At 44.8% G+C, this 49,111-nt stretch carries 53 protein-coding genes and 3 pseudogenes (1 of these 56 cut by a window edge); 9 read left to right on the top strand and 47 right to left on the bottom strand.

Features of this window, described 5'->3' with window-relative positions; all coding sequences use genetic code 11:
• The 8 genes from NIE88_RS01615 to NIE88_RS01580 form a co-directional block, all read right to left on the bottom strand.
• The coding region (locus NIE88_RS01615; protein WP_290446266.1) for a transaldolase family protein at nucleotides 1-151 on the bottom strand (151 nt) is incomplete at its 3' end.
• A 78-nt stretch (nucleotides 152-229) separates the two neighbouring features.
• A complete protein-coding gene (locus NIE88_RS01610) occupies nucleotides 230-1,501 on the bottom strand; it encodes a class II D-tagatose-bisphosphate aldolase non-catalytic subunit (RefSeq protein ID WP_253057944.1) in 1,272 nt (423 codons plus the stop codon).
• A 17-nt stretch (nucleotides 1,502-1,518) separates the two neighbouring features.
• Entirely contained in the window at nucleotides 1,519-1,842 is a 324-nt protein-coding gene (locus NIE88_RS01605; RefSeq protein WP_253057943.1) for a PTS fructose transporter subunit IIB, read from the bottom strand.
• A gap of 28 nt (nucleotides 1,843-1,870) precedes the next feature.
• Nucleotides 1,871-2,929, bottom strand: coding sequence for a PTS fructose transporter subunit IIC (locus NIE88_RS01600; protein WP_253057942.1), 1,059 nt, complete (start codon nucleotides 2,927-2,929; stop codon nucleotides 1,871-1,873).
• Between the two features lie 22 nt (nucleotides 2,930-2,951).
• A complete protein-coding gene (locus NIE88_RS01595) occupies nucleotides 2,952-3,410 on the bottom strand; it encodes a fructose PTS transporter subunit IIA (RefSeq protein ID WP_253057941.1) in 459 nt (152 codons plus the stop codon).
• Between the two features lie 225 nt (nucleotides 3,411-3,635).
• Entirely contained in the window at nucleotides 3,636-5,606 is a 1,971-nt protein-coding gene (locus tag NIE88_RS01590) for a BglG family transcription antiterminator (protein ID WP_290446265.1), read from the bottom strand.
• 424 nt (nucleotides 5,607-6,030) lie between these two features.
• A complete protein-coding gene (locus tag NIE88_RS01585) occupies nucleotides 6,031-6,210 on the bottom strand; it encodes a MarR family transcriptional regulator (protein ID WP_253057939.1) in 180 nt (59 codons plus the stop codon).
• A gap of 49 nt (nucleotides 6,211-6,259) precedes the next feature.
• Nucleotides 6,260-6,814 carry a DUF1697 domain-containing protein gene (locus tag NIE88_RS01580; protein WP_253057938.1) on the bottom strand — a complete coding sequence of 185 codons (555 nt, stop codon included), beginning with the start codon at nucleotides 6,812-6,814 and terminating at the stop codon, nucleotides 6,260-6,262.
• 181 nt (nucleotides 6,815-6,995) lie between these two features.
• Between NIE88_RS01580 and NIE88_RS01575 the strand changes: the two genes are divergently transcribed.
• Together NIE88_RS01575 and NIE88_RS01570 are read left to right on the top strand one after the other, a co-directional pair.
• The gene (locus NIE88_RS01575; RefSeq protein ID WP_253057973.1) at nucleotides 6,996-8,216 is read left to right on the top strand and encodes an alkaline phosphatase family protein; all 1,221 of its coding nucleotides are present in this window, start codon (nucleotides 6,996-6,998) and stop codon (nucleotides 8,214-8,216) included.
• The gene (locus NIE88_RS01570; RefSeq protein WP_253057937.1) at nucleotides 8,200-9,747 is read left to right on the top strand and encodes an MFS transporter; all 1,548 of its coding nucleotides are present in this window, start codon (nucleotides 8,200-8,202) and stop codon (nucleotides 9,745-9,747) included. Before NIE88_RS01575 ends, NIE88_RS01570 begins: the two co-directional genes overlap by 17 nt.
• A 48-nt stretch (nucleotides 9,748-9,795) precedes the next feature.
• On the opposite strand, the gene NIE88_RS01565 is transcribed toward NIE88_RS01570, so the two are convergent.
• From NIE88_RS01565 to NIE88_RS01545, 5 genes are all read right to left on the bottom strand, one after another.
• Nucleotides 9,796-10,344: a hypothetical protein gene (locus NIE88_RS01565; RefSeq protein WP_253057936.1), complete on the bottom strand. Its 549-nt coding sequence runs from the start codon at nucleotides 10,342-10,344 to the stop codon at nucleotides 9,796-9,798.
• A 285-nt stretch (nucleotides 10,345-10,629) separates the two neighbouring features.
• On the bottom strand, nucleotides 10,630-11,163 hold the full coding sequence (locus NIE88_RS01560; protein ID WP_253057935.1) for a CDP-alcohol phosphatidyltransferase family protein: 534 nt from the start codon (nucleotides 11,161-11,163) through the stop codon (nucleotides 10,630-10,632).
• Nucleotides 11,164-11,201: 38 nt separating this feature from the next.
• Complete coding sequence (locus NIE88_RS01555) at nucleotides 11,202-11,630, bottom strand: GNAT family N-acetyltransferase (RefSeq protein ID WP_253057934.1); 429 nt, start codon at nucleotides 11,628-11,630, stop codon at nucleotides 11,202-11,204.
• Entirely contained in the window at nucleotides 11,620-12,672 is a 1,053-nt protein-coding gene (locus NIE88_RS01550) for a S66 family peptidase (protein WP_253057933.1), read from the bottom strand. Before NIE88_RS01550 ends, NIE88_RS01555 begins: the two co-directional genes overlap by 11 nt.
• 125 nt (nucleotides 12,673-12,797) lie before the next feature.
• Nucleotides 12,798-13,130, bottom strand: a complete 333-nt coding sequence (locus NIE88_RS01545; protein WP_253057932.1) for a hypothetical protein — start codon at nucleotides 13,128-13,130, stop codon at nucleotides 12,798-12,800.
• Between the two features lie 220 nt (nucleotides 13,131-13,350).
• Between NIE88_RS01545 and NIE88_RS01540 the strand changes: the two genes are divergently transcribed.
• On the top strand, nucleotides 13,351-14,475 hold the full coding sequence (locus NIE88_RS01540) for a GGDEF domain-containing protein (protein WP_253057931.1): 1,125 nt from the start codon (nucleotides 13,351-13,353) through the stop codon (nucleotides 14,473-14,475).
• Between the two features lie 79 nt (nucleotides 14,476-14,554).
• Here NIE88_RS01540 and NIE88_RS01535 read toward each other — a convergent pair whose 3' ends face one another.
• The 4 genes from NIE88_RS01535 to NIE88_RS01520 all read right to left on the bottom strand — a co-directional run bounded on the left by NIE88_RS01535 (nucleotide 14,555) and on the right by NIE88_RS01520 (nucleotide 15,904).
• On the bottom strand, nucleotides 14,555-14,986 hold the full coding sequence (locus NIE88_RS01535; RefSeq protein WP_253057930.1) for a GNAT family N-acetyltransferase: 432 nt from the start codon (nucleotides 14,984-14,986) through the stop codon (nucleotides 14,555-14,557).
• 59 nt (nucleotides 14,987-15,045) lie between these two features.
• Nucleotides 15,046-15,261, bottom strand: a complete 216-nt coding sequence (locus NIE88_RS01530) for a DUF6366 family protein (RefSeq protein WP_253057929.1) — start codon at nucleotides 15,259-15,261, stop codon at nucleotides 15,046-15,048.
• 212 nt (nucleotides 15,262-15,473) lie between these two features.
• The gene (locus NIE88_RS01525; RefSeq protein ID WP_309247003.1) at nucleotides 15,474-15,722 is read right to left on the bottom strand and encodes a GNAT family N-acetyltransferase; all 249 of its coding nucleotides are present in this window, start codon (nucleotides 15,720-15,722) and stop codon (nucleotides 15,474-15,476) included.
• Nucleotides 15,719-15,904, bottom strand: a complete 186-nt coding sequence (locus NIE88_RS01520; RefSeq protein WP_253057928.1) for a hypothetical protein — start codon at nucleotides 15,902-15,904, stop codon at nucleotides 15,719-15,721. Before NIE88_RS01520 ends, NIE88_RS01525 begins: the two co-directional genes overlap by 4 nt.
• 77 nt (nucleotides 15,905-15,981) lie before the next feature.
• Between NIE88_RS01520 and NIE88_RS01515 the strand changes: the two genes are divergently transcribed.
• Nucleotides 15,982-16,626: a copper homeostasis protein CutC gene (locus NIE88_RS01515; protein WP_290446243.1), complete on the top strand. Its 645-nt coding sequence runs from the start codon at nucleotides 15,982-15,984 to the stop codon at nucleotides 16,624-16,626.
• 3 nt (nucleotides 16,627-16,629) lie between these two features.
• On the opposite strand, the gene NIE88_RS01510 is transcribed toward NIE88_RS01515, so the two are convergent.
• The 5 genes and pseudogenes from NIE88_RS01510 to NIE88_RS01490 form a co-directional block, all read right to left on the bottom strand.
• Nucleotides 16,630-17,667 carry a dipeptidase gene (locus NIE88_RS01510; RefSeq protein ID WP_253057927.1) on the bottom strand — a complete coding sequence of 346 codons (1,038 nt, stop codon included), beginning with the start codon at nucleotides 17,665-17,667 and terminating at the stop codon, nucleotides 16,630-16,632.
• Nucleotides 17,668-17,731: 64 nt separating this feature from the next.
• Nucleotides 17,732-18,157: pseudogene (locus NIE88_RS01505) on the bottom strand (type I restriction endonuclease subunit R, EcoR124 family); the annotation flags it as partial.
• Nucleotides 18,158-18,216: 59 nt separating this feature from the next.
• A pseudogene (locus NIE88_RS01500) lies at nucleotides 18,217-18,681 on the bottom strand (N-6 DNA methylase); the annotation flags it as partial.
• 93 nt (nucleotides 18,682-18,774) lie between these two features.
• On the bottom strand, nucleotides 18,775-19,038 hold the full coding sequence (locus NIE88_RS01495; protein WP_253057926.1) for a hypothetical protein: 264 nt from the start codon (nucleotides 19,036-19,038) through the stop codon (nucleotides 18,775-18,777).
• 190 nt (nucleotides 19,039-19,228) lie between these two features.
• The gene (locus NIE88_RS01490; protein WP_253057961.1) at nucleotides 19,229-20,773 is read right to left on the bottom strand and encodes a C39 family peptidase; all 1,545 of its coding nucleotides are present in this window, start codon (nucleotides 20,771-20,773) and stop codon (nucleotides 19,229-19,231) included.
• 320 nt (nucleotides 20,774-21,093) lie between these two features.
• On the opposite strand from NIE88_RS01490, the gene NIE88_RS01485 reads away from it, so the two are divergent.
• From NIE88_RS01485 to NIE88_RS01470, 4 genes are all read left to right on the top strand, one after another.
• On the top strand, nucleotides 21,094-21,693 hold the full coding sequence (locus NIE88_RS01485) for a cupin domain-containing protein (RefSeq protein WP_373689387.1): 600 nt from the start codon (nucleotides 21,094-21,096) through the stop codon (nucleotides 21,691-21,693).
• A gap of 95 nt (nucleotides 21,694-21,788) precedes the next feature.
• Nucleotides 21,789-22,445 (top strand): ABC transporter ATP-binding protein, encoded by a 657-nt coding sequence (locus tag NIE88_RS01480; protein WP_253057924.1) that lies wholly within the window; start codon nucleotides 21,789-21,791, stop codon nucleotides 22,443-22,445.
• Nucleotides 22,442-23,218 carry an ABC transporter permease gene (locus NIE88_RS01475; protein WP_253057923.1) on the top strand — a complete coding sequence of 259 codons (777 nt, stop codon included), beginning with the start codon at nucleotides 22,442-22,444 and terminating at the stop codon, nucleotides 23,216-23,218. Before NIE88_RS01480 ends, NIE88_RS01475 begins: the two co-directional genes overlap by 4 nt.
• A gap of 381 nt (nucleotides 23,219-23,599) precedes the next feature.
• Entirely contained in the window at nucleotides 23,600-24,544 is a 945-nt protein-coding gene (locus NIE88_RS01470; RefSeq protein WP_253057922.1) for an HD-GYP domain-containing protein, read from the top strand.
• Between the two features lie 175 nt (nucleotides 24,545-24,719).
• Here NIE88_RS01470 and NIE88_RS01465 read toward each other — a convergent pair whose 3' ends face one another.
• The 22 genes and pseudogenes from NIE88_RS01465 to NIE88_RS01360 form a co-directional block, all read right to left on the bottom strand.
• Nucleotides 24,720-25,190 carry a EutP/PduV family microcompartment system protein gene (locus NIE88_RS01465; RefSeq protein WP_253057921.1) on the bottom strand — a complete coding sequence of 157 codons (471 nt, stop codon included), beginning with the start codon at nucleotides 25,188-25,190 and terminating at the stop codon, nucleotides 24,720-24,722.
• 11 nt (nucleotides 25,191-25,201) lie between these two features.
• Nucleotides 25,202-25,552, bottom strand: coding sequence for a BMC domain-containing protein (locus NIE88_RS01460; RefSeq protein WP_253057920.1), 351 nt, complete (start codon nucleotides 25,550-25,552; stop codon nucleotides 25,202-25,204).
• A 52-nt stretch (nucleotides 25,553-25,604) separates the two neighbouring features.
• Nucleotides 25,605-25,958, bottom strand: a complete 354-nt coding sequence (locus NIE88_RS01455; RefSeq protein ID WP_253057919.1) for a BMC domain-containing protein — start codon at nucleotides 25,956-25,958, stop codon at nucleotides 25,605-25,607.
• 49 nt (nucleotides 25,959-26,007) lie between these two features.
• Nucleotides 26,008-27,213: a methionine adenosyltransferase gene (metK, locus tag NIE88_RS01450; protein ID WP_253057918.1), complete on the bottom strand. Its 1,206-nt coding sequence runs from the start codon at nucleotides 27,211-27,213 to the stop codon at nucleotides 26,008-26,010.
• A 30-nt stretch (nucleotides 27,214-27,243) separates the two neighbouring features.
• Entirely contained in the window at nucleotides 27,244-28,260 is a 1,017-nt protein-coding gene (locus NIE88_RS01445; protein WP_253057917.1) for a response regulator transcription factor, read from the bottom strand.
• A complete protein-coding gene (locus tag NIE88_RS01440) occupies nucleotides 28,247-29,593 on the bottom strand; it encodes a PocR ligand-binding domain-containing protein (protein WP_253057916.1) in 1,347 nt (448 codons plus the stop codon). Before NIE88_RS01440 ends, NIE88_RS01445 begins: the two co-directional genes overlap by 14 nt.
• Before the next feature lie 149 nt (nucleotides 29,594-29,742).
• Nucleotides 29,743-30,918: pseudogene (locus NIE88_RS01435) on the bottom strand (acetate/propionate family kinase); the annotation flags it as partial.
• 19 nt (nucleotides 30,919-30,937) lie between these two features.
• Nucleotides 30,938-31,639, bottom strand: coding sequence for an MIP/aquaporin family protein (locus NIE88_RS01430; protein ID WP_253057915.1), 702 nt, complete (start codon nucleotides 31,637-31,639; stop codon nucleotides 30,938-30,940).
• A gap of 70 nt (nucleotides 31,640-31,709) precedes the next feature.
• Nucleotides 31,710-32,825 carry a 1-propanol dehydrogenase PduQ gene (locus NIE88_RS01425; protein ID WP_253057914.1) on the bottom strand — a complete coding sequence of 372 codons (1,116 nt, stop codon included), beginning with the start codon at nucleotides 32,823-32,825 and terminating at the stop codon, nucleotides 31,710-31,712.
• A 14-nt stretch (nucleotides 32,826-32,839) separates the two neighbouring features.
• Nucleotides 32,840-34,276: an aldehyde dehydrogenase family protein gene (locus NIE88_RS01420; protein WP_290446242.1), complete on the bottom strand. Its 1,437-nt coding sequence runs from the start codon at nucleotides 34,274-34,276 to the stop codon at nucleotides 32,840-32,842.
• Nucleotides 34,277-34,306: 30 nt separating this feature from the next.
• Nucleotides 34,307-34,570: a EutN/CcmL family microcompartment protein gene (locus NIE88_RS01415; RefSeq protein ID WP_253057913.1), complete on the bottom strand. Its 264-nt coding sequence runs from the start codon at nucleotides 34,568-34,570 to the stop codon at nucleotides 34,307-34,309.
• 13 nt (nucleotides 34,571-34,583) lie between these two features.
• Entirely contained in the window at nucleotides 34,584-35,423 is an 840-nt protein-coding gene (gene eutJ, locus NIE88_RS01410; RefSeq protein WP_253057912.1) for an ethanolamine utilization protein EutJ, read from the bottom strand.
• A gap of 55 nt (nucleotides 35,424-35,478) precedes the next feature.
• Nucleotides 35,479-36,105 (bottom strand): phosphate propanoyltransferase, encoded by a 627-nt coding sequence (locus tag NIE88_RS01405; protein WP_253057911.1) that lies wholly within the window; start codon nucleotides 36,103-36,105, stop codon nucleotides 35,479-35,481.
• 5 nt (nucleotides 36,106-36,110) lie between these two features.
• Nucleotides 36,111-36,389: a propanediol utilization microcompartment protein PduA gene (pduA, locus tag NIE88_RS01400; RefSeq protein WP_253057910.1), complete on the bottom strand. Its 279-nt coding sequence runs from the start codon at nucleotides 36,387-36,389 to the stop codon at nucleotides 36,111-36,113.
• Nucleotides 36,390-36,411: 22 nt separating this feature from the next.
• The gene (locus NIE88_RS01395; protein WP_253057909.1) at nucleotides 36,412-36,927 is read right to left on the bottom strand and encodes a BMC domain-containing protein; all 516 of its coding nucleotides are present in this window, start codon (nucleotides 36,925-36,927) and stop codon (nucleotides 36,412-36,414) included.
• Between the two features lie 4 nt (nucleotides 36,928-36,931).
• Entirely contained in the window at nucleotides 36,932-37,618 is a 687-nt protein-coding gene (locus NIE88_RS01390) for a hypothetical protein (protein WP_253057908.1), read from the bottom strand.
• A 24-nt stretch (nucleotides 37,619-37,642) separates the two neighbouring features.
• Nucleotides 37,643-37,933: a BMC domain-containing protein gene (locus NIE88_RS01385; RefSeq protein ID WP_253057907.1), complete on the bottom strand. Its 291-nt coding sequence runs from the start codon at nucleotides 37,931-37,933 to the stop codon at nucleotides 37,643-37,645.
• A 26-nt stretch (nucleotides 37,934-37,959) separates the two neighbouring features.
• A complete protein-coding gene (gene pduB, locus NIE88_RS01380; protein WP_253057906.1) occupies nucleotides 37,960-38,742 on the bottom strand; it encodes a propanediol utilization microcompartment protein PduB in 783 nt (260 codons plus the stop codon).
• 21 nt (nucleotides 38,743-38,763) lie between these two features.
• Nucleotides 38,764-39,531: a glycyl-radical enzyme activating protein gene (locus NIE88_RS01375; protein WP_253057905.1), complete on the bottom strand. Its 768-nt coding sequence runs from the start codon at nucleotides 39,529-39,531 to the stop codon at nucleotides 38,764-38,766.
• 31 nt (nucleotides 39,532-39,562) lie between these two features.
• On the bottom strand, nucleotides 39,563-42,112 hold the full coding sequence (locus NIE88_RS01370; protein ID WP_253057904.1) for a glycyl radical protein: 2,550 nt from the start codon (nucleotides 42,110-42,112) through the stop codon (nucleotides 39,563-39,565).
• A gap of 87 nt (nucleotides 42,113-42,199) precedes the next feature.
• A complete protein-coding gene (locus NIE88_RS01365; RefSeq protein WP_253057903.1) occupies nucleotides 42,200-42,730 on the bottom strand; it encodes a GlcG/HbpS family heme-binding protein in 531 nt (176 codons plus the stop codon).
• A gap of 19 nt (nucleotides 42,731-42,749) precedes the next feature.
• Nucleotides 42,750-43,058 (bottom strand): DUF6506 family protein, encoded by a 309-nt coding sequence (locus NIE88_RS01360; RefSeq protein ID WP_253057902.1) that lies wholly within the window; start codon nucleotides 43,056-43,058, stop codon nucleotides 42,750-42,752.
• A 283-nt stretch (nucleotides 43,059-43,341) separates the two neighbouring features.
• Here NIE88_RS01360 and nifJ point away from each other — a divergent pair, with 283 nt between their 5' ends.
• Nucleotides 43,342-46,884: a pyruvate:ferredoxin (flavodoxin) oxidoreductase gene (gene nifJ, locus NIE88_RS01355; protein WP_253057901.1), complete on the top strand. Its 3,543-nt coding sequence runs from the start codon at nucleotides 43,342-43,344 to the stop codon at nucleotides 46,882-46,884.
• 187 nt (nucleotides 46,885-47,071) lie between these two features.
• Here nifJ and NIE88_RS01350 read toward each other — a convergent pair whose 3' ends face one another.
• The 3 genes from NIE88_RS01350 to NIE88_RS01340 form a co-directional block, all read right to left on the bottom strand.
• Nucleotides 47,072-47,959, bottom strand: a complete 888-nt coding sequence (locus tag NIE88_RS01350; RefSeq protein ID WP_253057900.1) for an ATP-binding protein — start codon at nucleotides 47,957-47,959, stop codon at nucleotides 47,072-47,074.
• Nucleotides 47,960-48,535, bottom strand: coding sequence for an ATP-binding protein (locus tag NIE88_RS01345; RefSeq protein ID WP_253057899.1), 576 nt, complete (start codon nucleotides 48,533-48,535; stop codon nucleotides 47,960-47,962).
• Nucleotides 48,536-49,090: 555 nt separating this feature from the next.
• A protein-coding gene (locus NIE88_RS01340; protein WP_253057898.1) for an alpha/beta fold hydrolase crosses the window boundary here: on the bottom strand, nucleotides 49,091-49,111 show its 3' portion. The gene runs 714 nt beyond the window's last position; only the last 21 of its 735 coding nucleotides appear in the window; its start codon lies off the right edge, out of view — the gene reads right to left on this strand; its stop codon occupies nucleotides 49,091-49,093.

The raw sequence follows: 49,111 nt of genomic DNA, 5'->3' as shown, positions 1-49,111 counted from the left end.
TCTTGGCAAATGCCACATAGTCTGTAACTCCGGCCTTTTTCATTAAACTCGGATTCGTTGTGAACCCGCTTACAAATCCAGCCTGGTAAGCTGCCATCATATCGTTAATATCCGCACCATCTGCATAAATTTTTACATTTAATTGATTCATTTCTCTATTGCTCCTCTCATATTGCAAATAGATTAGAAAAATCATGCATTTCTTATTGCACGATTTTTCTAACAGTAATTAGTCTTTGTAGTTTCTAATTCGCGAAGTAACACCTTCAAGATTATAAGCTTCAACGAAGTTATTAATTGAGCGCTTAATACGATCGACGACAAATCGGTCGCCATCAATCGATTGACTGGATAGATGCGTCAGCATTTGATTAATTTCAGCTTTCACTTCTTCATCATTAAAGGTATAGTGTCCCGCATTATCCAATATTTTTGCAGTCAATTCCGTATCTGCTTTAACCTGTTCAATGGATATATTCTTTTGGTCACCCTCCAGCCACTTGCGCCAGCGCTGACAATCGATTGCATGATTTTGCAAGACTGCTTTCGTATTCGATGCGTTTTCAATTACGCCCTGTTCTTTTAGGGTACGTTCAACTTCCGCTAATACGAGATAAGCTCTTGTTTCTTCGGTACCAAACTGCGGGGCTACATTAGTTGCCGTAATCTTGGCCGGAATGTGCTGCAGTAATTGATAATCACTCATGTAATCTCCATTATGCTCTTTCAGACCAATTCCATATTGATTGGCTAATTCAGCTAAAGCACTTGCATTCTGATAATTGAATGTTCCGGCCTGCTCTGTATAACGCACAAGCGTTCCGGTTTGCCCCACCATAAATGTTGGCATCGGCAGGCCGCGTCTCGTCAATTCTTCCTCTAATCGATTTAAAAATTTAGTATAGGTTTCCGGCGTTGTTAATCCGCCGTTTGTCTCTTCGGTGCCTACTTCATAACCGATAGGCGGCAATCCCAATGCTTTACGCTGATCTTCACAGTATTGATAGAGTTCTATAGTGAGATCTAATGCGCGATTTAATGGAATCACTTTGCCCATCACAAATGGATCTTTTGTCGGGTCCAGCATTAATAAATCAAAGCCCGCCTTAATGTCTTCGAGAAAAGATTTTTTGCCAAGATCCATCGCTTCTTTTTCCGGAAGATGATCATTTCTTTCCTTATCACGCTGCCAGGGGCCACCATGATCACGGCAAACATAGTAAAGTCCATCAAAATGTGTTGCCGCCGCTGTATCCCGAATCGCTTTCATAAATGTCTTTTGATTCCAACCGTTGACGTAGCCACCACCTAATTCATCCGCATCTACTTGGTTGCGGCTGGCAATAAATAATAACGGAAAATCCTTATCTTTTGCCACTTCAAAGCTTGCACGCAGCAATCGCGGAGACATTGGACCAATTCCTAAAAGTGTTGCACCTTCACCTTTTTCAGTTAATTTCAAAAGATTATGAACCATTGTTTTAATTGGCATTTTGCTCATGATGAAGCCCTCTTCCTTTATTTATTAGTGTTTTCAGCGTTTAAGTTTTCCAATTTCTGTACAATAGCATTAGCCTTCTGTATCGCAACTCCAGACATAACTTTAATAACTTTTTTCCCGGCAAACCGTTCTTCATCTTTAATGGCAATATCTTTTGTCAAAATAACATAATCAGCCTTTTGAACATCTTCCGGTGTTATTTCATTTTCAATGCCACTCGCACCTTGTGTTTCGATTTTCACTTGATGATTTTTAGCTTTAAATGCTTTTGTCAAAGCCTCTGCTGCTAAATAAGTATGTGCCACGCCTGTCGGACAAGCGGATACGCCTACGATATTCATTTGTTTTTCCCTCCTTTTTTTGACATTATTAAAAGTTCAGTTCCAAATCCTCTTCTTTAAGTGCCTTTTCTTTCTTTTCACCTTGACTGTTGTTTATTGGACGTTTCAGCAAAACAATGCATGCTGTTGTGACCGCTGTGCCGACGATGGCAGCAACCAAATAACCGAACCAATTTCCCACTACCGGAAGAACAATGAGTCCTCCCCATGGCGCATGGTTTGTAGCATTGAGTAGAATAGAAGTAACGGATGCAGAGGCACTTCCGATCATAATTGACGGAATAACTCTTAACGGATCTGCTGCTGCAAATGGAATGGCTCCTTCAGTTATCCCTATGGCACCCATTACAAGAGCAGCCTTACCTGCTTCAGTCTCTTCTTGATTAAATTTTTTCTTTGCAAGAAATGTAGCGATTGCTAGTCCAAGCGGCGGTGTACAATCCGCTACGGCTACACACGCCATTAATTGCGGATACGTTGGCATGACCGCAACTGCAAAGAAGAAGGCCGTTTTATTAAAGGGACCACCCATATCGAACGCGATCATGCATCCCAGGATAATCGCCAGCAGTATTTTTGATCCGCTCCGCATCCCTAGTAAAAAGTCGTTAAGAAAAGCCATAAAGGACGCCATTGGCGTTGCCAGTACCAGCAAAATGATCAAGCCGGAAATTAATGAACCCAATAGCGGAATGATAAAAATTGGCATGACCTGCCCAACAGATTTTGGACCCTTTAACTTTTTAAGATAGTAAACAACGACACCTGCAACAATCCCGGCAATCATTCCTCCAAGAAAACCGCTTTTCGTTTGAAAAGCTAAATATGCCGAGATCATTCCTGGTCCTATACCTGGTTTGCCTACCATTGAATAGGTAATAAATCCTCCCAGTATCGGAACATAAAGTGCCATTCCAGCAAGACCGATTGTTGAAATGTTTCCAAGCAATCCATGTTCAGGAACAGCCGTTTTACCTGAGAACATGACAGACAATGCAAGAAAAACACCACCTGCAACAACAAATGGAATCATATAGGAAACACCTGTCATTAAATGGGTTTTCATGTTTTTAAACATTGCGATCATTGTTTTCCCCTCGATTCTTTAATTAAGAGATTGTTATTTCCCTTTCTAGTTCAGCAAGCATCTTAAAGATCTCATTTGAGGTTGGGCAAAGAGCAATTGCATGTCTAAATGTGTCATCTAATAGTTTTCTGCTTAAGTTGGCGAGTATTTTTAAATGAAGGGTTGATTTTTGCGATTTCGGTACACCAATCATAAACACTAGATTAACAGCAGTTTTATTTTCTCCCCAAGGTACATCATGAGCGGGTCTGCAAAAGGCTAAGAATGATGACTTGACCGCATCTGTTTCCCCATGGGGAATTGCTACTCCATAGCCAAAAGCAGTAGAAAATTCTTTTTCACGTTTCTGTACCGCCTCCACATATTGGCCAACCTCACTTATATAACCGAGACTCTTGGCACGCTGAGCAAGTAGGGTAATCACATCCAGTTCATTAGATCCTTCAGCATCAGTAATTATTAAGTCTTTGTTTATCAGCAATCCATCACCCTCCTTCGTTAATTAATTAGAATATGGATTTGCAAAGTTTCGAAAAAAACAGTTGAGAACGCACACGTGAAAAACACTCCGGAGTTTTTTGTACTTGTTCTCATGTGATGATTCTGTTTATCTTCACCACGCCTTAATTGTAAACGCTGCCATTTTGTGCGTAAATAACAGGCTTCTTCATTAACTCAACTGCAAAAACAGAACAACCTGAAACAGTTACTTATCCTGAGGTTGCGATAAAAGTTGAATCAATTGAGAAACCGTTTTCGAATCGGACAATTTCTTAATCAGTGCTTCTGACTCAAATAAACTGTATAAATCGCTCATTATGCCTCTTATTTCATGTTTTGAATCGTCACATATGGCAATAAAAAAAATCAGTTTAACCTTGTTTTTCCCCCAAGTAATTGGATGACGAACCGTTGCAACAGCAATTGTTGATTGATTGACATCGCTCCCATGCCCATGAGGAATTGCTACACCATTTCCCAGATCAGTTGATGCAATCTTTTCACGTTCTTCTATTGAATGCTGGAACTCGCTTGTTACATAACCTCTTTGAACCAATTGTTCAGATATATAGTGAATCATTTTAAGCTTATCTTTTATATCCTTATGGATAAAAACAGTATCTTCATGTATTACTGAAAGAAGATTCTTAAATCGAGACAGCTCGCTATGTTTCTTATAGATATTTTCTAAATAATAACTGTTAATTGCTTTAGCATCCATAAGATCCACCATCGGAGAAACAATGATCACCTTTTTTTTCACTTTGGTAAGCGGTACAGTTGAAACAATAAAATCAACGGTATCCAGATCGACAGCACTAAGTGTTCCAATAGAGAACACACCAACAATTTTAATGTTTGGCAAAATCCTCTTTATTTTGTTAGCGACTAATTCCGATGTTCCGATACCTCCGGGGCAGACAACGATTACTTTAGTTAATGATTTATTTCTTTCAATAGCGGCTTGAAAATGAACCATAATAAACCCAATCTCATTTTCATTAATTTTCAAGTGTGTTTCATTTTCTATTAAAGATCCCAAGAGGCAAGCCAACCCAAACAAAGCAGAATATTGCTTTTTTATTTGATCAAGCAGAGGATTTTTTATAACAATAACGTTTTTTAAACGATGTACCATTGGTTCTAAATGAACAAGCAGCCCTTGATACAGAATTGAGTCATTAGAAAAATCAATCTGCAGTGCTTCTCCGGCTGAATGACAAATTTTACGCGCGAGTCTTTTTATATCAGAGTTGTATTTTTTCGTATTACCTGTACCTATCTGTTCGTCAATTCCAGTACCCATTATATATTGATTAAGGAATTGTACGTCTTCTTCACTAACTTTTAATCTACTGAATTTCTCCAATGCTTCTTTAGCGGCAATATATGTTTTTAAAACATGGAGATTCCGCATCCCCTTTTTCTCCTCAAAACATCTGTTGCACAGCTTCCCTTCTGCTAATCTCTGCAGAATTACTGCTGAACTAATCAGCATATTGACATAGTAAAATTCATTAAATTTACAGTTTAATTGTAATTCTAAAAACAGAATTAAATCTTTTGCCCTGTGAATATTATCAGCGGATATTAAAAAGGATAGTGTTTCCTGTACTTTTTCTCTGTTGGTCTGATCATTAATATCGTGAATTCCGGCTGATCCGGTTAATCGCTCGATTCTTTGTTGAAGCAATGCAATCATTGCTTTTCTGACATCTGTTTCCGTTCCGGTAATTGATGTACCGTGTTTATTTTTTACAAGAAGCACATCAAAAGACTTCAACCAATTTTCAATTTCTTTCATGTCCATTGTAATCGAGCTTACACTCACAAAAAAAAGATTTGCTAGCGCCCTAAAATTGGTTGCGCTTTCATTTTTGAGCAAAATTTTTATAATGGATTCACGCCGTTCAATAATCGAGCCTTCATCGAAGATATGGGATAGAGAAACGGCATTTAAAATACGAAGCTTTTCTTCCTGACTCGCCGCAAGACGAACTCCTGTGCCCCTTTTTTTAGTCAAATCAATCGTGTATTGATCCTTCAAGGCAGCATCAATTTGTTGCAGATCGGAATGAACGGTGCGTTCGGATACATGAACTTTCTGTCCATAATATTGGATGGTGTGAAATTCATTGTCGCTAATCAGCATCTTCAATAATTGTATTTGTCTCATATTTAGATCCATGGACCAACACCTCTTCCTTCTTTACTATTACAAAAATATCATTTATCAGAGCCACACAGTGATATAAAATAGTTCAGGATCAAAACTGAAAAAACAGCACATAGACTTGGAATTGTATGGAATAATGGAAGACTATTTATGTATTTTAACTTGATTTTCTCAAGCCGTTGGCGCAGATGAAGTCACCGTCACGAACGGCCTAGTGTTCGGCGGACCGCAGGACGCACTTTCAGGATGGAGGGGCTTCGATGTTGCTCATAGGACATGAGTGCTGTTCGTCGAAGCTCCTTTATTTGCCGGAACACTGCACTAAATTCCTCTAAATCTTTAGATTTTCTTATTTGTGTAAAAAAACCGGAGCAAATGGCGAACCACTTACTCCGGCTGAACTGATTTTGTTTTTTTTGAAGACTTATTTCTTAATCTCCCAATAGCAGCGCTTTGGCGAGACGATTTTTTCTTCTTTTTTAAGTTTCGTCATGACTTTATTGACTTCTTTCTTATCTAATCCGGTCGATTCGGCGACTTTTCCCGCATTTGCAGGTGCATCAGCTTTTTCAAAAAAGGCGAGTACGGCATCGTAGCTTTCCATTGAATGAATCCCTCCGATTATTCATTTTTTGTTACCAATTCTATTATAATCACTTGGGTTGGTTTAAGAGCACAGAGAGTTTGTCAATTGTTTTCCAATTTCGCGTTGTGCAATAGGGGCTTAATTTCTCAACGCGCAATGCCAGCTTCGAATTGCGGATGCTACGCGAGAAGAGAAGATAGACATTTCGATCGAAAATTTGATAACGATCCGCTCCGAAATCAGTCTCTGTAAAAAGCCGCACCTTTTCCGGATCAGGAACAGCATTGAGCAAGGTCACATAGAGACACTCGCCTACTGCGCTTTCCTTCGCGTGAGCAATTTCTTCTTCACCAAACGGGCAGTTCTGAATAATCGTTTCCAATTCATTTTTGTTGCGGACAATAGCATGAATAGTCAGATGGAACTGTTCATCAATGATGCGCTCAATCTGTCTTTTGAGTTCATGCTCAGTCGCGTTCGACTCGAGCAATATGTTGCCGCTCTGAATATATGTGCGAACATTTTTAAATTCGGCAGTTTCGAGCGCCTTTCTCAATTCAGCCATTTTGATTCTATTTTTCCCACCGACATTAATGCCGCGCAACAATACGATATAGATCATTTTCTCACCTTCTCTAACTGCGATCATTTAGTATCACTTATTTTTACTTATATTTTACATAAACTCTGCTGCTGACTTCAAACGCTACTGATACAGTTGAAGCAAACCCTATTTTCAGTTAACGAGTTTATGCTGCGATTTTCGGGAGGGGATTACAACGAACCATGCCACACACTTGCTCATGGTCTCACTCGATGCCGTGAGCACAACTGATATTAATACACTCAAGAAGTTGCCCAATTTTTCGCGACTCGCATCTCATGGCACACTCGTTCGAAATGTGCAATCTGTCTTCATCTCGAATACATACCCTTGCCATAGTTCCATTATCACCGGAGTCCATCCTGACAGACATGGCTTGATTGAAAATACGATGAGCCAGCCAGGCAATTCTGCGCCCAATTGGCGTCGAGACGCCCATTCAGTGAAAGCCCCTAAGCTGTATGATCAAGCGGCCGAGATCGGAATGGATGTCTGTTCGATCTTCTATCCGGTGACTTGTGGAGCAAAAATAAAATGGAATTTTCCCGAAGTGCCTGGAAAAATGGGGATTCTTAAACGTGCCGCTGCCATTCTGAAAGGTGGAAGTTCATGGTTCATTCTCTCCTCACTATGGCGAAATAGAAACTACTTGAAGAAAATCGCCGAACCTTATCTGGACGACTTTACCACACACATCGCTCTTGATGCCTTGAGCCAGAAAAAGCCGGATCTCCTGCTCCTTCATCTTCTTGATGCGGACGATCATAAGCATCGATTCGGACCGGACAGTCAAGAAGCGTCTGACGCACTCATTCGTCTGGACGCGCGTCTTGGTCGATTAACGGATGCCGCATTTCAGGCATGGGGTGAAGAAAACACAGCCATTCTCGTATTCAGTGATCACGGATGTCTTAACGTCCATACCTCGATTGATCCCAATGACTGGCTCAGAGCAGACGGACTGATTTGCAGGGCGAAGGATGGCAGTGAGCATTACGATGCCTTCTTCCACAACGGCGGAGGTACATCGTTTCTAAAGATCTTAAATGCATCAGCAAAAGAAGCGGTACTTCAGCATTTTTCCGATTACCTGTCGCTCCCTTCAGTAAAACGAAAACTGTCCGATGAAGAAATGAATGTCAGCGGCCTGAATCAGGAATTTCTCTGCGGTATTGAAGCCGCTGATGGATACAGCTTCGGTGAACCGGTAAAAGGGTCGCACGGCTACAGTTTGGCCCATGATGACTATCAGCCTTTTTATCTAGCGGCCGGGCCGGGCATCGGCAAAAATGAAGTGACTGAAGGCGGATGTATTGTCGACATCTGTCCACTGGCAGCTGATTTACTTGGGATACCGCTATGGTCAATGGATGGAAAAAACAGATTGTCGGGGAGCGATCATCATGGCGAAATTCACTAAAACAGAAAAAAGCTGGATTATGTATGACTGGGCTAATTCGGTATATGCGACAATCATTATGTCTGCCGTCTTTCCGATTTACTTCGCTTCCGTTGCTAAATCGAACGGCATTGCCGGCGATGTCTGGTGGGGCTACGCGACATCGGCGTCATCGCTGCTTATTGCATTAAGCGCTCCATTTCTTGGTGCACTGGGCGATTTTAAAGGAATGAAAAAGAAGCTGTTTACGTGCGCGCTTCTCTTTGGCGCATTTTTTACAGCATTCATGGCCTTCACTGATCAACCGATGCTTATGCTGATCGGCTACAGCTTTTCGTTCATCGGTTTTGAAGGCACTTCACTTTTTTATGACAGCTTTCTGACCGATGTAACCACTCGGGAACGAATGAACAAGGTGTCTGCCTATGGTTATGCCATGGGGTATCTGGGAGGCAGCACGATTCCCTTCCTGATTTCAATTGCACTGGTTCTGTTCGGCAGCTCCTTTGGTGTGGATGGAACACTGGCTGTCAAACTATCTGTTTTGCTCACCGTATTCTGGTGGCTCGTTTTCAGTTTACCGATCCTGCGTCATGTCCATCAAACGCACTATATTGACTTGCCGAAATCGAAGCTGTTCAGAAACGTGTTTACAAATATTAAAGGGACTATTCTCGCCATTTTTCATAATCGAAAGCTGTTATTTTTTATGATTGCTTACTTTTTCTATATTGACGGCGTTGGCACCGTAATCTCGATGTCTACTTCATACGGCAGCACACTGGGCCTAAGCAGCAGTCTGATGATTTTGGCATTGCTTCTGACACAGATTCTCGCTGTTCCGTTTTCCATTCTGTTCGGGCGGCTTTCCGAGCATTTCGGCACGCACCGTATGCTGCAAGGAGGCGTGCTGATCTACATGCTGATCTGTCTGCTCGGCTTTTATCTTGGTTTTTCTTTAGAACCTCATCAAAAGGCCTACGAAAGCGATTTCATTAAAGTTGTCAATCAATCGGACGCGCAGCTTGATCAGCAGACAGTAAATGCCGTGAAAAAAGATGGTCGATCCATTCTGGCAAATTCCGACCGCGCATCAGCATTTAACGAGCAAATGGACGAACTCTCGAAAACGATGAACAGCACGGAAAAGGCGGAGCTTCAGAAAATGATGACAGATGTTGATTCCTTTTTATCCGATACGAATCGATCAAGTGACTATACTAACGCGCTTCATTTCTCCACCTTGCTGTTCTGGGTCGTTGCGGTGCTTGTGAGTACCAGTCAAGGTGGAATTCAAGCACTCAGCCGATCTTTTTTCGCCAAGCTGGTTCCGGCGGAGCGTTCCAACGAGTTCTTCGGCTTTTATGACATTTTCGGTAAATTCGCCGCCGTGATCGGCCCGGCTCTCTACGCATTCAGCGCCGCTCTTACCGGAAGATCATCCTTTGGTATCCTCAGCCTGCTGCTTATTTTTACTATCGGCTTTGTCTCATTGACATTGAGCAGGTTTCATATGCGTACGCGGCAAGCTGTAGAGATCGAAGAGGGCTAACTTTTCTGTCGTATGTTAAAGGGAGCACAACGCTTGTGCTCTCTTTTTTTAATTAGTGGTCTGCAGTTTTGAGGAACCCGGATATGGCTGATCAAGCGGCAGTTTAATACCGGCCGCCGGCACTTCGAACGGTCGATCATCGGAAAGGCCAAAATAAATGTCCAGCTTACTGATATCCGTCTCCTCCGGATGGTAAAAATCATTATACTGCAAGGTATGCCGGACACTGTCTAATATGGTGTACGTCAAGGCCTTCAGATCCGGAACGGCAAACTCCGCTTTCTGATCATGCAGCGGCCACTTAAAAAATGACGCCTGATCGCTGAAAACAACCGTCATCCCCAATCGGCCGACAGATACAGGTTCGGCAAGCGAGAGATTCCATCCGGTCAGACGCGCAATCTCCTGAATTTGTTTTTCAGGGGTCAGCGTCCCATGGACATGGACCGGAAATCGCTTAAACTGTCCATCCATGCCGATAAACAAAGTCCCCGACTCAGTCCCGGGCGCCGCGCTGTCATCGCTCCTGCTCTCGGCAGCAGGCGCGGAAAAAGGCAACAAAAAAAGGCACATGGCAATGACAACGGATTTGATCAATGATTCATCACTCATTTCTGTAAATTGAGTGAACCGCACCTATAGCCGTGCGCGTTCATTATCACTAGTATCCCTAATTGTCACGGCATCATGCACCCATACGGAATCAATTATTTTTTACTTGCTCTTCCTCCAGCCTCATTGTACCAATAGACAGCCGCCACCGTAGAAAACAAGAATGCCAGTACACCAAGAGCGATTCCCATTACTGCACCTCATTTTTGTAAACGTTTTTATATCAATTGTATTCTTCCGCAATTGACGCGTCAATGTTGCGCGCGCGCATTAGTCAAAGAAAATGCTGCGCCGATTTTCATTCACAGACTTACTTTTCAAATGAATAAGCATTTCTTCGACAGCGCTGAGCAGAGCAACGAAACCGGTAAGCCATAAAAATCCCGCATTCTTGAACACTACATAAACGACCGGAGCGATGAAAATAAGCAGACCCGCCAGTTTATTCCCCCACGTATGCACGCTGACAAACGTATGGTATTTATATGCCGCGATGAGCAGGCTCATCCCCCTTACACCGACAATCAAGATGATTAATAGAGCAAATGGAACAACAATATTTCCTGCCCAATAAAAAAACAAAATACATAAAACGGCATACATCATGACATCAGCAAATGAATCCAGCCGTGCGCCAAACCTGCTTTGACTGTTGGTTCTCCGTGCAATGGGCCCATCGAGAAGATCGGTCAAACCCGCTGCCGCGTAAAGCACTACAAAAATCCAGCTGTTTTTGTATGTAAAAAGCAGCAGAATCACAAAAATGATCCGGCTTATGCTAAGAACGTTCGGTAAGTAGTTCAAAAGATTCCTCCATCAGACAGCTCGTTCTGAGCATCCGACTATAATTTTTTCTTGTACCCTTTGATGTCTCGTGAAAAGCCATAGGCCTCGTAAAAATGGCAAGCATCACTGCGGTCTCTTTCTGTCACAAGAATCATCTGCGTACAATTTCTTACCCGTGCTTGCCTCTCCAACTCACCAGGCAGATGTGTACCGACACCCATTCGTCGCGCTTCCCGATCAACAACCATATTTTCAACAACAAGGAAAGGTCGGCAGTCACCATACAGCTCATCACATACTACGCCCGTCACTGATCCAACTAATCGATGATCTGCGATCGCACACAATAAAATGTGCGTCTTTTGCCGATTTATTTTCTCAAATTGAATGCCCATTTTTGCAACGTCCGACGATTCATTCCAAAACTGCCGATAAAGAATAGCAAGCTGCGGCAAATCGTTCGCATTCATTTTCCTAATGATCATGAGTACACGCAACAGCCGATTCTAAAATGGCAAATCCGGGTTTTTCGCAGCGGATTTCCGCCATCGCCCCGTATGGCAGGAGACACTTTGGTTCATTGTGGCCGAAGCTGGCATTATATAAAACCGGCAGGTCTTCCTCACCGAACTCTGCCAGGATTCGTTGAATGACTTCCTTATATTCTTCGTAAAATGTTCCTCTGTACGGCTTTCCAAAGATCAAACCGTTAATTCGGTCGAAAATGCCCATCATACCATAGTTTCTCAAGCTGTCTTCAAGCATCCAGACCGGCGGCGTTTCTTCAGAAGTCTCCAAAAATAGTATGGCATCATCGAAGTCGCTTAATTCCGGAAAAAGATTCGTTCCCTTGATCATATCGATAACCTCGAGGCAGCCGCCGATCAGACGTCCGGTTACCGTCCTTTTTCCTTGCAAGAGCTCGTAGTCCGTATTCTTCTCAAATTTTCTTGCCACATTTTTATTTTCAATCACCCACTCAAGACGCTGCGCCGTATATTCCTGAGAAACCGGAATATCGCCAATTGGTGCTTCGCTGAAGAGCACCTTATTTGCCCACCCCAATGTATAATCGGACATTTTAATGTTTTCGGCAAGATCATTGAGCAGGGAGAGTCCGTAGAAACTGGAAATTCCCGCTTTCAAGCAGAAAAAATGAGTCACTGTACTATCCGAGTAGCCAGTTACAATTTTAGGATTGTTACGAATGACCTCAAAATCAATATAGGGCAGCAAGCGAATGCTGTCACTGCCGCCGATGCAGGAAATAATCGCCTTAATCGACGGATCGGCAAAGGCCTGGATTAAATCCTCCGCCCGTTTTTCCGGATGCTTATAAACATACTCCGTGCCCTTCAAAGTATTTGGCATTTCAACAACCTTTAACCCAAAAACGTGCTCTAAACGTTCCTTTCCTTGCCGGTAGCGCCAATTAATTTCTTTATCACCTGCTCCGCCCCACGACGAGCTGACCGTTGCCACCGTGTCGCCATGTTTAAGCTTTTGCGGTTTAATTAAATGAAGCATACTGGTGCTCCCCTCCCCACTATTCATTCAATTCAATCACACGCGCAACATCATGGCCGAATTCCGCACATTTTCCTTTTAAAAGGATACCGAAACGATCCTGCTTAATCACATAGCCGACAATTTCAACCGCTTTTCACACGCATTGAGCAAACTTGTCCCAATCCGGTATGGCGTAATTCCCGATCGACACAGAACTCCTTAATCGTGAACATTGCTCTGTCATAGAATTGTTCTTCAGCGCCCAAAGTCAGACCGGATCGTTTCTTATATGCGACCAATCCGAATGAATCCTCACATTGAATCATTTGGTGAAGCCTTTTTCGTGCTGTTTCCACCGTCCATTGATCATTCCATGGCGGCGCGTTAAACGCATCAACATAAAGACGCGCCATGTCATCAAGATGGCTCATACCTAGTTCATGGATGGTCATCGTCAGCATCACCTTTTTATTCATGCACATTTTTCCACTTAAGTCTATCATACAAAGCTGAAAAACAGTAAAAAAGTCATGATTCGATACGAATATCACAGTAAAAAACCATTTATTTAACGATAATGAAAAATAGCATAAATCCACTGTGTAAAATAATATTGGTTTATTTTGCTAGACCTAAATCATTTTCTTGGCAACACCCGACACCGCTATTTAACCAATTATAAGGAGCGTATTCTTATTGATTCAATTGAAGTATGAGCATGCAATTAATTTTTCAAATTGGAGCCGTGTTTTATACAAGTATTTATGGCTCTGTCTCACAGCTATTTTCCTGACTGAACTCGGCATTTTTTTCATTAAATTATTCATGACCGGATTTTCTGAGCATGAGCTGCCGGTGATCAACTATTTGCAAACCTATGTAATTAAGCCAACACTCTTCAATGGCTTTAGTTTATACGCTGCATCACTGTTGATTGAACATTTTATCAAGAAGGCGAACCCGGCAATGCAAGCTTTGATTCTGCTGATCATCAGTTTGGTTATTTGTCTGAATCTTGTCTTTGTTCATTATGTCGTCAGCTCTATCTATGCAGTTTTCTGTATTCCCATTATGATTTCGCTTTTATATATTGATAAGAAAGCACTATTTTTTGCTGCTGCTGCAAGTCTGGTCAGTTATCTGTTTTTTTGTTTCTTTATTCTCCCGCTGAGGCCGGAAGCGGCACGGGCAGATCAGGGATTCATGGAAATCATGAGTATGGTTGGATTCATGTGTGTGCTCTTCATCCTTGCCCGCATTGTTCTCGCCTGTCTCTCGGATCTGGTCGACCATATTATTACGAAAAGCATTCAAGTTAGGCAGGATTCTCTTACAAAACTATTAAATCACGCATCCTTTTATGAGCAATTGAATGTGTTCATCCAAAACCATCATCAGAAGAAGGAACAATTTTCATTAATCATTTGGGATATTGATAATTTCAAGCAGATTAATGATCACTTCGGACATATAACAGGCGACCAGGTGCTCCTCTGTTTTGTTCATGCCCTGAACAGCTGCCTTAGTGAGGATGACCATGCTTTTCGATACGGCGGAGAAGAATTCACCATTCTCACGCATCACGATGCTGCAGCATCTGAGCGGATGGCTCAGTTGATCCGCTTCAAGTTTGAGGAAAGAAGCCTAGGCTTATCATTGCCGGTGACACTAACCGTCAGCGCCGGTATCTGTGAATATGATTCAAAAAAAATTGCTGAAGCACACGAATTTTTTGCCGCTGCGGATAAGGCTCTATACAAAGCAAAACAGTCCCCCGGAAAAAACACATACTGTGTCTGGGACGCGGGTATGGAAGTCTAAACAATAAAGTCTCTATAGTTGTTCGTTTGGATAAAAACTCCTATCTGAGGATTCTTTTGCTGCGCAGTTAAATCGTCAATCAGAAAGACTTACGAATACACATTGCAGTAAATCCGCTGCTCTCTGTCTCAAAACCAAACTTTTCATAGTAATTTTTCTTTCTGGGACTTGCAACTAGGGTTGGGTACAAATTGTTTTCTTTAAGCAACTTCAACGCTTCTTTCATTATCGCTGTTCCTATTCCTTGTTTTCGAAAATCCGGGTAGACAATGACATTGCAGATGTAGGCATGCCGGATACCGTCAGATAAGATTCTTGCATAACCAATTAATTGTTTTTCATTTCTCGCACAAATATTCTCCCATGATGATTTTATACCCAGCTCAAGCTTTTCTATTGGATGAACATCCCAGTGATTTGTTGCCAACAGTTCATTTAATTCCTCTGCACGCACTAATTTAGTGTTTAAAATTTTAAGCAAAGATGCTGCCCCTCCCTTCAATTTCTCCATTGAATTCATCAACTGCTATAAAAGTTATTTTCGCAATTAGATACCGCTTAGTGAGCATATCATTTTAGTAATAATGATGCAGCAATAAAACCTATTGTGATGACAAGAATAAGTATTCCAATACCTTTCCAATCTAAACTACCTACTAAATCAGCAAGACTTCCGTTTTCAGCCTTATTAAATGCGTCATTCATCGTTCCCATAGGGTTCTTCTTCAATTCTTCCTGCCTTAGTCTTTCTCTTCTTCTTTCAGGTGTTTCTTTATCTTTACTCATTCTTTCTCCCCCTTTTCCATTTCTTAGTTCTTTAGTAGAAAACAAGATTACACAAAAAGTCCAAAAATATCTCGTTTAAGGCCTTCCCGAGGTTAGAGCGATACCTCATGAAGCACAAACTAACTTCACAAAAATTAACATAAAACATTCTCAGCGTGAACTACAGTGGTATCAGAAAGTTCGTTTAGTCGCCAGCAACAATGCCTTAAATTCTATAGCTGATAAACATAGCGCATTTCAGTCAGTTGCTTCCCGTCAATAGTCAATTGCTCCTTCGTTCCATCAAACGTATAACCGTGTTTTTCATAAAACTTTCTCGCCCTCTGATTTTCTTCAAACACCCATAAAAAAATCTTGTGATAATTTTGATCCTTCAAATGATTTACTGCAAAATCCATAAGTTGTCTACCGCGGCCTTTCATTACATGTAATCTATGTACTTCATTTGAGATAAAGCTCACTTTTTCCTTCCGATCAGTGCCACAACGTTAGTGGTTGCAATGTCCCACAGCTTTTGCCCACTCCCGTAGTAATGAATGCGCCGATCAAATCGGTGATTGATTAAATCGATCAAGTGACTTTGTTCCGTTTCAGTAGTCTGAGGTTTGTACATAATCTGACTAATTGCTATCCACAATGCCATCTCCCTAACCACTTTTGTTTGAGCACCATTCCCTCTTTCATGTTACTCTATCTTTATAAGGGAATGAGGTGCATCCAATGCTGATCAAAGAGTTTTGTGCGGAAAACTTTACACGTATTCCTGAGGCCATTGACCGTGGCGCCAATCGTATTGAACTTTGTGACAATCTCGCCGTTGGCGGTACAACGGTCAGCTATGGCGTGATGGCGCATACTATTCCATATTGCCACTCCCGCAACGTGCCGGTCATGGTGATGATTCGCCCACGCAGTGGAAACTTCACTTATAGCGACGATGAACTTGGGATGATGTGCGAAGACATCGAACAAGCGTGTCGGCTTGAAGCCGACGGCGTTGTCCTCGGCTGCCTAACCGAACAGAATCAACTGGACGAACGAGCCACACATGCGCTGATCAAAGCTGCCAGCAATCTGGATATTATGTTCCATATGGCTTTCGACCAATTAGAATTCGGGGCACAGCTCAGCGCCATTGATTGGCTGGCTGCGCATCATGTGAAACGTATTTTGACACACGGCGGTCCTATGAATGCCCCAATTGATCATCATTTCGATCATTTGCAACGACTCATTCAGTATGCGGCCGGACGATTGATCATTTTACCGGGTGGAGGCATCACTGATCTGAATAGAGACGAGATCGCAAACCATTTAAAAATCCGCGAAGTACATGGAACAAAAATTGTACCCCTTCCCGGCTAAGCTTTATCTCAGTATCTTTTTATATAAGTTTAAGAAATTACCACCAATAATCAAACCGATTTCACCGTCGCTGTATCCGCGGCGAATCAATTCTTCCGTGAAAATCGGCAAATCCCTATGGCTGGCAATCACGTCATATGAGTCCCGCGTGTGTCCCGCAGGCTTGAGCGGAATTTCGCTCAGGAAATTGCAAATATCCAAGCCGATTCCGACATGCTCAATCCCCACAAGGTTTACCATGTAATCAAGGTGATCGATCAAATGACTGACATCACCATCTTCATAAATATCGGAGACAAATGAGTTAAACCCGTTCATCCCGATCACACCGCCCCTGATCGCCAACTCGCCTATTTGTTCATCGGTCAGATTGCGCATTGATGAAGCCAGCGAACGCGCATTAGAATGAGATGCAATGATCGGTACATTTGTCCGTTCCAGTACATCAGCTAGGCTGACATCATTCAAATGGCTGACGTCAATAATCATATTCAGCTTCTCTGCCTCTTTAACCAGCCGAACACCGAATTCTGTCAAGCCGCCTTGATGTCCTTCATCTACAGCATGAAAATGACTTCCATCAGCGGCAAAGTTCCTTCTGCTCCATGTTAAACCGACGAATCGAACACCCAATCGATAAAAAATCTGTAAGAGACCGAGATCATTCGTTAATGGATCGACGCCTTCGAGAGAAAGTAAGATTGCTAGTTTATGATGGGCATGCGCATCCAAAATGTCGTTATAGGTTGTACATAATTGAATTTTATCTGGAGATTCCTCGATCTCCGAATACAGAGCACTTACCTGATCCAGTGCCATTTTCAAGCCCATTTCAGGCAGATACTCGCTTTCGATGAACAGTGAGCAGACCAATGCGCTCACTCCGCCTGCGTTTAATATGGGAAGAAATTCTGTCTCAATGACTTTTCGATAACCAAGCTTCCGTCGCAGGTCCACTTCCATCAAGAGATCAAAATGAGCGTCCAGCACAATATATTGCTCATGCAGCCGTTTCGCGTGTTTCTGTACCGTTTCCGTCAACGTAAATCCCTCCCAGAAAAGATTTGCATATTAAAAAACTCAAGCTAATTGATTTAGTTATTTTCTATTTCAATTCATCATCCAATGGAACAACACATTCATCCAGTGTTTTTCTCCATTGACGTTTCATCTCCGGACCATATCTCAGTGGTTTAGCCTCTGGATGAACCACTTTGTATTGATCAAATCGTTTACTGTCAATGATACTTCCGATATTCGGTATGGGATCAGCCCCAACCATATATTGAATTGCTGATGAATAGAGCTCATTTTTATCCACGAACCAAGTAGTCGCAAATGCTTCGATCATATGATTACGAGCTTGCGTGAAATACCGACGCTTCACAACAAAAACATCCTCATCCGGATTAATTTTCTTGTTATCAATCGCATTCAATATTTCTCGATAAATATGTTTAACATTCTCAGTTTTATTCAATTTTTGAAGTGCCTTTTCAATCTCATCACGGATATCTTGATTATGTGCAGAATCAATATCGTCAAAAAAGCCGTCAAATCGTATCTTTGGTACATTCCTCCTTTTCTCCATTATTGAAACACCGCCTTTGCCGCGATGATGTCTTTGGATTCGTCTGTTACGTTCAGCTCGTCCAATAGTTTCAAGAATTCTTGTTGAGACTGAGCAATTTCTTCTTTTAAGGAGACTATTTCTTTGCTCAACTCAACAATATCAATGGGCGGTTCTTCCTCGAACGTATCTACGTACCTCGGTATGTTTAAGTTGAGTTCATTCTCTTTTATTTCATCAAAGCCAGCAACATGAGCATATTTCTCAATATCTTCACGTTTCTTATATGTATGAACAATCTTATTTATATTTTGTTTTGTAAATTTGTTCTGGTTCTTGCCCTTTGTGAACTCTTTACTCGCGTCAATAAATAAGACATCTCTTGTGGTACGGTTTTTCTTTAAAATGATGACTGTTGTTGGAATGGAAGTTCCGAAGAAAAGGTTTGCTGGCATACCTATAACAGCATCAATACTGCCATCCTCCTGTATCTAAAAGTACGTCATCTAATTGGATCATAGCTCCTTTATAAGCAAGTGACACAGATACGATTGGCAGCCCATCTTTGATAAGAATTTTCATTGGAGTTGTTTCCTAATTCCAATAAATTTCTGTTCTTTTACCTCTAGTATTTCATGGTCTGTATGGAAAACATAATACTCTTGAGTAGGGTCAGCTAAATGTAGTTTTTTGTATGCTTTCCATGCCAAAGTGGATTCGGGAAAATTTGCGATGACTGACAGTTCTTCAAAACGGCGGATTGAATTTTTTGAGTAAGCAGAGACGGCTTGAACGAGAACCCATTGTTCCGGATAATGCTCACGAATTTGCTCCCATTTCAATGTCAACAGCTCCTCTCATTCTGTTTCACCTTACTATATCTAATATATCATTTAATTAAATAAGCTACACAAACTCTAGTGCATTCATTTATTATTTTTACATTTGTATACCACTAACTTGAATCAATATTAAAAAATCACCTCCCTGATCGTTTAACAGGTGGGTAAAATGGCATGACGTGCGTTTCTTTTAACGGCGATGCATCTTCTTGTTCAAATCAAGTGTGGCAACATAATTGTCGCCGGATGTACTGAGCACATACAGAGTCAGCGTTGCGTGCTTGCCGTTCAAATCCGCTTCCAACTGCTTGACATTAAGTACGATGTTGCCGTCTTCCGTTTCGTGTGTATAATAAAATTTCTTATGCGCGTCTGTGTCATATTTTTCCCCATCAGAAATTGTATATGCGAGTGTACCGGATTGCTCAGTCAAAGGACTGACATCTGCGGTGAAGTTAGCCGGAATGTTGATTTTCTTAAAACCTGCATACAAAGCGTATTCATTTTCCTGTTTGGTCGGTCGCAAAGTCGCACGCACGCGTTTTGCCGCAGCATAGCCCGCTCCTCGTTCTTTGTCACGGACAATATAGGCAACGCCGTTTGCCCATGCTTTCTGGAATTGATCAGCTCTATATTTTCGAACAGCCGTATCATCGGATGGCGCAAATGAATCATTGACAATGACATAATCCTGCCCATCAATCGTCTCAAATCCTCTGACGAGAATCAAATGACCCGGCGTTGTTCCCGGAGCGCCCTCAACATAAGGATAGCGTGTATTGGTCGGATCATTTGTATACTTAACACTGACCGCTGCTGGATATCCTTTGGCAATTTCCCTCTTCAGTCCATCAATGTCGGTGAACACGGAATACGATTTATAACCGTAGCTTCCCGCAAGTGCTGTGCTGAATGCCCAGTTGCCAAAGCCTTCATAGTCATAATCATAATTACGGAGTGCGGTCTCCTCAAGAAGAAGATTTTCCCCCATACGGTTCATCGCCATCGTAATTGTTGTCGGGCTGCAGATGGAGTTGGCGATTTTCGGATCACGAATCATTTGTGAATAGTCAGGTGTATCAATGTCTTTGTTCAGCGTGATGGTACTCGGATGCTGGCTGATCGAATTCCAGCCTAGTTCTGTTGATGCAGAAAGCAGTCGCACACTCGGAGCGACCCGTGGATTGTCACTGTGCAGAATCGCCTTAATCTGAAACTTATCCGCCGTCTCACCGCGGCTGCCACGCACTGTGAACGTGTCGACATCCACATAAGCTAATGGGTCTGACAAATCTGAGACACTTGCCCGGGCAATATTTGTGCCCCATTTGCCCCACGAACGCCATGTCGACCAATCTTTTACTAACTGATTATCGGTATTGTAATGGCTGATGTGTGCACGGACCTGAATTTCAACATACGTGCCGGCAGGTGTATCGCTGTTCCACGAAGCAATCAGATACTCGAATGGTTCCGTTGACATTTCAGGAGATACAAACGTACCTTCAGTCGCATATCTTCGCGATTTCTTCAGTGTGATTACGCCGTCGCCCAGACGATGATCAATGGTGATGTTCTGTCTTGTTCCTGCTGTAAAGTCTTTCGCTGAGCTGATGAGGTACGTATGATCACTCTCTTTCGCATAACCGGAACCTTTGGCATGCGCCGCAAATGACTGTGCAGGCGCACTCGTCAGCATGAAGGACGCCACGAAAACCAAAGTCCCCCTAAGCATTTTTTTCAAGATGCTTCCTCCCAACCATTATTTGATCGATTTGAAAAGAATGCAAGATACTGCCAACCATGCCTCTACCATAAACTTGGGAGAAATGAAAAACTAGAGTCTCAATAACTATTTTCAGTATATTTATAGAATTCTTTTTTTTGCTTATTCCTTGCACAAAGGCATTTCCCTGTTTATCCATTTTTCATTTACTTACTCATTATTAGACATTAATAACCATGATACGATACTCGATTCGAATTCAAAGAATTGCTTTTTATCAATAGACACAACCCGCATATCACATACATACATTATGATGATCTTGACCTATGAAAGGATTGACCCTTATGTATCCGTATCCATATTCTAGGAGTCCGTATCCCCTTAGAGAATACTCAGAATACCCCTATTCACAACCGAAAATTGATGATTGTTTTCAGCCATCGACCGATTCTTGGCAATCTAACGAATCCTCAACTCTGACTTTTAATGATAATGGACCGAATCCGTTTGCGGTGAATATTGATCAGGCGTCCAGGCAGAATCAGGCCTATCGCCGCGCATTATGGACCGGTAAACATTTACAGGTGACTTTGATGAGCATTAATCCGGGCGAGGATATTGGTTTGGAAATCCATCCGCACTTGGACCAGTTTATCCGTATTGAGGAGGGCCAGGGGGTGGTTATGATGGGCAGGCAGAAAGATCGGCTTGATTTTCAGCAGCAGGTAGGACGTGATTTTGCCTTTATGGTTCCTGCAGGAACATGGCATGATCTAGTAAACATCGGCAATATACCGATCAAATTGTACTCGATCTATGCACCGCCGCAGCACCCCTTTGGTACTGTTCAGCAAACAAAGGCTGAAGCCGGGGAGGCCGAACGCTATTTTGTGGAGTCGCCGACCATTCGATACAACATGGATTAAACAGCCAAAACTCATTAATGCTTGTATCGCCAAAAAACGTTAAACTAGAGAGACAACCCATACTTTTCATAAAATAACGGAATGGCGGTGTCACTGTGTCCTTGCTAGAATTTACAAATGTGTCTTTCAATAACAGAGAGGAAGATATTTTAAAAGGTATTTCCGTATCGATCAATTCCGGTGATTTCATGTCAATCATGGGTCCGTCAGGAAGTGGCAAAAGTACCTTTCTCAGGCTTTGCTGCCACCTCATCAGTCCGACCGACGGTACCCTTCTTTTTCATGGACAACCCATTGATAATTTTGAACCGACCGACCTTAGAAAGAAGATCGCTTATTGCTTTCAGACCCCTTATCTATTCGGTGACCGCGTACGTGACAACATCGAATTTCCCTATATAATCCGAAATTTACCTGTCGATGATGCACGGGTAAAAGCACTTTTTTCTTCGTTTCAAATGACAACGGATTATCTGGAAAAAGAGATCAAAAATTTGTCCGGGGGAGAAAAACAGCGGATTGCACTGATTCGCAGTCTATTGTTTACACCTGAGATTCTGCTGCTTGATGAAGTGACCTCAGCACTTGATGTCGCCAATACAGCGATTGTCGAGCATGTCGTCACGTCACTCCATAATGAAGGAACCACGATTCTGTGGATCACCCACAACCCTGAGCAGGGCAAACGGCATGCCAATAAAGTACTCACAATCAAAAATGGCGAAATTCAGGCATTGGAGACGATCCTATGAACGGTTCAACAACCATTCATGTCACATCCCTGATGATCGCTTCATCACTTGTCTTCGTCACCCTTTTCTTCTCTTATTGGCAAAAGCTTAAGCTAGAAAAAGAGACAATCATCAGCGTGGTCCGGGCGGTCATCCAGCTCGTCGCCGTCGGCTATGTCTTGAATTTTGTGTTTGGTTATAAAAATCCGGCATTTACAACCCTTTTGCTGCTGTTTATGACCTTTAATGCTTCCTACAATGCCGCAAAAAGAGGCAAAGCCATCAAAAGAGGTCTGCTGATCTCTTTTCTGTCCATTGCCGTCGGCACACTTGTGACTCTTTTCATTTTAATTTTAACGGGCATTATCAAATACGAACCCAATCAAATGATCCCGATCGGCGGCATGATCATCAGCAACTCGATGGTTGCACTCGGGCTATGCTACAAACAAATGACAGCAGATTTCAAAAATAAGCGAGATGAAATCGAAACGAAGCTTGCGCTTGGTGCGGATATTCTTCTTTCATCCAAAAAAATCATCCGGGACGCGATAAAAACCGGGATGCTACCAACCATTGATTCGGCAAAGACACTCGGCATCGTATCGCTCCCCGGAATGATGACCGGACTCATCCTTGCCGGAATACCACCGATAGAAGCAATCAAATACCAGATCATGGTCACCTTTATGCTGCTGTCAACAACAGCAATTTCTTCATTTATCTCCTGTTATTTAGCCTATCATGAATTTTTCAACAGCAGAAAACAGCTCGTTGATCGGAGTGAAAATTAACGACGCGCCGCTTTTCTCATCGAAAAGCGGCGTACTTTCTTATTGTCCATGAACCTTTTTCAAAGTAGCCATGTCTATTTTTTTCATTCGAAGCATTGCCTGCGCTTTGTTTGAATCAGGATCCTACAGCAATTTGCCCGGGAAAATTGGGATGATTCTCCAGGAGGGCTCCGTGCTTGTCCTTCAACCAGTCAGACTGCTTGCACCGCCCTCAGACAGCATTTCACGCTAAAGCTTGATCTCTGCCAAAGCCTTAACAAAGTTACGTTTCCTCAAAATTTTACCAAATTTTGTACTATTGGTAAAAAATTCGCTATATTATGAATAATAAGCAAAAAATATACAACCGCCTTTAAAATAAAAACAAAAGGAAGAATAACCATGGACACGAACATAAAAGCGGCACATCATAATGCTGCATGCATTCCTCCTCTTATTCTGGCCGGCTGCTACTTTTTATCTTCTCTGGTTGCTCTGATTGTGTATCTTACAGGTGGAACGTCAAATGTCTATTCCAATTTTATGTACCTGCCCATCGCCATTGTTTCCGCAACCCATGGCAAGTATCAAGGAATCATTCATGCTGCTGTCAATGCACTGCTTATCGGACCCCTCATGCCTTTAGATGTCTCCCTGCGTCAAAGCCAGCCCATCGAAAATTGGCTGATCCGGTTAACCTTATATGTGATCATTGCATTCGTCATCGGATTTTTTGCTGATTATTATAAACGAGAGTTCGACCGAAATCTAAAAAATGAAAAGGAACTCTATGAATCTCAGATTGCTACGATTTACTCATTGGTGCGATTACTGGAATCAAGAGATATGACATCCGGATTTCATGTTGAACGCGTTTCTTCACTGTGCAAACTGCTTGCTGAATATCTGCATCAATTGCCTCAATACAAAAACGTAATCACCGACACGTTCATTGATAACCTATACAAATCAAGTCCTCTGCACGATATAGGAAAGGTCGGTATACCGGATCAAATTCTTCTGAAGCCGGGTAAACTGACAACCAATGAATTTGACGTGATGAAAACACATGCGATCATTGGGGCAAACACACTCGCACAGGTGCAAGAAAAGTATACGGGAAATAAATTTCTAAAACTTGGGATCAAGCTCACACGTTCTCACCATGAAAAATGGGACGGAACCGGTTATCCGGACGGGCTGGCAGGTGAAAATATCCCCCTTTCCGCACGAATCGTCGCCCTGGCCGATGTTTATGAAGCCCTGCGATCCGAGCGCGTGTACAAATCGGCTTATTTAAGATTATTAAAGAAAAACGCGCTTCCCATTTCGATCCGAATCTTGTAGCCGTATTCGTCGAACATGCGGATGCATTTAAAGCTGCCTATGACCGATTCGGCAGCTGATTTTCTCATGGACTTAAAAAAATCGGCACAATAATTTGATCAGTTCCTTCCTTTACCATTTACCATTCACTCTGCAATCATCCGACAGAGCATCTCCGTTTTGACTCCTTTGGCTGTCAGACACTTTTATAAAGTTGAACACCAATACCCTCTGTTTCGAACCATCCGAATAGATCTTCAAGTCCTGTTCCGGTCATGACTGAGGTTCTGAATATGCGTGAGGCGCCCGCAAGTCTGAGCAGCTGTTCCGCCTTTGCAATTTGATCGCTTCCCGCAAGATCAATTTTGGTAACCACACCAATGATTTGTTTTCCTGGAAACCGTGAGGAAAATAATGGTGGGAAAAAATTGGTCAGATCTTCGGCTTTGGCGCTTTGGACAAAGCAAATCATTTTCGCTTCAGCGGCGGCGCTGACAAGATGATTAAACAAAAGCTGACTTTCCAGAAACTCCCCCGGTGTGTCGATGGAATCGTTAAAAAGCATCACCTGCTGCGTTTTGTGATAGGACACGTCAATCGCGTTCATCGCCTGAGTCAATGTTGTTTTTCCGCAGCCTGTTTTTCCTATAAAAATAACCTTGTTCATCAGAAACACCCTCACGTTCGTGTAATTTCCGGTACGTCAAACTGAAGTACCGAATGCATCGTCTGTGTTACTTGTCTCAAGGCATACTCAACCGAGGATACTTCTCCTGAGATCACAACTGCGCCGCTGAACCGATCAAGAAAGCCAATGGCGACATTACCTGATTTAATTGCGATGTCGCTGGCGATGATCGACGCTTCATCCGGAGAGATGGTCAGAATTCCAATTGACTTTGATTCCGGCGGAAGTCCGAGCTTGGTATAAATATCCGGATTCGGATTCGCGATTAAATGGGCAATGGTTATTTGTTTGCCCGGTACATATTCTTCAATTACACGTTCAATTTTTTCTCGATCTGCCATTGTTATCCTTCCCATCGAATAAGCATTCTTCTTTTCTTCCCGGAACATGCAGCTAGGATCGCGTGATCTCGGGTACTTCGAAACCAAGCACTGTTTGAAAGACCCGCAGAATGTGGCTCACCGCATAGACAACCGACTCATTCTTCCCGGTCAGGAGCAAGGTGCCTTTGAGCCGATTTATGGCGGCAATCTCGACCCGGCCGTACTTCAATGCCAGATCGCCGGCGATAATTGCGCTTTCTTTCGGAGTGAGCTTCATGACTCCGATTGAGTCGAATTTTTCGGAAAGCCCTAATTTCGCATAGACCTCCGGATTAGGTTTGCCGATGATCTGGGCAAGTGTAATCTGTTTCCCCGGCACCAGCACTTCAAGCTTTACACGCAGTTCATCTCTTTTTATCATCATGAAACCTTCTCCTTTTTAGCGTCGCAAAAGGGTAAAAGCGGGTATCTGATCAGCGTTGCATTGCCTGAACGACCGCTCTTTTCAACCGCTCCAGCAAGCCGACCTGATCGGTCTCCTCCCACGGATAACCGAAACCGGATTTAAAGTGCCCATAGCAAGCGGTACTCTGATAGATTGGCCGTCTGAGATGAAGCGTTTCAATAATAGAACCCGGCGCGAACTGAAACGTCTTATGAACAATTGCTTGCAGCACCTGAAGCGGGATACGTTCTGTCCCAAATGTTTCAACGGATACAGAGACCGGTTCCGCGACACCAATCGCATAGGAGACTGCAATCTGACACCGATCCGCCAAGCCGGCCGCAACTACATTTTTTGCCGCATATCTGGCCATATAAGCTCCGGAACGGTCAACCTTTGATGGGTCCTTACCGGAGAATGCGCCGCCTCCATGGGGAATGACGCCTCCATACGTGTCAATAATAATTTTGCGTCCGGTTAATCCCGTGTCGCCCTGGGGTCCGCCGATAACAAACCGCCCTGTGGGATTAATCAATAATTCTGAATTCCGGAGCAGTTCAGCGGGAACAACCGCTTGGATTACGTCACGAGTCAGTTTCTCTGTTAATTCTTCCCGGCTGACTGCTTCATCGTGCTGCGCGGATAAAACGACTGTTTTTACCGATACCGGCCGATCATTCTCGTCATAGCGAACGGTTACCTGAGCCTTGCCATCCGGCCGAAGAAAAGGAAAAACGCCTTGTTTTCTCACCTCAGCAAGCCTCCTGGTCAGTCGATGCGCCAGATAAAGCGTCAAGGGAAGATAATCTTCGGCTTCGTTACACGCATAACCGTAAACCGTTCCCTGATCGCCGGCCCCTATTTTTAAATCACCGTCGGCAGTTGTCCGCTGCTTAAATTCAAGCGCGCAATCAACACCTTGGCTTATATCCTTTGACTGCTGGTTTACATTCGTAATGATCAGGCTTCTATCACAATCAAAGCCCTTTTCCCGACTGTTATAGCCGACAGAACGGAGAACAGCTCTCGCAAGCGCTTCCAAATTTATTGATGCTGAAGATCTGATCTCTCCGGCGATCACAAGCAAATTTTGTGATATCATGCACTCGATCGCAACATGAGCCTGTGAATCTTTCCTTAAATAAGCATCGAGTATCGTGTCCGCAATCTGATCACATAGTTTATCCGGGTGACCTTCGGTTACTGATTCCGACGTGCGTTCCGTTGCATTCATTGGAATCACCACCTCCCTTTCTCAAATTGGCTAACCGTTCCCCATGAGCTTTTTCTTGAATTGATTTGGCGACATCTTCTCGACTCTTTTAAAAACCTTGGTGAAATAACTGGGTTCGTTGTATGAGAGCTGGAAAGCCACATCAATCACTTTATCATGATTAAAATAAAAGGCTTGTTTCGCCAGCTGAATTTTCTTCATCTGAATATACTGATTAAATCCGAATCCGTACTGCTCTTTCATCACTCGGCTCAAATACCCTTGACTGATCCCGCATGCGTCTGATGTCGCGGCAAGCGAAATATCCTGATAAATAGTCCTTTCAATGTAATGAAAGACCTGAGACATCTGCGGCCGTTTCTGAATCGTACGCTGTTTATACAACTCATCGAAATAGTCAAACAGCATGAACTGAAGCTTCAGGTCATCCTCAATCACGTCCCTGCTGAATGTTAATTTCTGCCGATAGCGTGCTTGCTGCTCCGGATTGGTACAATGGATCAGCTTCAGACTGACTGATATAACCTTTTCAAGCTGAAGATTCACCGACTGTGAATCTTTTTTAAACGACTGTTGAATCTCATTCGCTAACACGGGAAGATTCCGGTAAAGTTCTTCAAAGTTCTGTTTTGTTAGCAGCAGGGCGATCTTATCCGTCAGGGTGTTGAAACTCGCCTTTTTTTCAACCTCATTCAGCAGCGCCGACAACTGGGCGAGTGATAAAGGCAGTAGCAGATAATCGGCAATACCCGACCGCATCAGCTCCTGAATCAAATGAAATTCACTGTAATTTGTAAAAATATAAACACGTATTGATGGAAATGCCTGACAGACTTTCTTTACCGGATCACTCGACGGTTCACCGTTTTCCAAGATATCCGTAAAAAGAATATCAGGCATATAACGACTGCATAAATCAACCAAATCTCCTTTTTGCTCACCGTCTGTTTCAAAAACCGTAAAGCGCTGATCTTCGGAGAGAACCTTTTTCAGCGCTTGTTGGAAGAGATAGTCCAAATCGGCAATTAGTACGTTAAGCTTCGTCATCTCCATCATGCTCCTCGATCACGGCAGGAATCCGGCAATATACAGTAAAACCGAAATTCCGTCGGCTTTGGATCTTTATATCGTATTCTTTTCCGAAATAACCAACCAGCCTTTTTCTCGTGTTATAGATGCTGATTCCTTTAAGCGCACTCTTCTCTGTGTTCGTTTGCGCTTGGTTTCCCAGCAGCCGATCCACATCCTCTTGATCCATTCCTCTGCCGTTATCCTCAATCGTGATCAAATAGTTTCGATCTGAACAATCTTCCACTGTCACTACTACTTTACCCTTTTTTTTCCCCGGCAGAATGCCATGCAGAATCGCGTTTTCAACAAAAGGAAAGAATACGAGATAAGGTACCTTCTTATTTCTGGTCTGACATTTTTTCACGATCTGATAGTCGAATCGATCAGCGAAACGAATGCGCTGGATACCTAGATAGTTATCCAAGTTCACCAATTCTTTATCAAGCGCAACGAATTTCTCCTTCGTTTCGAAATTATATCGCAACATATTTGAGAACAGACAAACCAATTCATTGGTTTGCCGCGCTCCTTCAAGTATGGAAAGGCTGCTGATTGCATTCATAATGCTCATAAGAAATTGCGGAGCAAGCTCAGTTTTCAGCTGCCTGCGTTCATTTTTACGGATTTTGTTTAGCTGTGCTTCTTTCTCACTCAGTTCATCAACAAGTTCAAAATTTGTTCGCTCTATCTCATCCTGAACGAGTTGAGCGACCCTCCGTTCCATCATCTCTTTAATAATAAAATAGATCATATTGCCGATCATTTTTATTTTATTTATTTCAAGAATAGTGGTCTGTTCATATTTTTCCATCAATTCGGCACAATGCTCTTTACTGATCTTTTCCTTGACAAATTTTTCGACATTTTCAAGCGTGCCGGAATCAGGACAGCGGACCTGACCCATAAGCACGGCGCCGAGCGGCTGGTTGCTTACAAAAATCGGCACCGCGCAATCAACCAAACCGGCCGGACATCGGTATACATAAGGTGAGTTCGAAATCGCCGCTTTTAATCCGCCATAAGCATCGGAAAAAAAGCAGTTCTCCTTACATGATGTGATTTTTCTCCGTGCGGCACAAAATGTGGAAAAACCACTCTCTTCCGTGATTGGTATTCCTTTAGAATCCACTGTGACCATGGATAATCCGGTAATGCTCGCCAGATCATCCTGAACTTTCTGCAAGGAAGGCACATCAATAATTCGTCTCAAACCAACTTCATTGATAATTTTTTGCTCGTACTTTGTATACATATCGCTCTTTGCTGACTCATCTTCATAAGCTGCATGAACTAACTGTGCGGATTTCATCTCACTGCCTCCTCAGAAAGCGCTTTCACATTCCTGTCCTAATTATACACAATCTTAGAGACTTGCACTGTGAGATAATTACTATTTATCCGTTGTTGATCGCGAATGGTCAAGCCATGACTTGATTTTTTTTTACGCACCTTTTCTAAAAGAGAAAAGGTGTCTCTGGCGATCACCAGCTCTTCATCAGTCGGGACAACCATGATTGCCGACGTCGAATGCTCCGATTGAATCATCGGCTCATTCGATTCATTTTTTTTCGGATCGAGCGCCAAACCCAAACCTTTTAATGACCCGCATACCTTCTCTCTGATGAATGCGGAATTTTCCCCAATTCCTGCCGTAAAAACAAGTGCGTCAAGTTTCCCGAGTTCAAAGACGTAGGTCAAAATGAAACTGCAAATACGCTTGACAAACATTTCAATGGCCAGAATCGATTGTTCTTCGCCTGCATTGGCGCACCTTTCAACATCACGGAAATCATTCGATACTCCGGAAACGCCAAGGATTCCCGATCTCAGATTGATGACACGCTCGGTTTCGTCAGTCGTGAGATTCAGCTTTCTCTGAAGATAGGTCAGTACGGTCGGATCAATATCCCCGGAGCGAGTGCCCATCATCAACCCTGCCGTTGGTGTAAATCCCATCGACGTGTTAATAGATTTTCCTCGGTCGATGCAGCAAATGCTGGCACCGTTCCCCAGATGGCAGGTAATGATCTTCAGATCGGTTATTTTTTTGCCAAGAATCCCGGCTGCCTCATTGGCGACATATTCATGACTGGTGCCGTGGAATCCGTATTTTCTGATCTTATACTTTTCATAGAACTCATGAGGTATCGGATACAGATAGTTTTCTGCCGGCATGGTTTGATGAAATGATGTATCAAACACTGCTGCCTGAATTGCGTTCGGGAGCGCTTTTGCGAACAGCTTAATTCCGATGGCATTCACCGGATTATGCAGCGGCGCGAGTTCGCTTAATTCTTCAATCGCATGGAGTTCCTTTTCCCCCACACGAATCGAGCATTTAAAAAGTTCCCCACCATGGGCGACGCGGTGTCCGACACCGGTTATTTCCTCAAGAGACTCCACGACCTTGAGGCGAAGCAGCACATTTAGCAAGTGATCAACGGCTTCTTCATGTGAGGTAATCGCCAACGTTTCTTTAGTCTTCAGACTTTTATACGTCAAGACAAACGTTGCGTTTTGGAATCCAAGCCGTTCATACAAACCGCTAAGAATGACTTTTTCCTCTGGCATTTCAAACAATTTGAATTTTAACGATGAACTTCCTGAATTAATCGCTAATAATTTATCGGTCATGGTTTATCTCCTTTCCTTTTTAAATCAGCCCGACTAAGATTGTCGCCAGCCACGCGCCGATGATCGGTCCGACAATCGGAATCCAGGCATACGACCAATTCGCTGAACCTTTATTCGGAATCGGCAGCACCGCATAGGCGAATCGCGGACCGAAATCTCGGGCAGGATTAATGGCGTATCCGGTTGTAGAGCCGAATGAAAAGCCGATTGCCGCGATGAGGAATCCGGCGATCAAGGGTTTAAGCCCTGCTGTAAAATCTCCAAGTGTCAGCAGACAAAGTGTAAACGCAAAGGTGGCGATGACTTCACTAATAAAGTTAAAGGTCTGGTTCTCTATTGAAGGCACCGTCGCGAATATAGCGACTGAATTTCCTTCATCCTTCTTCGTGATTTTAAAATGCGGGTAGAAATGGAGAACGGTAATTGCCGCACCGAGAAATGCGCCTGCAACCTGGGCAAGCACAAAACCCGGAACGATCGACCATTTAATCAAGCCACCCGCCGCAAATGCGATGGTCAGTGCGGGATTCAAATGACCGGGAGCCCCGAAGTAACCGGCCGTGTAAACGCCAAGCATAACGGCGAATCCCCAGCCGAATGCAATCATGACCCAGCCCGAGCCTTGCGCATAGGCCTTTTTCAAATTTATCGACGCACCGACACCGGCTCCGAACATGATGAGAATCATTGTACCTAAAAATTCACCTAGGTAAGCGTTCATAACAGATCACCTTTTTCTTTTAGGATGTTAAACCCATAGAATGCCAATCGAAGAACCGTATTCCTCCTGTTCAGACACTTGCAAGCAGAAGGTCTACTAAATCCTTCTTTGTTGGTACAATCGGATTGTACTGATAGGTGAAATCCTTCTGTGCATTCTCAATGATTTCTCCAAGTCCGGAAGCAATCGCTTCCTTGGACACTCCGGATTCAGTTAAACTTTGAGAACAGTTTAACTTCACAGACAAACTCACAATCTTTTGAATAAGGAGCCGCACGGCCGCCGCATCATCGTCATTCCATGCCGCAATTCCCAACTTGCGCGCTGCGACGGCATATTTACTCTTAGCTGCCGAATCCGTTGCATTATAATGCACGACATGCGGTAGCAAAATTGAATTCACAAGTCCATGAGGCAGATGGAACTGCCCGCCAATTTGATGGGCAATCGCGTGGCTGACCCCGAGTCCCGCGTTCTGAAACGCTACTCCGGCAAGACATGACGCCTCATGCATGATGGAACGGCTGGCAAGATTCGTTCCATCCTCATAGCATTTGGGCAGATACTCAAAGACAAGAGACGCTGCCTTTTCGGCCAACGCGTCACTGAATGCGTTGGCCTGTGTTGCCACAAGCGCCTCCAGCGCGTGGGTCAAGACATCCATCCCGCTGAATGCCGTCACTGATTTCGGGCAACCGGCAACAAGCTCGGGCAACAGTAAGGCAACATCTGGTACAATCGCATCGTCGGTGAGCGGATACTTCGTCTTGTTCTGCACATCGGTAACCACGGCGACGCCCGTCACCTCCGAACCTGTTCCGCTAGTCGTTGGCATCGCATAGAACGTCTTGATATGAAGTGGAAACTTTTTCTGTGCGAAAAACCGTACAGCCTTGGCCGTATCGATTGCCGATCCTCCGCCAATGGCAAGAATAATCGTAGGTTTATAACCGACTACGGAAGCAATTCCGGAAGCTATTTTTTCAAGCGGAGGTTCCGGCACGATATCGCTGAACACAGAAACCTCATTCTTTCTTTCCAAATTGCCGATGATCTCCTTAACGCGTTCATTTGTTACAAGGAACGGGTCGCAGCCAATCCATACACGTTCCGCGTGAATGTGGTCAATTTCTTGATTAACTGCATCGTTGATCAGAATTTTTGTTCTGAGAAAGAACATGCCCATCGGAAACACTTCCTTTACTTAATTGAGAAACCGTCGGTCAGAACACATCTTCTGACACGCGCAAAGTTTCGGGCCGATGTTGTTCCCTCGCCGGTAGGTGTTGCGATGGTGAACGTTGTCGGTCCCTCACCCTTGAAGCCGATACCGGCAAACGACGGACCGTTTTTCACGAAAATAGAGGTCTGCATTTCCCGTGCAACTTTATTTAACCGCGTCACATTTTCCGAGTGCATGGTCGCCGTATGATGCAATCCATGTTCCAATTCCAGACAGACGGCCAGCGCCGCGTCAAAATCCGGAACACGGATGAACGGAACAACCGGCATTAACATTTCGATTTTGGCGAACGGCATATCCGGTGTAGACTCGACGAGTACAAGTCGCGGATGACCGTTATAGGAAACGCCCGCATCCTGAAGAATCTTCTCGGCCGACTTGCCGACATATTTCTTGTTTGGTGTTTGCTTTGCGGTCACAGTCAGCGCTTCCAATTTTTTAATGTCGGACAGTTCTTTCACGTAAAAGGCACCGGCCTTTTCCATGTTGTACAACAGAAAATCCGCGACCTTATTGACAACGACCACATTTTTCTCCGCGATACATGGGAGGTTGTTATCGAATGAAGCGCCGTCAACAATATCTACCGCCGCCTTTTCGATATTTGCTGTTTCATCAACCAGAGTAGGCGGATTTCCGGCACCGGCGCCCATAACCTTCTTTCCGCTTTTCATCGCCTGGCTGACGACACCGGGGCCGCCGGTAACGACGAGCAGATTGATATCCGGATGAACCATCATCGCCTGAGCAGCTTCAATCGACGGTTCCTTGATTGTGACGATCAGATTATCAATACCGCTTGCCTCACTGACGATTCGATTCAATTTCTGAATCAGACAGGCTGAGCTGTTTTTCGCTCCGGGATGCGGGCTGAAATAGATTGCGTTACCTGCCGCCAGCATGCCGATCGCATTGTTGATCAGGGTTTCAGTAGGATTCGTGCTAGGCGCAATGGCTCCGATTACACCATAAGGACATAATTCATAAAGGGTCATGCCATCGTCTCCGGTCAGCACCTGCGTCAGCGTGTTGAGATCCTCAACGCCTGGTGTGTTGGTGAGCGCCAGATAATTCTTTTGAATTTTATCCTGAAGATTGCCCATGTTCGTCTCTTCATACCCCATTCGGGCGATTTCCTCGATTTCCGGAAGCAGCGTATCCCGTATGGCCTGAATCACCTTTTTTCGTCTTGCCAGTGAAACATGGAAATAGAGTTTCTGCGCTTTTTTTGCTGCCTTTACTGCTTCATCGACCGTGTCAAAAACACCGTCTTTACCGGATATCGGCGTATTTTCCGTTACGGACTTTGAAACAGTCTGTGTGGGTTCTGTCTCAAATGCCAAGTCAATTTTTGAATCCTTGAGAATACGATCTACCAATTTATCAATATCCATTACTGGTCTCACCTTTCTTTTGGCTCTCAATCATTCTGCGAAGCTGTCTATGATACCGACAATGGCTGCATCAATCGGCGATTCGGGATGTTTCAGTGCCGCTCGCGCGGAGCTTCCGCAGGAAACGAGCACATATTCATCACGCCCTGCCCCGACAAGATCCACAGCAACAATCCGTTTTTCCCATTTTTCATCGTCGGATCCGACGATGGTGACAATCATAAGTTTATAACCGGTCAATTCTTCTTTCTTCTTCGTTGATACAACATTCCCGACAACCTTCGCTAAATACATGGATCATCACTTCCTATTCATCATTCACGCTCATCGCGATTCCCAGTGGGGTCACAAAACGAGGACAGGCCGGCTGCACAACCTCACGACCGAGTAATTTAGAGAATGTCCCCGCAAATTCCGAAAAATCTGTTGCTCCCCCAACCAGATAGACAGTGTCTACGGCAGCTCCGTACTCGTCGATAAATCGTGATGTAATGGATGCCATCTTTTCAACCACCGGCCGAATGATTTGAAAGTTCTCCTTTTGCTTCGTTTTATCTCGCTTGATCCGCTCTCCTTCTGCAATGGAGACATTCAGATAACCGGATAAAACAAGCGTCATTTGTGTACCGCCGGTCGGTTCGTCACCTGAAAAGGCCACTTTTCCCTCCTTAAAAATACTGATTCCGGTTGTTCCGCCGCCGATATCGACAACTGCGCCGTTTTGAACACCGAGAACTCTTGCAGCAGCAGTCGGTTCGTCTAATATAGAGACGAGTTCCATATCGGCAGCTTCAATCACATGTCCGACCACATTTCTGTTATTACCGATCGTTCCCGGCGGAATTGCACCGGACGCGTTGCGAATTGGAACGCCGAGCCGGGCTTCCGCCTGCATCCTCAGTCTCCGGGTGATGTTTACCGCTTCGATATAATTCACGACTAATCCGTCGCGTACCACATTCGCTTCCTGATAGCCGGTGAACACGGGATCCCCCTGTTCATTGACAACAGACAGAACAATTGATGACGTGCCTAAATCAACGCCCGCTCGAATCCTTGTGCCTTTAGAAAGCGCGACCGGGTGATCCGTATTCGCGATCGTTTTTGCTTGAATCAGTCGTTCGTTTGCTTTGTCGATTGTGTCCATCTTGCGTCCCCCCGGTCTGTTTTTATTCAAGGTCTGCGGGCATGATTTTACAAACTTAGATAAATCGTCCAATGACTGCCGAGGTAATATTTCCCGCATTTGCTTCGTCGGTATCGATGTGCATTTCCAGATTGAAGCGCGAACCGGTACGGATCACAACATCATTGAAAACGATTTTCCGTCCGTCGCCTGAAGCCTCAACAGCAACGACATCACCTTGCTTCAATCCAAGGAGTGACGCGTCGTTTTCTGACATATGAATGTGTCGCTTGGCGACAATGACGCCTTCCTCCAGTTGAAGCTCCCCATATGGCGATCGAAGCACTATTCCCGGAGTCCCGGAAATGTCGCCTGAAAGACGAATCGGTGCTTTCACACCGATTGTCCTTGCATCTGTAGCCGACAATTCCACTTGAGAATTGGACCGAAACGGTCCCAGGATTCGAAGCTTGCCGATTTCGCCTTTTGGGCCGATAACCGTCACCGATTCGTTGGCGGCAAACTGTCCCGGCTGTGACAATTCCTTTTTGACTGTCAACTGCTTTTTCCCCGGGAAAAGCTTCTGAAAATCCGCTTCAGTAAGGTGCACATGGCGATTGGAAACACCAATTGGGATCTTGACAATACTCTTCAGGTTTTTAAGCACTCGAGTGACAATTGTTTTCACAGCTGCTTCATTCATTGCGATTAGCCTTCTTTATCTTGCAGGATGAGTTCCACATCAGTGTGCGGGCGCGGAATGACGTGGACCGATTTCACTTCACCGACATTTTTTGCCGCCGCGGCGCCTGCGTCGGTTGCCGCCTTCACGGCACCCACATCACCACGTACCAGCACGGTTACGAGGCCCGCTCCAATTTGTTTGTAGCCGATCAGGCGAACATTTGCCGCCTTCACCATTGCGTCCGCGCCTTCTACGGCAGGAACAAAGCCCTTCGTTTCAATCATTCCTAATGCATCATTCATTGTAAGTTCCTCCTTAGTGGATCTATTCTTTCGGTTTATCCGGTTTATCGTCGGAATTTTTTCCCGGCTCCGCTTTTTTTGTTCTGCGCCCGCCTCTTCGTGACGCAGGCTTAGTTTCTGTTTTTGCTGTACCGGTGTTCTTTGGTTTTTCCGGTTCTTTCAGAGCCTCTTCACTCTCGGACTGTGCTTCCTTTGGCGGTGCCGAAGTTTTGACGGGCGGCTGTTTTTCCTTGTCATCCGATTTTTCCTGATCTTTCGCAAGAGGTGAATGAACCAGCTTCTCTTTTAAATCGGTTGCCGGTCTCGGTATGACTTTTGCCGTAACGTATAGATTTTCTTCTCTTGACTGAGTGCTCGCCGCCTGGATAGCCGCCTGAACCGCGGCAACGTCGCCCTCGATGAAAATCGTCATCCAGCCCATTCCCCTCGTCTTCTTTAACTCGAGAATGGTGACATCCGCAACCTTCGCCATCACATCCGCAAAAGTTATCGCGGCGACATAGCCCCTTACCTCCAGCATTCCTAAAGCGTCTGGCATTCGATCACCCCCTCTTCATTTCCGTTTTTATGTGCATATGTTTCCTTCGAATTTCCTCCTTTGCCAGAGTAGTGACCACCGCGCCTTCGGGAATTTCGATCCATGCATGCTCATCTGCTCCGGACAGGTCGCCTGCGGTAATCACGTGATTCTTCACCCTGATCTCATTCAGCAGCTGGTCGGTGCCGACGATTCTCAGTCCGAAACCACGGACAATCCGTTCATAAGATGCAAAAAGCGATACATAGTGTTTTGACGCATTGAAAGAAAAACGCGGAAGGCCCTCCTGCAATGCACAGATAGTAATTGCGTTCCGAAAACAGTAAGCGATCCATTCCGTTTCCGGTGTGTCTGAAATACCCAGAGCGCTCTTCGCAAGGCTCGCACCGGAAAGTGACGGAAGAAGCACGCGCTGCCCGGAGGCTGCATCACCGCATGCCGGCGTCAAGACCTTTTCCGGAGCCGGCGCATTTCGCGCATCCGACAAATCCATGACATGGATATCAAAACGTTGGTCCAGTCTTCGATACAGCTCTGTTTGCGCAAATAGAAATGTCCCGGGAAGTGTCTTAATCACGTACAGCTGTCTTTTTTTTGACTGCCCCGGATCTGTATCTGCTTCCGGCTGCTTGGTTTGTGCCAGCACTTCACGAATAACCAGCTGAATCAACGTATCCAGATTTTGCTGCATGGGTTACACCCTCTTGCCTTGCCGTTACCCTTCCTTACTCTCCTTGGAAGGCAGCAGTATTTCCGTATCGGCGTGCGGTCTCGGAATGACGTGAGTCGAAACGACCTCGCCGACATTTCTTGCCGAGGCCACTCCGGCATCGGTCGCCGCCTGAACCGCGCCGACATCGCCGCGCACCAGCACGGTAACCAATCCGGAGCCGACTTTTTTATATCCGATTAATGTGACATTCGCGGCCTTGACCATTGCATCTGCCGCTTCCACCGCCGCGACAAATCCGCGCGTCTCAACCATTCCTAATGCATCTGAGTTCATCATGTTTTCCCCCTAAATTAAATGGTTTAAATATAAGGCTTTGTTACCGATACCGGATCGGCCCCCATTGATCCGAGTAATTTCAAGCCGATTTCACGTGCCGCGATAACCGCCTGCCGAACGGCTCCGGAGTCTCCTGTGATGGTTAGAATCACTTCATTTGAATGCGCGGTTCCACCGTTTCCCGGTGACGCATAGCCGACAACCTCGACATTGGCCGCTTTCACGGCCGTATCGGCAAGCACGACACCGATTGCTGCCGGGCCCGCACAGATGAGCCCGAAGGATTTGCCGACCGGTGCGCCAAACGCTTTCTCAATGGCAAAGCTGGCACGGGCCGTATACTGAAATTCAAGATGACCGGCTTCGTTGCTGTACACATCACCGTTGGTCTGATTGAGCGTCTCAAGAGCAACCTCGATCGCTCTTCTGGCATCCGAAACATCCTCGCTGCCGATGATGATCAGTGAACCATGTCCGGCGCCTCCTTTCGTATCTCGGGCAAGCTCGACGGAAAGAACCTCCGTATTGGTCGCTTTTACCGCCTCATCGATCGCCATAATTTCCGGACCGGCTCCGGTGCGGGCACCAAGAATGCCGATCGAACGATACTTCTTGTCAATATTCATTTTTTCATGGAGCTGGTAATCGACGTTCGCAATGACCAATCCGATTGCATCACCAATTCCTGTTCCGACAAATTCGGTTATATTGCATGCCTTTTCGCTCATTTTCTCAGGCTCTCCCTTACTTAAATTTAGTTCCTTTTCTACCTGATCCATGACATTTTTGAGCAGTTCATCATCCATCACATCCGGCCTCCTTTTTTCTTATCCTCCGATCACGCACTTGAACCCATGCCCTTCGACAAGTTCCCTCAACGGCAAAAGGTCATCGGCGGATAGCGGTTTAATGCCTTCCAACTCATAAGTGCGATCCAGCATCTTATACTTGCTCTTTCCAAAATCCGTATAGGGAAGCAAATGAATCGTCTCGACATGATTCATATGCTTTGCGAACCGACAGATGTAATTGATTTGCTTCTCCGAATAATTAAACGTCGGGATAACCGGAACGCGAACCACTACATTTTTAGCGATTTCATTGATAATGAGTGCATTCTGAAGAATCAGCTCATTCGTCACGCCGGTCCCTTCCTTGTGCAGGTCACTTGGTATGGCCTTGATATCAAGCAGCACATAATCAAGCTGAGGCACAAGTCGGTGAATCGTTTTCTCAGGGACATAGGCTTCGGTTTCGACGGCTGTCGTCCAGCCGCTCATCCGGCATACCTTGATTACTTCTTCAACAAAATCCGGATGAGTCAGTGCCTCACCGCCTGAGAACGTGATTCCGCCTCCGGACCTGCGATAGGCTCCCTGATCTTTTTTAATCTCATCAAAAACATCCTGAACGCTCATCATGGTTCCGAAATCCTTCATCGGCTTGTAGCTCTGAGATTCCGGATTAAAACACCATTTGCATCTCAGGGGACATCCTTTCATAAATATGATCGTTCGGATACCCGGTCCGTCATGGATGGAATAGCGTTGGATATTGAAAACACACGCTTTTTTCTCGTAATCAATCGTTTCCATAGCTTGATCCTTCCCGACAACTCATCGAAAATCAGAAGCTGTCAAATTCTGTACGGGCAATAATGTCATCCTGAACGGTCTTATCCAAAGCAATAAATTGTGCGCTGTAGCCAGCGACACGGACGATAAGATCCTTGTGATTTTCCGGATGAGCCTGAGCGTCAAGCAGCGTTTGTTTGTCAATGACGTTAAACTGAACATGCCCGCCTTTGCGATCGAAGAATCCGCGAATCAATGCTGCCAGACGCTGCACGCCTTCCGATCCCGCTACAGCGGAAGGGCTGAACTTCATGTTGTACAGTGTCCCGTTTGAAGCGATAAAATGATCCAGCTTTGATACCGAGTTCGCTGCCGCCGTCGGCCCGAGCGTATCGGTTCCACGCGTTGGGGATACGCCGTCGGCAATCGTTTCTTTGTCATAGCGTCCGTCCGGCGTTGCTTTAATGTACGTGCCGAACAGAACATTCCCGGACACCGGATAAAGACCCGCATTATAAATGCCGCCTCTTGGGGTCGCGTATTTTTCCAGCTCTTCACAGTAAACGCGTGAACCGAAACGAGCCAAATAGTCGACCTCATCCTTGTCGTTGCCGTATTTATCAACCGCCATAACCAAATCATGAATCTTCTGGTACTTACTTTTTTCAGGAGAAGCGACTGCTGTCGATGTGCCTCCTGATGAAAGTCCGCTCAGATCCAGATTTTTCACATCGAAGCTGCTGTTTTCACCGAGTACCTTCTTTACTGCTTCGGCAATCGCATCGTAAGCCGTGTCGGAAGAAGTTGCGGCAATTCCTTCTTCTTTGCCGAAGTTGTGATCCAACGCTTCCTTTAATTCCTTCATGCTCAGCGTCTGGTCATCAAACACAAGCTTCTTAACCGCCATTAAAGCGTTTCCAATATTAGCTGAGCCAATGCCCTGTGGTCCGGTGAAATTATAATGTGCACCTCCGCGCTCAAGCGTCTTGCCTTTGCTGATACAGTCGTCGACAAGCGTCGATACGAATGCCAATTGACCGAGTTCATAATGAGCCCAATCCACCGCGTTGTCCGCGCGTACCAACAGGCCGACAGCGAATTTCATCTGTTTAACGTAAACGTTTACAAAATCATCAAAGGTTTTAAAGTCTTCGAATTCTCCGGTCTTGGGTCCGAATTCTTTGCCATTCAGCCGACCGTTATTCATCGCGATCTCAAGAACCTTAGGCAAGTTAAAGAGCGCGGCGTCGCACCAGCTGTTTTCTTTTCCCTGACTGGCAGGCTCGACACAACCAATAACCGCATAGTTGCGCGCGTCCTCAAGTGTCTCACCGCGGTTGACCTTTGCTGTGACAATTTCTTCATCATTGTAGAATGCAGGTTGCCCGCCGCCTAATCGTGATAATTCACATGCCTTGATTAGGAAGTCGTCCGGCGTACCGTTCCAAACACGAATCGATAGTGAAGGCATGGACATCATGACGTGGGCCATCGATTCAATTTCCATATAGGACAGCGCGTTGGTAGCGTCCTCGCCATCCTTTGTCTGTCCGCCGCAGTTCACGTTCTGCCACAATTGATACCCCGCAAAAGCGGTCGCTGTTCCGATATCTCTCAGCTTGTTCAAATCATTGAACTTGACGAACAGAACATCGAGCAGATCCTGTGCCTCTTCTTGTGTGATCGAGTCGTCATTTTCATAGAAAGAATACATGTATTGATCAAAACGCCCCGGAGAGATCGAGTGGCCTGAACCTTCAATTTGAATAATCAGTTGAACGAACCAGAACGACTGAAGTGCCTCGTAGAAATTGCTTGCCGGATATTCAGGAACCTTTGAGCAAATTTCGGCGATCTTCAACAATTCCGTTTTTCTCGTTGAATCATTCGTGTATTTTGCCAATTCTCTCGCTTTGTCCGCATAACGATGAGCGAAGGTAATCACTGCCTTCAAGGTTGTCAACGCTGCCTGATAGTACTGCTCTTTTTCAACCCAGTCGGGGGCGGAATGATCCGAGTTCTTGATTGCTTGAATCACTTCCGCGATCACGCCGCGAATTCCGCCCTTCAGGACTTTCTCATAATTAACCGCGAGATGTCCGACTCCGCCCTGATGGTAGTTACCGACCGTAAAGACTCCGGCATTATAGGCGGCTTTGGTATCCTCCGACATTAACGAAGTCGCAAGTTCGCTGGTTGTATGGCCTTTCCAATAGTTAAATATTTCCGCTAATTCTTTCTTCACATCCTCGGAAATCGCAAATGGATCTGCCGAGCGTGTGGCGACCGTATCAAATTCCTGATCCAGTCCTTGAGGACCATATTCAGGAAAAATCTGACACGATCTTGAATCTACTGTCGCAGCCCCGATAATCAATTCGTTGTCGCGGATGACTACGGGAAGCTCGGTTAGAATTTTTTCCAAGGCTTTCGCGTGGCGCAGCACTTGCGGCAGCGACTCGGTTTCCTTATACGATTGCGTAATCAGACGAGCACGGTCTGCTTCGATTCGCGGGGTTGTATCAAGAATCGCTTCTTTCAATGCTTTGACGCGTTGTGACGGTTCCGAAAATCCAGGCTTAACCTCATAATTTTTAGTCATGATGCTGCTCCTTTAATTTATTTTCAGAGTCTTTTCTTTGTAATGAAAAAGAGAGCGACCCTAAATGCCCTATTTATGTGCGATGTTTCACTTACTAAAGAAAATGTGCAGAAAACGTTCGGCAAAATAACCGGCAAGCTCATGATCCTGCTGCGATCTTGGCGCACCGCTGACGCCGACGCCTCCAATAAGGCGACCGTTCGGTGATCTGAGTGGAACACCGCCGCCAAAGGTAACAATTTCCCCGTTTGTCATCGTTTCTAATTGATAAAGATCGGCCCCCGGCTGAACAGATTGCTGAAGTGACGCCGTCGCGGCATTCATCGCTACTGCCGAGTAAGCCTTTTTAGTTGATAGATCCAGTCCGGCCAAAATACAGCCCGGCATTCGGTAACAATAAATAATGGATCCGGTTAAATCAGCGAGCGTCACCGTCGTTTTGACGTTCATTTCCATACTTTTTTGAACAACCTCGCGAACAATCGGCGTCAACTTTTCAAGCAGAATCAAGGACGGATACTCTTGATCCAGCGGGGATGCCGAGTCGCTTTCTTGACGCTTTCCCTCCGCAATACTCGTTTCAATCAATTTTTGAAGCTCTTCCGCATCATAATTCACTGCTGCTCACCTCATTCAATTAAGACAAGAAAAGGCGGTCCCCGCTTTGAAAATCCAGTCCGGGGTGAACGTCGAATTTGACTGCACCAACGCAGGCCTTTTCTCCCACAGCCTCTGTCACGGCGGCGATTCCTCTATTGCCGAACGTGCCGCACAGCTCAATCGCTGTTACTCCTCCCTTCACCAACTCCTTAGCCAGCACGGCAGCCTCTGTATAACTGGCCACACCAAAAACAGCAAGATGAACAGACGGTGATTTCACAGAGGCGTGGTGAGCGGCAGGATGACTTTTCGGGCCGGCAAAAATGAATGCTGCCTTTAATACCATAGTGTCGTTTTTCTCCTCTCTTTTTCCGACCTCCTTGAAGCACAGATTCATTGTAAAGCAAATGAGAAAATACAGTTGGCACAAATGTGCCCACAAAAAGGTAATTATCGACCCAGGCAACTCAGGCGAAAATCACTTGATAAGCGTTTTGTTTGTAAACGATTACATTTGTGGGTCATATTTTTACCATTTTTGAGTGGGAAAAGTTTTAGTTTCTTCTTGCAAACGCTTCTAAGATAAAGGTACATACATGAAGTCTGCAACAAGAAGGGGAGGATTCTTAATGATAAAAGTAATTGACGGAAATGAAGCGGCTGCGGAAATGGCTTATGCCTTCACCGAAGCCGCAGTCATTTATCCGATTACACCATCCTCCGGTATGGCAGAAAAAACAGAGCAATGGTCAAGCAGTGACGCGCGTAAAAATATATTCGGTCACAAAGTCCGTGTTATTGAAATGCAGTCGGAAGGCGGCGTTGCCGGCACCATGCACGGCCTTCTAAAGGCGGGAACACTGTGCACCTCCTATACCTCATCCCAAGGGTTATTGTTAATGGCACCGACCCTCTATAAAATGGTTGGCGAACAGCTGCCGGCCGTACTTCATGTCGCCGCGCGTTCGGTGTCGAGCAGCGTGCTGAGTATATACGGCGATCACAGCGATGTTATGTCCGTGCGGCAAACCGGAGCCGTTATGCTTGCTGCTTCCTCCGTGCAGGAAGCCGCTTTGTTTTCGGCCGCTGCCCATCTGTCGGCTGTCGCGTTATCACTGCCTGTCGTGCACTTTATTGATGGATTTAATACCAGCCATGAATTACGAAAAATTGTTGTCCCGGAGTATGATGAGCTTCAAAAAACGTTTAATCATGACGCCTATCATTTAATGAAGGAGCACGCCATGCGCAACGACGCACCACGCGCGTCCGGAGCATCGGTAACGCCGGATCTCTTTTTTCAGCAGCTTGAAACAGTGAATCCGAAATATCAGACGGCGGAATCGGTTGTGGCGAATGCGATTGCCAGACTCAACCCACTTTTCCAGACCAACTGCGCGCCTGTCGATTACTATGGCGCCGGTGATGCTGAGGTGGTTGTCATTTCAATGGGATCTGTCGCTCAGACCGTCCGCCAAGTTGTCGATGAGCAGAACACGCTCGGAAAACGATTTGCCATGATCACCATTCACCTCTATCGGCCGTTTCCGAAACAGCTTTTCTTGGACTGCCTTCCCAAAACCGTTCGATCACTCGTCGTACTGGACCGCACCAAAGAACCTGGTGCCGTTTCGGAACCGCTCGTATCCGATGTTCGGAACGCGTGCTACACGCTGTCTTCACATCCGATCATCATTGGCGGCCGCTACGGCCTGGGTTCAAAGGATGTCACACCGGATCAGATCCGAAGTGCCTTTTTTGAAGGAGAAAAAAGCGCACCGAAACCATGCTTTACATTGGGGATTATCGATGACGTCACCCATCTGTCCCTCCTCGGCTCAGGATCAAAGGATCTGACAGGCAGCGATGCCTTTCAGATGCGTACTTGGGGCTTTGGCTCAGACGGGGCAGTCAGCTGCAATAAACAAACGGCTAAAATTATCGGCGAAACAACCGGGCGCGATGTCCAGGGTTTATTTTGGTACGATCCGAAAAAATCCGGGAATCTGACCATATCTCATTTACGTTTTTCGAAGCAGCCGATTTATTCGGCGTATCATGTCCAAACACCCGACGCCGTCGTCTGTTACTGCGAACGTTACATCCGGAAATTTGATTTGCTGCGCGGACTGAAGGCCAACGGTTTATTTCTCGTAAACAGTCAAACAACCGAACCTGAGCTTGCGCTTCTGCTCACAAATGAACAGAAGCGCTATCTTGCACGACAGAACATCCGATTTTACACCATTCCCGCAAATAAAATTGCGGAAAAATACGCGCTCGGCCCGCATATCAACACCATCATGCAGATCTGTTTTTTCTACCTGTCGTCGATCATTCCATTTACGCAGGCGCTCAAACTGCTTAAAGAGGAAACGCAGAAAAAGTTTGCGGGAATCCGTGAAGAGATCGTATGGCAAAACGCACGGGCAATGGATGAAGCGGTCACGCGGCTTAAAAAAATCGACATTCCTGAGTTTTGGGCAGATCTTCCGCAACAAACGGCGATTGACCAAAGCATCAATCAGCGTGACTATTTCCATTCCATCCAAAATGTGATGAATCAGCATAAAGGTGATCAAATCACCGTCGGCACGCTGATCGACAACGGATTGACCGACGGCTCTTTTCCGGCAGGAACCGCGGCGAAGGACAAGCGCGATCTCGCGATTCAAATTCCGATTTGGAATCCCGACACCTGTATCGGATGTAATTTCTGCTCGATGATCTGTCCGCACGCATCCATCCGCCCGTTCATTCTAAAAGCGGGTGACGCTGACTCAGCTCAACTTCCGACTAAAGCAATGAAAAAGTCGCCGGAAATTCGCTATCGCGTGCAAGTATCTCCATTGGATTGCACCGGATGCTCACTCTGTCAGGATATTTGTCCATCGAAAACGAAAAGCCTGACGATGACGCCGATCGCTCCGATCAAGGATGCTGAGGCAAAGAACTGGGATTTCGTGCTGACGCATCATGAGTTGCCGAAACAGTCGAAAAACGCGGCAAAGACAACCATCAGAGACAGCCAATTTCAGCAACCGCTGCTTGAATTTCCCGGCGCGTGTGCCGGATGCGGTCAGCCCGCCTATATTAAATTGCTGACACAGCTGTTCGGGTCAAGAATGATGATCGCCAATGCAACCGGCTGTACATCCATCTGGGGAAACACGGCACCTTCCGTTCCTTACACGACAAATGAAAACGGATTTGGACCGGTATGGGGAACATCACTTTTAGAAAATAATGCTGAATACGGATTCGGCATACAGCAAGGTTCGGAACTTGAACAACAGCATATCGCCTATCAAGTGGAGTCCATACAAAAGGAACGAAAATACAGTTCGGCACTGCGCAAGGCCGCCGCCCAATGGTTAACTGCTTATCGGGAGCACACGCATCACGGTGCCGTCGTCGAACGGCTCATCGCCGAGTTAGTCAACGAAGCTGGAATTTATACTGAACTGCAAACGGTGTTATCCATGCGCCATTTTTTCACCAAGCGCTCACAGTGGATCATTGGCGGCGACGGCTGGGCATATGACATTGATTCAAGCGGTATCGATCATATACTAGCCGAGAACAGTGACGTAAACATTCTCGTGCTCGACAATGAAGGCTATTCGAACACCGGTGGACAGCGGTCGAAGGCGAGTCCGACAGGATCACGCACACGCTTCTCCGTCACCGGAAACAAAAAGGTCAAAAAAGACTTCGCGTCAATCGTCATGACCTATGAGAATGCCTATGTTGCCCAGATCTGCATCGGGGCGAATCCGGCGCATACACTCAACGTTTTTAAAGAAGCCGAGGCGTACAATGGCCCGTCGATTCTGATCGCCTACAGCCCGTGTATCCTGCATGGTATCACAAAGAACAGCTCAGTCATTGAGGAAAAAAAGGCTGTTGACTGCGGCTATTGGGTTCTTTTCCATAGAACTCCGGAAACAAAGAAGGCCGAAGCAATCATGAAGATCGATTCAAGACCGCCACAGTGGAACTTTTTTCAAGATTTCCTTGCCGGTGAAAACCGTTTCTCAAGTGCATTCACTCACGATACAGCGGGTTATTCGCACCTGCTCAAACAAAACGAGGCGGAAGCGAGAAAACGTTACAACCGGTACCGACTCCTCGAACAGCATTCGGCGTCGCTGAAGGAACAAGAGCCATGACGCGGCGATCCGATGGAATTCAAACGAAACGAGCGTCCTCAACCGATGCTGAGACTGCTCGTTTTCATTAATCCGCTCTTCACTATGAACTATTTTTACCGTGGATCGTGGTCAGCCATTGAAAAAGGCACGTTAAAGAAAATTAAGTTGCTTTGCAAAATCAATACTAAATCCTATGCGTTCTTTATTACATTTTTGCTACATAGCCCTCTTTTTCCGCATGACCAAGCAGATATAAAAATGCCGGTGCAGGGATTCGTACGACTGGAATTCTCGTGTGATGGGCGGTCACACCATAATCCTCTGCCCGTTTTGTGATAACCAAAGCCCCTCGCGTCTTTTTGCTTTCATCATTAGCAAGTTCAATAATTGCATCTGTTTCAGGTATGCGTGAATTTCCCCTGTATTTCACTTCGCATAAGATTCGTGCGGCAGGAAGCTCGACCACAACATCGACTTCTTTTTCGTTCTCTTTAAGCTTACGATAATAACCCACTTGCGCATTTGTTGTGTAGTAAAAAGCAGCAATATGCTTATATACTGTCGTTTCAACCATAATGCCCATTTCATTTGGGTCCGTAATAACATCCTCCAGCATGAGCACAGCATTTCGAATGGCAGCATCAGCAACATAAATTTTCGGTTTACGTTTCAAAATTCCTTTGCCGTCAATACCAATCGGATCACTGATATAGATGAGATTTGCCTCTTTCAAAAAACGTATATAATTTAATAAAGTGATCTTGTTCATGCTATCAAGCTCTTTAGCCATCGCTGATATATTGATGAGATTTGATGAATTCATACATAGGTACAAAAAGACTTTTTCAAGCTGTAAAGGGTTTCGGACATTAAAAAGAGTTAAAATATCTCGCTTTATAACTTTATCGACGACATCCTCACGAAGCATTCTTTGTGAGAGCGTATCATCGCTTGAAAGGGCAAGTTCCGGGAACCCACCAACCACTAGATAACGGTTAAAATGCTGCTGAAGCGATGAGAACTTTGTCATGAGATTAGTTAGATCACTCTGTTGCAAGCGATAGAGCTGTGCTGGTCGTATCCCATCATCCAACTACGGTCTCGACGGCAATTGCAAGAGATCGCAATACTCGTAGAAGGATAGCGTAGGAATTTTGAGCACACTCCATAGACCCACACCGCTATCTGCAGATCCTTTTTCTAAAGCTGGGCTTGCGGAAACGGTTGCAACAAGACGCAGATTGAGGCGTGTATCATATAAAGTCTTAATCCATCTTTCCCAATCTTCGGCATACTGAACTTCATCAAAGAAAAAATAAAGATCCCCATCAATAGGATAGGCATTATCATAGGCCCTTAAAACACCGTCAAAACCTCCTAATTTTAAAATAGGATTATCAAAAGACAAGTAAACAATATTTCTCGCGGCCACTCCATTTTCCAAAAGGCTCTGAATGAGCTGATACATAATCGTTGTTTTTCCAACGCGTCTTGCACCGGATAGGATCACAAATCGACGCAGATCTTTATGAAAGAGCAGTTTTTTTGCTTCATAATAAGCGAATCGTTGATGCGGTGGTGCCGTTTTTTCAGATATGGGGATTCCTTTCCACCAAGGATTATATTGAATTAATAAGTTCAACAACTTTTCATCCGTAAATGAAATCATTATTTTTCCTCCATATATAGTACACTATTCATTTTATGCATATTTATATATATTATGATATAACAACCCAAGGGAATTATTCATACTATATAATTAATTCATTAAGAATTCTATTACTTTGACTGCGGTGCCAAATTCTATTGTTCATCATTCAATTAAAGCTACTCATAATTAAGCAGCAGATTTAAAAAAAGGCACCCAAAAAAGATATTTGAGCGCTTGAACGGGACACAGTCGCCATTAACCCAGACAAAGTGACCGGCGAAACGAACAGGTTTGACTTTGACTCAGACAAATTGCTCGTTTATTTTGATCCAACCAACCAAAAGTTCAATGAATCGCTTAACGGAGCGTTATCCACAAGTTGAGATTCTTTAATTTCCTAGACAACAAGAAAACGAACAAAACGATCATCAAGACACGAAACCGCTTGCCGGTTCATTGAAAAAACAATATACCACGTCTCTATCCATCAAGGAACAGAAAAAATTGCAGTTTAAAAAAAAGAGCATAAATTGTACGGCAAATCAGCCGCCAGTACTTGCCCTATAATCCTCATGACTCACTCCGTTTCTT

The organism is Sporolactobacillus shoreicorticis, assembly GCF_024125445.1.
In the GTDB taxonomy this organism is placed as follows: domain Bacteria; phylum Bacillota; class Bacilli; order Bacillales; family Sporolactobacillaceae; genus Sporolactobacillus; species Sporolactobacillus shoreicorticis.
Note: the sequence above shows the minus strand (reverse complement) of the source record. Positions and strands in the feature narration are given on the sequence as shown.

Bases quoted from the DNA above. Each gene is read 5' to 3' on its own strand.
- NIE88_RS01610 (WP_253057944.1), bottom strand. From the start codon at position 1,501: ATGAGCAAAATGCCAATTAAAACAATGGTTCATAATCTTTTGAAATTA.
- NIE88_RS01605 (WP_253057943.1), bottom strand. From the start codon at position 1,842: ATGAATATCGTAGGCGTATCCGCTTGTCCGACAGGCGTGGCACATACT.
- NIE88_RS01600 (WP_253057942.1), bottom strand. From the start codon at position 2,929: ATGATCGCAATGTTTAAAAACATGAAAACCCATTTAATGACAGGTGTT.
- NIE88_RS01590 (WP_290446265.1), bottom strand. From the start codon at position 5,606: ATGAGACAAATACAATTATTGAAGATGCTGATTAGCGACAATGAATTT.
- NIE88_RS01585 (WP_253057939.1), bottom strand. From the start codon at position 6,210: ATGGAAAGCTACGATGCCGTACTCGCCTTTTTTGAAAAAGCTGATGCA.
- NIE88_RS01580 (WP_253057938.1), bottom strand. From the start codon at position 6,814: ATGATCTATATCGTATTGTTGCGCGGCATTAATGTCGGTGGGAAAAAT.
- NIE88_RS01575 (WP_253057973.1), top strand. From the start codon at position 6,996: ATGGTCTCACTCGATGCCGTGAGCACAACTGATATTAATACACTCAAG.
- NIE88_RS01570 (WP_253057937.1), top strand. From the start codon at position 8,200: ATGGCGAAATTCACTAAAACAGAAAAAAGCTGGATTATGTATGACTGG.
- NIE88_RS01555 (WP_253057934.1), bottom strand. From the start codon at position 11,630: ATGATCATTAGGAAAATGAATGCGAACGATTTGCCGCAGCTTGCTATT.
- NIE88_RS01550 (WP_253057933.1), bottom strand. From the start codon at position 12,672: ATGCTTCATTTAATTAAACCGCAAAAGCTTAAACATGGCGACACGGTG.
- NIE88_RS01545 (WP_253057932.1), bottom strand. From the start codon at position 13,130: ATGAATAAAAAGGTGATGCTGACGATGACCATCCATGAACTAGGTATG.
- NIE88_RS01535 (WP_253057930.1), bottom strand. From the start codon at position 14,986: ATGGAGAAATTGAAGGGAGGGGCAGCATCTTTGCTTAAAATTTTAAAC.
- NIE88_RS01530 (WP_253057929.1), bottom strand. From the start codon at position 15,261: ATGAGTAAAGATAAAGAAACACCTGAAAGAAGAAGAGAAAGACTAAGG.
- NIE88_RS01520 (WP_253057928.1), bottom strand. From the start codon at position 15,904: ATGGCATTGTGGATAGCAATTAGTCAGATTATGTACAAACCTCAGACT.
- NIE88_RS01515 (WP_290446243.1), top strand. From the start codon at position 15,982: ATGCTGATCAAAGAGTTTTGTGCGGAAAACTTTACACGTATTCCTGAG.
- NIE88_RS01490 (WP_253057961.1), bottom strand. From the start codon at position 20,773: ATGCTTAGGGGGACTTTGGTTTTCGTGGCGTCCTTCATGCTGACGAGT.
- NIE88_RS01485 (WP_373689387.1), top strand. From the start codon at position 21,094: ATGAAAGGATTGACCCTTATGTATCCGTATCCATATTCTAGGAGTCCG.
- NIE88_RS01475 (WP_253057923.1), top strand. From the start codon at position 22,442: ATGAACGGTTCAACAACCATTCATGTCACATCCCTGATGATCGCTTCA.
- NIE88_RS01470 (WP_253057922.1), top strand. From the start codon at position 23,600: ATGGACACGAACATAAAAGCGGCACATCATAATGCTGCATGCATTCCT.
- NIE88_RS01465 (WP_253057921.1), bottom strand. From the start codon at position 25,190: ATGAACAAGGTTATTTTTATAGGAAAAACAGGCTGCGGAAAAACAACA.
- NIE88_RS01460 (WP_253057920.1), bottom strand. From the start codon at position 25,552: ATGGCAGATCGAGAAAAAATTGAACGTGTAATTGAAGAATATGTACCG.
- NIE88_RS01455 (WP_253057919.1), bottom strand. From the start codon at position 25,958: ATGATGATAAAAAGAGATGAACTGCGTGTAAAGCTTGAAGTGCTGGTG.
- metK (WP_253057918.1), bottom strand. From the start codon at position 27,213: ATGAATGCAACGGAACGCACGTCGGAATCAGTAACCGAAGGTCACCCG.
- NIE88_RS01445 (WP_253057917.1), bottom strand. From the start codon at position 28,260: ATGACGAAGCTTAACGTACTAATTGCCGATTTGGACTATCTCTTCCAA.
- NIE88_RS01440 (WP_253057916.1), bottom strand. From the start codon at position 29,593: ATGAAATCCGCACAGTTAGTTCATGCAGCTTATGAAGATGAGTCAGCA.
- NIE88_RS01430 (WP_253057915.1), bottom strand. From the start codon at position 31,639: ATGAACGCTTACCTAGGTGAATTTTTAGGTACAATGATTCTCATCATG.
- NIE88_RS01425 (WP_253057914.1), bottom strand. From the start codon at position 32,825: ATGGGCATGTTCTTTCTCAGAACAAAAATTCTGATCAACGATGCAGTT.
- NIE88_RS01420 (WP_290446242.1), bottom strand. From the start codon at position 34,276: ATGGATATTGATAAATTGGTAGATCGTATTCTCAAGGATTCAAAAATT.
- NIE88_RS01415 (WP_253057913.1), bottom strand. From the start codon at position 34,570: ATGTATTTAGCGAAGGTTGTCGGGAATGTTGTATCAACGAAGAAGAAA.
- eutJ (WP_253057912.1), bottom strand. From the start codon at position 35,423: ATGGACACAATCGACAAAGCAAACGAACGACTGATTCAAGCAAAAACG.
- NIE88_RS01405 (WP_253057911.1), bottom strand. From the start codon at position 36,105: ATGAATGAAGCAGCTGTGAAAACAATTGTCACTCGAGTGCTTAAAAAC.
- pduA (WP_253057910.1), bottom strand. From the start codon at position 36,389: ATGAATGATGCATTAGGAATGATTGAAACGAAGGGCTTTGTTCCTGCC.
- NIE88_RS01395 (WP_253057909.1), bottom strand. From the start codon at position 36,927: ATGCCAGACGCTTTAGGAATGCTGGAGGTAAGGGGCTATGTCGCCGCG.
- NIE88_RS01390 (WP_253057908.1), bottom strand. From the start codon at position 37,618: ATGCAGCAAAATCTGGATACGTTGATTCAGCTGGTTATTCGTGAAGTG.
- NIE88_RS01385 (WP_253057907.1), bottom strand. From the start codon at position 37,933: ATGAACTCAGATGCATTAGGAATGGTTGAGACGCGCGGATTTGTCGCG.
- pduB (WP_253057906.1), bottom strand. From the start codon at position 38,742: ATGGATGATGAACTGCTCAAAAATGTCATGGATCAGGTAGAAAAGGAA.
- NIE88_RS01375 (WP_253057905.1), bottom strand. From the start codon at position 39,531: ATGGAAACGATTGATTACGAGAAAAAAGCGTGTGTTTTCAATATCCAA.
- NIE88_RS01370 (WP_253057904.1), bottom strand. From the start codon at position 42,112: ATGACTAAAAATTATGAGGTTAAGCCTGGATTTTCGGAACCGTCACAA.
- NIE88_RS01360 (WP_253057902.1), bottom strand. From the start codon at position 43,058: ATGGTATTAAAGGCAGCATTCATTTTTGCCGGCCCGAAAAGTCATCCT.
- nifJ (WP_253057901.1), top strand. From the start codon at position 43,342: ATGATAAAAGTAATTGACGGAAATGAAGCGGCTGCGGAAATGGCTTAT.
- NIE88_RS01345 (WP_253057899.1), bottom strand. From the start codon at position 48,535: ATGATTTCATTTACGGATGAAAAGTTGTTGAACTTATTAATTCAATAT.